57 protein-coding genes, 1 tRNA gene and 1 pseudogene (2 of these 59 only partly in view) are annotated in these 54,223 nt (G+C 55.8%); 25 read left to right on the top strand and 34 right to left on the bottom strand.

What is annotated here, in order from left to right; genetic code table 11:
• The 8 genes from mobA to TIRI35C_RS09855 form a co-directional block, all read right to left on the bottom strand.
• A protein-coding gene (gene mobA, locus TIRI35C_RS09890; protein WP_188202702.1) for a molybdenum cofactor guanylyltransferase MobA crosses the window boundary here: on the bottom strand, window positions 1–558 show its 5' portion. 24 nt of this gene lie to the left of the window's left edge; the window shows 558 of its 582 coding nt (coding positions 1–558); the start codon lies at window positions 556–558; its stop codon lies beyond the left edge, outside the window.
• Window positions 559–669: 111 nt separating this feature from the next.
• Window positions 670–1,665, bottom strand: coding sequence for a pyruvate synthase subunit PorB (gene porB / locus TIRI35C_RS09885; RefSeq protein WP_188203216.1), 996 nt, complete (start codon window positions 1,663–1,665; stop codon window positions 670–672).
• Window positions 1,666–1,675: 10 nt separating this feature from the next.
• Window positions 1,676–2,860, bottom strand: coding sequence for a pyruvate synthase subunit PorA (porA, locus tag TIRI35C_RS09880; RefSeq protein ID WP_188202701.1), 1,185 nt, complete (start codon window positions 2,858–2,860; stop codon window positions 1,676–1,678).
• An 11-nt stretch (window positions 2,861–2,871) separates the two neighbouring features.
• On the bottom strand, window positions 2,872–3,189 hold the full coding sequence (gene porD, locus TIRI35C_RS09875; RefSeq protein ID WP_188203215.1) for a pyruvate synthase subunit PorD: 318 nt from the start codon (window positions 3,187–3,189) through the stop codon (window positions 2,872–2,874).
• Window positions 3,190–3,250: 61 nt separating this feature from the next.
• Window positions 3,251–4,186 (bottom strand): 3-methyl-2-oxobutanoate dehydrogenase subunit beta, encoded by a 936-nt coding sequence (locus TIRI35C_RS09870; protein WP_188202700.1) that lies wholly within the window; start codon window positions 4,184–4,186, stop codon window positions 3,251–3,253.
• Window positions 4,187–4,191: 5 nt separating this feature from the next.
• Window positions 4,192–5,379 carry a pyruvate ferredoxin oxidoreductase gene (porA, locus tag TIRI35C_RS09865; protein WP_188202699.1) on the bottom strand — a complete coding sequence of 396 codons (1,188 nt, stop codon included), beginning with the start codon at window positions 5,377–5,379 and terminating at the stop codon, window positions 4,192–4,194.
• 10 nt (window positions 5,380–5,389) lie between these two features.
• Window positions 5,390–5,707: a 3-methyl-2-oxobutanoate dehydrogenase subunit delta gene (locus TIRI35C_RS09860; RefSeq protein ID WP_058939905.1), complete on the bottom strand. Its 318-nt coding sequence runs from the start codon at window positions 5,705–5,707 to the stop codon at window positions 5,390–5,392.
• Between the two features lie 42 nt (window positions 5,708–5,749).
• Window positions 5,750–6,307 (bottom strand): pyruvate/ketoisovalerate ferredoxin oxidoreductase subunit gamma, encoded by a 558-nt coding sequence (locus tag TIRI35C_RS09855; RefSeq protein WP_188202698.1) that lies wholly within the window; start codon window positions 6,305–6,307, stop codon window positions 5,750–5,752.
• Window positions 6,308–6,530: 223 nt separating this feature from the next.
• On the opposite strand from TIRI35C_RS09855, the gene TIRI35C_RS09850 reads away from it, so the two are divergent.
• Window positions 6,531–7,493, top strand: coding sequence for an inorganic phosphate transporter (locus tag TIRI35C_RS09850; protein ID WP_188202697.1), 963 nt, complete (start codon window positions 6,531–6,533; stop codon window positions 7,491–7,493).
• On the opposite strand, the gene hflX is transcribed toward TIRI35C_RS09850, so the two are convergent.
• Window positions 7,449–8,759, bottom strand: a complete 1,311-nt coding sequence (gene hflX / locus TIRI35C_RS09845) for a GTPase HflX (RefSeq protein WP_188202696.1) — start codon at window positions 8,757–8,759, stop codon at window positions 7,449–7,451. The two genes, TIRI35C_RS09850 and hflX, sit on opposite strands and share 45 nt — an antisense overlap.
• Before the next feature lie 110 nt (window positions 8,760–8,869).
• Between hflX and TIRI35C_RS09840 the strand changes: the two genes are divergently transcribed.
• Window positions 8,870–9,229: a carboxymuconolactone decarboxylase family protein gene (locus TIRI35C_RS09840; protein WP_058939901.1), complete on the top strand. Its 360-nt coding sequence runs from the start codon at window positions 8,870–8,872 to the stop codon at window positions 9,227–9,229.
• Window positions 9,230–9,268: 39 nt separating this feature from the next.
• Here the strand turns inward: TIRI35C_RS09840 and TIRI35C_RS09835 are convergent, their stop codons facing one another.
• Window positions 9,269–9,604 carry a nascent polypeptide-associated complex protein gene (locus tag TIRI35C_RS09835; protein ID WP_188202695.1) on the bottom strand — a complete coding sequence of 112 codons (336 nt, stop codon included), beginning with the start codon at window positions 9,602–9,604 and terminating at the stop codon, window positions 9,269–9,271.
• A 59-nt stretch (window positions 9,605–9,663) separates the two neighbouring features.
• On the opposite strand from TIRI35C_RS09835, the gene TIRI35C_RS09830 reads away from it, so the two are divergent.
• Genes TIRI35C_RS09830 through TIRI35C_RS09820 form a run of 3 tightly spaced genes read left to right on the top strand, consistent with a single transcriptional unit; the run spans window position 9,664 to window position 10,541 of the window.
• A complete protein-coding gene (locus TIRI35C_RS09830) occupies window positions 9,664–9,876 on the top strand; it encodes a hypothetical protein (protein WP_246454762.1) in 213 nt (70 codons plus the stop codon).
• A gap of 51 nt (window positions 9,877–9,927) precedes the next feature.
• On the top strand, window positions 9,928–10,170 hold the full coding sequence (locus TIRI35C_RS09825; RefSeq protein WP_246454760.1) for an AbrB/MazE/SpoVT family DNA-binding domain-containing protein: 243 nt from the start codon (window positions 9,928–9,930) through the stop codon (window positions 10,168–10,170).
• Entirely contained in the window at window positions 10,167–10,541 is a 375-nt protein-coding gene (locus tag TIRI35C_RS09820; RefSeq protein ID WP_188202694.1) for a type II toxin-antitoxin system VapC family toxin, read from the top strand. Before TIRI35C_RS09825 ends, TIRI35C_RS09820 begins: the two co-directional genes overlap by 4 nt.
• On the opposite strand, the gene TIRI35C_RS09815 is transcribed toward TIRI35C_RS09820, so the two are convergent.
• Both TIRI35C_RS09815 and otg read right to left on the bottom strand, forming a co-directional pair.
• Complete coding sequence (locus tag TIRI35C_RS09815; protein ID WP_188202693.1) at window positions 10,538–11,572, bottom strand: tetratricopeptide repeat protein; 1,035 nt, start codon at window positions 11,570–11,572, stop codon at window positions 10,538–10,540. The genes TIRI35C_RS09820 and TIRI35C_RS09815 overlap by 4 nt on opposite strands.
• A complete protein-coding gene (gene otg, locus TIRI35C_RS09810; protein WP_188202692.1) occupies window positions 11,548–12,084 on the bottom strand; it encodes a methylated-DNA--protein-cysteine methyltransferase in 537 nt (178 codons plus the stop codon). The genes TIRI35C_RS09815 and otg overlap by 25 nt, the downstream gene beginning before the upstream one ends.
• A gap of 53 nt (window positions 12,085–12,137) precedes the next feature.
• On the opposite strand from otg, the gene TIRI35C_RS09805 reads away from it, so the two are divergent.
• The 5 genes from TIRI35C_RS09805 (at window position 12,138) to TIRI35C_RS09785 (ending at window position 16,961) form a co-directional block, all read left to right on the top strand.
• Complete coding sequence (locus TIRI35C_RS09805) at window positions 12,138–13,052, top strand: 2-dehydropantoate 2-reductase (protein ID WP_188202691.1); 915 nt, start codon at window positions 12,138–12,140, stop codon at window positions 13,050–13,052.
• A gap of 16 nt (window positions 13,053–13,068) precedes the next feature.
• Complete coding sequence (locus TIRI35C_RS09800; protein WP_188202690.1) at window positions 13,069–13,716, top strand: TIGR00153 family protein; 648 nt, start codon at window positions 13,069–13,071, stop codon at window positions 13,714–13,716.
• Window positions 13,717–13,729: 13 nt separating this feature from the next.
• Window positions 13,730–14,644 (top strand): hydroxyacid dehydrogenase, encoded by a 915-nt coding sequence (locus TIRI35C_RS09795; RefSeq protein ID WP_188203212.1) that lies wholly within the window; start codon window positions 13,730–13,732, stop codon window positions 14,642–14,644.
• A 158-nt stretch (window positions 14,645–14,802) separates the two neighbouring features.
• Window positions 14,803–16,113 (top strand): ATP-binding protein, encoded by a 1,311-nt coding sequence (locus TIRI35C_RS09790; protein WP_188202689.1) that lies wholly within the window; start codon window positions 14,803–14,805, stop codon window positions 16,111–16,113.
• A complete protein-coding gene (locus TIRI35C_RS09785) occupies window positions 16,110–16,961 on the top strand; it encodes a fumarate hydratase (protein WP_188202688.1) in 852 nt (283 codons plus the stop codon). The genes TIRI35C_RS09790 and TIRI35C_RS09785 overlap by 4 nt, the downstream gene beginning before the upstream one ends.
• On the opposite strand, the gene TIRI35C_RS09780 is transcribed toward TIRI35C_RS09785, so the two are convergent.
• The 4 genes from TIRI35C_RS09780 to TIRI35C_RS09765 form a co-directional block, all read right to left on the bottom strand.
• The gene (locus tag TIRI35C_RS09780; RefSeq protein ID WP_188202687.1) at window positions 16,951–19,251 is read right to left on the bottom strand and encodes an ArsR family transcriptional regulator; all 2,301 of its coding nucleotides are present in this window, start codon (window positions 19,249–19,251) and stop codon (window positions 16,951–16,953) included. The two genes, TIRI35C_RS09785 and TIRI35C_RS09780, sit on opposite strands and share 11 nt — an antisense overlap.
• A gap of 91 nt (window positions 19,252–19,342) precedes the next feature.
• Entirely contained in the window at window positions 19,343–19,486 is a 144-nt protein-coding gene (locus TIRI35C_RS09775; RefSeq protein WP_167893281.1) for a hypothetical protein, read from the bottom strand.
• Window positions 19,483–20,112, bottom strand: a complete 630-nt coding sequence (locus tag TIRI35C_RS09770) for a hypothetical protein (protein ID WP_246454758.1) — start codon at window positions 20,110–20,112, stop codon at window positions 19,483–19,485. The genes TIRI35C_RS09775 and TIRI35C_RS09770 overlap by 4 nt, the downstream gene beginning before the upstream one ends.
• Window positions 20,109–21,731, bottom strand: coding sequence for a cysteine protease (locus tag TIRI35C_RS09765; protein WP_188202686.1), 1,623 nt, complete (start codon window positions 21,729–21,731; stop codon window positions 20,109–20,111). Before TIRI35C_RS09765 ends, TIRI35C_RS09770 begins: the two co-directional genes overlap by 4 nt.
• Window positions 21,732–21,834: 103 nt before the next feature.
• Between TIRI35C_RS09765 and TIRI35C_RS09760 the strand changes: the two genes are divergently transcribed.
• Window positions 21,835–22,350: a FumA C-terminus/TtdB family hydratase beta subunit gene (locus TIRI35C_RS09760; protein ID WP_188202685.1), complete on the top strand. Its 516-nt coding sequence runs from the start codon at window positions 21,835–21,837 to the stop codon at window positions 22,348–22,350.
• Here the strand turns inward: TIRI35C_RS09760 and TIRI35C_RS09755 are convergent.
• On the bottom strand, window positions 22,322–23,605 hold the full coding sequence (locus TIRI35C_RS09755; RefSeq protein WP_188202684.1) for an NAD(P)-dependent malic enzyme: 1,284 nt from the start codon (window positions 23,603–23,605) through the stop codon (window positions 22,322–22,324). The genes TIRI35C_RS09760 and TIRI35C_RS09755 overlap by 29 nt on opposite strands.
• 138 nt (window positions 23,606–23,743) lie before the next feature.
• Between TIRI35C_RS09755 and TIRI35C_RS09750 the strand changes: the two genes are divergently transcribed.
• Window positions 23,744–23,821, top strand: a tRNA-Ala gene (locus TIRI35C_RS09750).
• 80 nt (window positions 23,822–23,901) lie between these two features.
• On the opposite strand, the pseudogene TIRI35C_RS09745 reads toward TIRI35C_RS09750, so the two are convergent.
• Window positions 23,902–25,210 (bottom strand): annotated as a pseudogene (locus TIRI35C_RS09745) (RNA-guided endonuclease InsQ/TnpB family protein).
• A gap of 305 nt (window positions 25,211–25,515) precedes the next feature.
• Between TIRI35C_RS09745 and TIRI35C_RS09740 the strand changes: the two are divergent.
• Window positions 25,516–26,622 (top strand): M20 family metallopeptidase, encoded by a 1,107-nt coding sequence (locus TIRI35C_RS09740; protein ID WP_188202683.1) that lies wholly within the window; start codon window positions 25,516–25,518, stop codon window positions 26,620–26,622.
• Window positions 26,623–26,704: 82 nt separating this feature from the next.
• Here the strand turns inward: TIRI35C_RS09740 and TIRI35C_RS09735 are convergent, their stop codons facing one another.
• Entirely contained in the window at window positions 26,705–28,642 is a 1,938-nt protein-coding gene (locus TIRI35C_RS09735; RefSeq protein ID WP_188202682.1) for a S16 family serine protease, read from the bottom strand.
• Window positions 28,643–28,796: 154 nt separating this feature from the next.
• On the opposite strand from TIRI35C_RS09735, the gene TIRI35C_RS09730 reads away from it, so the two are divergent.
• From TIRI35C_RS09730 to TIRI35C_RS09720, 3 genes are read left to right on the top strand one after another with little or no spacing between them, the layout of a single operon-like run.
• Window positions 28,797–29,348, top strand: a complete 552-nt coding sequence (locus TIRI35C_RS09730; RefSeq protein WP_188203210.1) for a universal stress protein — start codon at window positions 28,797–28,799, stop codon at window positions 29,346–29,348.
• 13 nt (window positions 29,349–29,361) lie between these two features.
• Window positions 29,362–30,648, top strand: coding sequence for an ArsB/NhaD family transporter (locus TIRI35C_RS09725; RefSeq protein WP_188203209.1), 1,287 nt, complete (start codon window positions 29,362–29,364; stop codon window positions 30,646–30,648).
• A gap of 4 nt (window positions 30,649–30,652) precedes the next feature.
• A complete protein-coding gene (locus TIRI35C_RS09720; RefSeq protein ID WP_188202681.1) occupies window positions 30,653–31,102 on the top strand; it encodes a universal stress protein in 450 nt (149 codons plus the stop codon).
• Here the strand turns inward: TIRI35C_RS09720 and TIRI35C_RS09715 are convergent.
• A complete protein-coding gene (locus tag TIRI35C_RS09715; protein WP_188202680.1) occupies window positions 31,099–31,353 on the bottom strand; it encodes a hypothetical protein in 255 nt (84 codons plus the stop codon). The genes TIRI35C_RS09720 and TIRI35C_RS09715 overlap by 4 nt on opposite strands.
• Entirely contained in the window at window positions 31,350–31,859 is a 510-nt protein-coding gene (locus TIRI35C_RS09710; RefSeq protein WP_188202679.1) for a winged helix-turn-helix transcriptional regulator, read from the bottom strand. The genes TIRI35C_RS09715 and TIRI35C_RS09710 overlap by 4 nt, the downstream gene beginning before the upstream one ends.
• Window positions 31,860–31,954: 95 nt before the next feature.
• Between TIRI35C_RS09710 and TIRI35C_RS09705 the strand changes: the two genes are divergently transcribed.
• The 5 genes from TIRI35C_RS09705 (at window position 31,955) to TIRI35C_RS09685 (ending at window position 38,163) form a co-directional block, all read left to right on the top strand.
• On the top strand, window positions 31,955–33,316 hold the full coding sequence (locus tag TIRI35C_RS09705; RefSeq protein ID WP_188202678.1) for a TldD/PmbA family protein: 1,362 nt from the start codon (window positions 31,955–31,957) through the stop codon (window positions 33,314–33,316).
• A gap of 72 nt (window positions 33,317–33,388) precedes the next feature.
• Window positions 33,389–33,886: a ferritin-like domain-containing protein gene (locus TIRI35C_RS09700; RefSeq protein ID WP_188202677.1), complete on the top strand. Its 498-nt coding sequence runs from the start codon at window positions 33,389–33,391 to the stop codon at window positions 33,884–33,886.
• Window positions 33,887–33,931: 45 nt separating this feature from the next.
• Window positions 33,932–35,221: a TldD/PmbA family protein gene (locus tag TIRI35C_RS09695; protein ID WP_188202676.1), complete on the top strand. Its 1,290-nt coding sequence runs from the start codon at window positions 33,932–33,934 to the stop codon at window positions 35,219–35,221.
• 64 nt (window positions 35,222–35,285) lie between these two features.
• Entirely contained in the window at window positions 35,286–35,948 is a 663-nt protein-coding gene (locus TIRI35C_RS09690) for a DUF257 family protein (protein ID WP_188202675.1), read from the top strand.
• A 46-nt stretch (window positions 35,949–35,994) separates the two neighbouring features.
• A complete protein-coding gene (locus TIRI35C_RS09685; protein ID WP_188202674.1) occupies window positions 35,995–38,163 on the top strand; it encodes an alpha-amylase family glycosyl hydrolase in 2,169 nt (722 codons plus the stop codon).
• Here the strand turns inward: TIRI35C_RS09685 and TIRI35C_RS09680 are convergent.
• From TIRI35C_RS09680 to TIRI35C_RS09655, 6 genes are read right to left on the bottom strand one after another with little or no spacing between them, the layout of a single operon-like run.
• Window positions 38,160–38,750, bottom strand: coding sequence for a PH domain-containing protein (locus TIRI35C_RS09680; RefSeq protein ID WP_188202673.1), 591 nt, complete (start codon window positions 38,748–38,750; stop codon window positions 38,160–38,162). The two genes, TIRI35C_RS09685 and TIRI35C_RS09680, sit on opposite strands and share 4 nt — an antisense overlap.
• Complete coding sequence (locus tag TIRI35C_RS09675; RefSeq protein ID WP_188202672.1) at window positions 38,741–39,607, bottom strand: hypothetical protein; 867 nt, start codon at window positions 39,605–39,607, stop codon at window positions 38,741–38,743. Before TIRI35C_RS09675 ends, TIRI35C_RS09680 begins: the two co-directional genes overlap by 10 nt.
• Entirely contained in the window at window positions 39,604–40,863 is a 1,260-nt protein-coding gene (locus tag TIRI35C_RS09670; RefSeq protein WP_246454755.1) for a DUF58 domain-containing protein, read from the bottom strand. The genes TIRI35C_RS09675 and TIRI35C_RS09670 overlap by 4 nt, the downstream gene beginning before the upstream one ends.
• Window positions 40,860–41,828, bottom strand: a complete 969-nt coding sequence (locus TIRI35C_RS09665; RefSeq protein WP_188202671.1) for an AAA family ATPase — start codon at window positions 41,826–41,828, stop codon at window positions 40,860–40,862. Before TIRI35C_RS09665 ends, TIRI35C_RS09670 begins: the two co-directional genes overlap by 4 nt.
• The gene (locus TIRI35C_RS09660) at window positions 41,825–42,826 is read right to left on the bottom strand and encodes a hypothetical protein (protein ID WP_246454753.1); all 1,002 of its coding nucleotides are present in this window, start codon (window positions 42,824–42,826) and stop codon (window positions 41,825–41,827) included. The genes TIRI35C_RS09665 and TIRI35C_RS09660 overlap by 4 nt, the downstream gene beginning before the upstream one ends.
• Window positions 42,810–46,028 carry a transglutaminase domain-containing protein gene (locus TIRI35C_RS09655; RefSeq protein ID WP_188202669.1) on the bottom strand — a complete coding sequence of 1,073 codons (3,219 nt, stop codon included), beginning with the start codon at window positions 46,026–46,028 and terminating at the stop codon, window positions 42,810–42,812. The genes TIRI35C_RS09660 and TIRI35C_RS09655 overlap by 17 nt, the downstream gene beginning before the upstream one ends.
• Window positions 46,029–46,142: 114 nt before the next feature.
• Between TIRI35C_RS09655 and TIRI35C_RS09650 the strand changes: the two genes are divergently transcribed.
• The 3 genes from TIRI35C_RS09650 to TIRI35C_RS09640 all read left to right on the top strand — a co-directional run bounded on the left by TIRI35C_RS09650 (window position 46,143) and on the right by TIRI35C_RS09640 (window position 49,847).
• Window positions 46,143–46,928, top strand: coding sequence for a BtpA/SgcQ family protein (locus TIRI35C_RS09650; RefSeq protein ID WP_188202668.1), 786 nt, complete (start codon window positions 46,143–46,145; stop codon window positions 46,926–46,928).
• A 116-nt stretch (window positions 46,929–47,044) separates the two neighbouring features.
• Window positions 47,045–48,394 carry a phosphoglucosamine mutase gene (gene glmM / locus TIRI35C_RS09645; protein WP_188203207.1) on the top strand — a complete coding sequence of 450 codons (1,350 nt, stop codon included), beginning with the start codon at window positions 47,045–47,047 and terminating at the stop codon, window positions 48,392–48,394.
• Between the two features lie 52 nt (window positions 48,395–48,446).
• Window positions 48,447–49,847, top strand: coding sequence for a hypothetical protein (locus tag TIRI35C_RS09640; RefSeq protein ID WP_188202667.1), 1,401 nt, complete (start codon window positions 48,447–48,449; stop codon window positions 49,845–49,847).
• An 80-nt stretch (window positions 49,848–49,927) separates the two neighbouring features.
• On the opposite strand, the gene TIRI35C_RS09635 is transcribed toward TIRI35C_RS09640, so the two are convergent.
• Genes TIRI35C_RS09635 through TIRI35C_RS09610 form a run of 6 tightly spaced genes read right to left on the bottom strand, consistent with a single transcriptional unit; the run spans window position 49,928 to window position 53,248 of the window.
• Window positions 49,928–50,494, bottom strand: coding sequence for a metal-dependent hydrolase (locus TIRI35C_RS09635; RefSeq protein WP_188202666.1), 567 nt, complete (start codon window positions 50,492–50,494; stop codon window positions 49,928–49,930).
• A gap of 36 nt (window positions 50,495–50,530) precedes the next feature.
• Entirely contained in the window at window positions 50,531–51,181 is a 651-nt protein-coding gene (locus tag TIRI35C_RS09630) for a hypothetical protein (protein ID WP_246454751.1), read from the bottom strand.
• A gap of 1 nt (window position 51,182) precedes the next feature.
• The gene (locus TIRI35C_RS09625) at window positions 51,183–51,614 is read right to left on the bottom strand and encodes a PIN domain-containing protein (RefSeq protein WP_188202665.1); all 432 of its coding nucleotides are present in this window, start codon (window positions 51,612–51,614) and stop codon (window positions 51,183–51,185) included.
• Window positions 51,615–51,839, bottom strand: coding sequence for a hypothetical protein (locus TIRI35C_RS09620; protein WP_188202664.1), 225 nt, complete (start codon window positions 51,837–51,839; stop codon window positions 51,615–51,617).
• Window positions 51,840–51,872: 33 nt separating this feature from the next.
• Window positions 51,873–52,451 carry an AAA family ATPase gene (locus TIRI35C_RS09615; protein WP_188203206.1) on the bottom strand — a complete coding sequence of 193 codons (579 nt, stop codon included), beginning with the start codon at window positions 52,449–52,451 and terminating at the stop codon, window positions 51,873–51,875.
• On the bottom strand, window positions 52,448–53,248 hold the full coding sequence (locus TIRI35C_RS09610) for a hypothetical protein (RefSeq protein ID WP_188202663.1): 801 nt from the start codon (window positions 53,246–53,248) through the stop codon (window positions 52,448–52,450). Before TIRI35C_RS09610 ends, TIRI35C_RS09615 begins: the two co-directional genes overlap by 4 nt.
• A gap of 120 nt (window positions 53,249–53,368) precedes the next feature.
• On the opposite strand from TIRI35C_RS09610, the gene TIRI35C_RS09605 reads away from it, so the two are divergent.
• Window positions 53,369–53,953, top strand: coding sequence for an ECF transporter S component (locus TIRI35C_RS09605; protein WP_188203205.1), 585 nt, complete (start codon window positions 53,369–53,371; stop codon window positions 53,951–53,953).
• On the opposite strand, the gene TIRI35C_RS09600 is transcribed toward TIRI35C_RS09605, so the two are convergent.
• A protein-coding gene (locus tag TIRI35C_RS09600) for a D-glucuronyl C5-epimerase family protein (RefSeq protein WP_188202662.1) crosses the window boundary here: on the bottom strand, window positions 53,924–54,223 show its final stretch. It continues 741 nt past the right edge of the window; the window shows 300 of its 1,041 coding nt (coding positions 742–1,041); its start codon lies off the right edge, out of view — the gene reads right to left on this strand; the stop codon is at window positions 53,924–53,926. The two genes, TIRI35C_RS09605 and TIRI35C_RS09600, sit on opposite strands and share 30 nt — an antisense overlap.

The following is a 54,223-nucleotide window of genomic DNA, read 5'->3' as shown; positions in this document are numbered from 1 at the left end:
TCCAACGTCCCCGCGGGTGTTCACGTTGAAGAGGCTCCCCCGCCATTCCTCCGGCAGTTCATCGATGTCCACGTAACAGGAGTCGCTTTCCCGCACGGCCTGGTTTATAGCGTAGTTTCCTCCCTCGATCTTTTCCCCAAGAAGCGGGAGGAAATCCTGAGAATATGCTGCATGGAGCGGTTCGAGGTAACCGTTTGCCCATCTGGGCACACAAGCCGGCTTTTTTGCCCTTTGAAACACATCAATGATGAAATCAATGAAATCGGGGACGATAAGAGGCATGTCCCCTGCCACCACGAAGACATCGCCGAGGCTCAGCGCGGTGTAGATGCCGCCTATCGGGCCGATCATGAGTGTATCGACGAGGATGTCGTAGCCGAGCGCTTGAATCCTGTCGGTGTTCTCCCTGGATGGGATTATCACTACTCTGTCTATTCCCCTCGCCAGCTCAAGCCTCTCAATCGTGTGGAGAATAAGGGGCTTGCCGTCGATTCTGACGAGGAGCTTGTCGCCCCCGAAGCGCCTGCTCCTGCCCCCCGCCAGGACCGCCCCGATCACGCCTCACACCTCAGAACGGGTTGCTTTGAGAATACCTCACTAAAAGAACCGCCGGCTGACGTTGCTTCCCTTTTATCGGGGCATTAAAATGGGAAACAAAAGGGGAGGAACTCACTCCTCCGGCTTCGGAAGGGTGACCTCAACGCCGATGGTCTTCCACATTGCCTTTATCTGCTCGCGCATGACGTCTATTGCTTCCGGCTGCTTGAAGAGGTGCTTGAACCTGCCCTGGAGCTTGAGGTACTCCTCGATGGGCTTCTTGAACTCGATAGCGACGACCCTTCCTCCCTCGCGCTTGACCTTGGCGCCTCCTCCCGGAGCCTGTATCTTGATGTTCCAGATGTCGCCGTTCTCGATCTCGAAGAGCGGCCAGACACCGGTCTCGATGGCGAGGCGAGCTATCTCAACGCCCTTCTCGAGCGGGCTCTTCCAGCCGGTCGGGCAGGTACACTGGACCTGGACGAAAGCCGGGCCGTCCACCTTGGCGGCCTTCTTCATCTTCTTGACGAAGTCGAAGGGGTTGCCTATGCTGGCGGTTGCGACGTAGGGAACCTGGTGGGCGGCAGCTATGAGGGCGACCCACTTCTTGGGCTTGTCCTCACCGATGGAGTACTTGCCCGGCGGGCTGGTGGTGGTCCAGGCACCGTAGGGGGTGGAGCTTGACCTCTGGATTCCTGTGTTCATGTAGGCCTCGTTGTCGTACATCAGGTAAACGACGTTGTGCCAGCGCTCGAGCATACCGCTTAACGCCTGCATACCGATGTCGGCGGTACCGCCGTCACCGCCTATGGCGAGTATCTTGCCTTTCCTTCCGAGCTTCTTCCATGCTGCTTCAACACCGCTGGCAGCTGCAGCCGCGTTCTCGAATGCCACGTGAAGCCATGGGGCCTTCCAGGCGGTGTACGGGAAGACGGCACTAACGACCTCCATACATCCGGTGGCCTGGGCTATGGCGAAGGCGTTTGGATCGCCGTACTTCTCCTCCATGGCCTCGCTGAAGGCCTTGGTGGCGAGCTTGAGAGCGGTGGCACAGCCGCAGCCGGCACAGGCGGCGTGACCGGGTGCCCAGTACTCGCGAGTTGTGATCGGGGGCTTTCTAACTGCCATCTTCATCACCTCACAGAATCTCCTTCCTCAGGCCGATCCAGTTGACCTCATCAAACTCCTCTCCAGCGAGGGCCTTCTGCGCTATGGCCAGGGCCTCGTCGAGGTCCTTGAAGGTGACGTCCCTGCCTCCGAGGCCGAGGATGAAGTCTACTAAGATGGGCTTCTCGCTCTCGTTTATCAAAGCTCTGCTGAAGTCCTGGAAGAGTGCCCCACCGACGCTGAAGGTGATGTTCTTCTCAAGCAGAGCAAGAACCTTGGCCTTCTTCGCCAGCTCCCTGACCTCCTCGATCGGGAACGGTCTGTAAACGGTGAGCTTTGCAGCACCGACCTTGATGCCCTTCTCGCGGAGCATGTCAACGTACTCCTTGACGGTTCCAGCCAAGGAGCCCATGGTGACGAAGATTATCTCAGCGTCGTCCGTCCTGTACTCCTCGATCTTCTGATACTTCCTGCCGAACTTCTTTTCGAACTCCTCAAAGACCTCATCGATGACTTTCTTCGCTGCTTCGTTGGCCTCCCAGACGGTATAGCGGGCCTCCATGTAGTGGGCCGGGAACGCTAAAGTACCCTGGGTTATCGGCCTGGCTGGGTCGAGGTATGCGTACTTAGGCTCGTACTCGCCGAGGAACTCGTCAACGAGCTCCTGGTCCGGTATCTCGACCGGCTCAACGGTGTGGGTCAGGATGAAGGCGTCGAATCCAACCATCGCCGGGAGAAGGACCTTCTCGTTCTCGGCGACCTTGTAGGCGATGAGTATGAGGTCTAAAGCTTCTTGGTTGTTCTCGGCGTAGAACTGGAGCCAGCCGGTGTCGCGCTCGCTGATGGTGTCCTGCCAGTCGTTCCAGATGTTGATCGGGGCTGAGAGGGAGCGGTTTCCAACGGCGATGACTATCGGGAGCCTCATGCCTGCTGCAATGAAAAGTATCTCGTGCATGAGTGCCAGACCCTGGGAAGCGGTCGCGGTGAAGGTTCTAACACCTGCCGCAGAGGCACCGACACAGGCTGAAATCGCCGAGTGCTCGCTCTCGACCTTGATGAACTCGGCGTCGAGTTCCCCATCGGCGACGAACTCACTGATCTTCTCCGGAACGAGAGTTGAAGGTGTAATCGGGAACGCCGCTATGACCTTCGGCTTGGCGAGCTTGGCCGCCCAGGCGGCGGCTTCGTTGGCCTTCATAACCTTTCTCATCGGCATCGTTCACCACCTCACTTGCTCTCCCTAACCATTATTATTGCATCCGTCGGGCACTCGTTCGCGCAGATGCCGCAGCCCTTACAGTAGTCGTAGTCAAAGACGGGGTAGTTCTCCTCGTCGAGGTAGATGGCCGGCTCCGGGCAGTAGACGTAGCAGAGGTAGCAGCGGACGCACTTGTCCCGGTTGAACTCGGGCATGAAAACACGCCAGGAACCGGTCTTGTTTATGACGCTGCTTCCAGGAATCGTTGCTATCGCTCCGGGGGTCATCTTTTCGCTATACTCCTTCCCAACCCTCTCAATGTCGGCCTTAAACGGACTCTCGGCCATGCTTATCACCTCGGGTGACTTATCAGATGGAAACTTAAACCTTGGGGTAAAGATGGAAAGCTCAGCCGAAGACCTCGGCGAGCTTCTTGAGCTTCTCCCACTCGTGGTTGACCCACTGCTGGAGGATCTCTATGTCCTCCTTGGTCATGTACTTAAACCTGCCCTGGTACTTGAGGAACTCCTCTATCGGCTTCGGCTCCTTCTTCGGTGAGGGCATGTTGATCTTGTACTTTCCGTTCTCGTACTCGAAGAGCGGGAAGTAGGCCGTCTGGACGGCTAAGCGGGCAATCTCGATGCTCTTGTCGGTTGGTGAGCGCCAGCCGGTCGGGCACGGGGCGAAGAGCTGGATGAAGCTCGGTCCCGGGGTGTCCCTGGCCTTCTTGAGCTTCCTTATGAAGTCCTCAGGATAGGCGACGCTTGCCGTTGCCGCGTAGGGTATCTCGTGGGCGATGACGATGTCTATGACCTTCTTCTTGTGCCTCTTCTCGAGGAAGTGCTTCTTTCCGCCAGGGGTGTTGGTGGTCCAGGCACCGTACGGGGTCGAACCGGACCTCTGAATTCCTGTGTTCATGTAGGCCTCATTGTCGTACATTATGTAGAGCGCGTCGTGGCCCCTCTCGAGGAATCCGCTCAAAGCTTGCAGACCTATGTCCGCGGTACCACCGTCGCCGGCCCAGCCGACGACCATGACACCGTCCTCGCCCTTGACCTTGTACCCTTTGACCTTGAGGGCCGCCTCGACACCGCTCATAACCGCACCGGTGGTCTCAAAGGCCGTGTGGAAGAGCGGGGCGTCGAGGGTTGAGTACGGCCACGCACCGGCTATAATGGTCGAACAGCACGCGGGGATTGTGAAGATGGTCTTCTTGCCGTAGGTCTTGAGCACGTAGCGAAGACCCAGGGAAGCGCCACATCCCTGGCAGGCGGTGTGGCCCGCGTAAAAGTGCTCATCAGCTGGAATGCTCAACCTCTTCTTAACGTTCTCGGGAATCTCCATCTTTCTCACCTCTTAAGGTGGTACCAGTCCACCTCTACATCAAGCTCTCCCTTATCGATGATTGCCTTCATGTTCTCGGCTATCTTCCTGACGTCGTTCACCGTGAAGTCTCTTCCTCCAAGGCCGACGATGTAGTTCTTCATGAGCGGCTTAGCATCGGTGTTGTAGAGCGCCCCCTTGGACTCGTTGAAGAGTATTCCCTCCTGGCCGAAGGAGAAGTTCCTGTCGAGAACCGCTATGGCCTGGACGTCCTTGGCGAGCTCGTGCAGTTCTTCCTTCGGGAACGGCCTGAACCAGCGCACCTTGGCCGCGCCGACCTTGTAGCCCTCCTCGCGGAGAACGTCAACGGCCTGCTTGACGGTTCCCATGAGCGAGCCCATGCCCATGAAGACGAAGTCGGCATCCTCGGTGCGGTAAAGCTCGATCATCTGGCTGTAGTCCCTTCCAAAGCGCTCGCCGAACTCCTTGCCGACCTCGTGGATGACCTTCTTGGCATCTTCCATGGCCTTGGCGAGCTTGTAGCGGAACTCGTAGTAGTCGTTCGGGGTTCCGAGGGCACCCACTGATATCGGGTTGTCGAAGTCGGTGAGGGTGTAGAGCGGCTTCCTCGGCGGAAGGAACTCATCAACGAGCTCCTGGGGAATCATCTCGACGACGTCGTAGGTGTGGCTCAGTATGAAGGCGCTCTCAATCACCATGGCTGGAAGGTTGACGGTCTCGGCTATCTTGAAGGCCATCAAAACCCCGTCGTAAACCTCCTGGTTGTTCTCGGCGTAGAACTGCATCCAGCCGGTGTCCCTCTGGGAGAGGCTGTCGGTCTGGTCGTCCCAGACGCTCCAGGGAGGAGCCATGGCACGGTTCACATCGACCATGACTATCGGGAGCCTCGCACCGCTGGCCCAGTGGAGCATCTCGTGCATGAGCGCGAGACCCTGGGCGGAGGTTGCAGTAAAGGCTCTGGCGCCGGTTGCTGAGGCGCCTATGCTGGCCGCCATGGCGGAGTGCTCGCTCTCGACGGGGACGTACTGGATGTTCTCGATCTCGCCGTTGGCTATGAACTCGGCTATCTTCTCAATGATGCTGGTCTGAGGGGTGATCGGGTAAGCGGCCACAACCTCAACGCGCGCGTGCTTAACGGCGTAAGCGGCCGCGTAGTTACCGCTCACGACCTTCCTAATGGGTTTGTACTCCATAACCAACACCTCACTTCTCCTCTTTCTCCATGGTTATCGCTTTGGTCGGGCACTCGTTCGCACAGATGCCGCAGCCCTTACAGTAGTCGTAATCAACTCCCACGTAGCCGTCCTCGCGGATGAATATGGCCGGCTCCGGGCAGAACTTCCAGCAGATGTAGCACTTAACGCACTTCTCATCGTCAATGACAGGGATGAAGGTCCTCCAGTCTCCCGTGAAGTTGCTGAGAGTTGTTCCCAGACTCACCGGGGCCTCTGGATACTCGTCCACGCTCTTGAGGACGATTTTGGTGGCCCCTTCTTTCTTTTCACCAAACAGCGTGTTCAACCTTATCACCACCTTGCTTGGGTTAAGGGTAAGGAAAGAAGATCAGAGCTCGTAGATGACGGTCTTGTTAAAGGCTTCCTCTGCGGCCTTGGCGTTCTTCTCTCCGAGGGCGCCGGAGAAGACGTCCTGGATGGCCTTCTGGACATGCTCGAGGGTAACGACGCCGGTGGCCTTGGAGACCGCACCGAGGATTGCGGTGTTGGTGATCGGCAGTCCGAGGACGTCAAGGGCTATGGTGGTAGCATCGACGAGGGCGAGCTTGGCCGGCTTCTTCTTGAGCTTCTCGAGGACCTCCTCCTTGCTCTTCTCGGTGTTGACGATAACTATTCCGCCGTCCTTGAGACCCGCGGTAACGTCGACGGTGTCGAGAAGGCTCGGGTCGAGGACGACCACTATGTCCGGCTCGTAGATTTGGGTCTTTATCCTTATCGGCTTCTCGTCTATCCTGGTGAAAGCCGTAACCGGCGCTCCACGCCTCTCAACACCGAAGAACGGGAACGCCTGGACGTACTTGCCCTCAAGGAAAGCAGCTGAGGCTAGTATGTTGGCAGCGGTAACGGCACCCTGTCCACCTCTACCGTGAAAACGAATCTCGATCATCTTCTCTGCCTCCTTAAATTTGTCAAAGTTTATTCATCCAATGCATTTATTTAAGTTTCGGTATTGGCTTAAGCTTCCTTCGGCAGGTGTCTTTGGGTAGGCGTGAACGTTGTCAGTCGCCAATGGTAAAAAGCGGTCATCATTTCCCGAAAAAAGTTCGCCCGCTAAATTTTTAAATCCGCAAACCCCACGCGGGTATATAGTCTATATAGTGGTGGTTAAAATGGATGGCCTGGCGGTAGCGGCTGTTGCGGTTGCATTCTACATTGCATGGAACATAGGCTCCAACGATTCCGCCAATGCCATGGGCACCGCGGTTGGGGCTGGAATACTGAGTTTCCGCCAGGCCACGCTTACGATAGCGATTTTCGTCCTCATGGGGGTCTACCTCAGGGGATACAAGGTTATGAAGACCGTCGGGAAGGGCATAGTGCCTGAAGGGTACCTCACGATGGAGATGGCGGTCATAGCGCTCCTTGCCGCAGGCGTGTGGGTGACGATAGCCACCGTGAAGGGCCTCCCCGTTTCCACTACCCAGGCGATAGTTGGAGGGGTCATCGGAGTGGGCCTCGCCACCCATGCTCCAGTGAACTGGTACACCCTCATCAAAATCGCCGCCGCGTGGATTGTTTCTCCCGTGCTCTCGGGCCTGCTTGCGATAGTCCTGTACAGGTTCTACTCCTTTGTGGTGTCGAGAATCGGGAGCGTCTCTACCATCGAATCCCTCTACAAGGCCCTGGCGATACTCGGGGGTTCGTACATGGCATTCAACTTTGGAACCAACGAGGTGGCCAACGCCTCAGGACCCCTCGTCGGCGCGGGCTTCATGGAGCCGAAGGTGGCGGGAATCTTCGGGGCGATAGCGCTCTCCCTCGGTGCCCTCACCTTCAGCTACGCGGTGATGCACACCGTTGGGAAGAAGATAACGGCCCTTGGCCCAATATCAGCCTTCGCCGCCCAGTTCGGCTCGGCAATAGCCGTCAGCCTCGCCAACCTCTTCGGCCTCCCGGTAAGCTCAAGCCAGTCCATAGTCGGAGGCGTGGTGGGTGTTGGGTTATTGATGGGTCAGGGTGTTGAGAAATCGGTCATCAGGGATATAGTCTTTGGATGGATAGCAACGCCACTCACGGCCATAGCGATATCACTGGCCATCTTCAAGGCCTTCTCCCTCGTAGGGCTGGTTTAACCTCCTTATCCCCACGCCGAGCCTCGTCAGCTCCTTTATCATCCCCGTCTGTATGTAGGCCTCTATCCTGGTCTCCTCGCCGTATTCCACATTTAAGACCTCACCGATGGCGTTTATCAGAGCGATTGCCTTTGACACCTTCTCCGGCTCATTTACCCTTATCTCAAAGGCCCCGTACTTCGGCAGGGTCAGCACGGCATCCTCGAGCGCACCGTAAAGCTCCCCAAGCTCACCCAGCTTCGCGGAGATCGACACCACGCGGCGGAGGTTGATGCCCTTCTCCTCCGCTATCTCCCTAACCCTCTCGGCCTTGTCGCGGACGTCTTCCCTGCCGGTCAGGTCCATCTTGTTGAGTGCAACCACCATCGGCCTGTCCAGGGTTTTTAATTCTCTCAGGACGCCCAGGGACGCCAGGAATTTTCTTCTTATCTCCCCCCATGGTTCGCTCGCATCCAGGACGAGCAGGATTATGTCCGCCTTCACTATCTCCTCGAGCGTCGAGTGGAATGCCTCGACTATGAACGGCGGCAGACCGTCGATGAAGCCAACTGTATCTGTCACGAGAACCCTCTTCCCGCCGAGCTTGAAGCGCCTCGTCGTCGTGTCCAGGGTGGTGAACATCTGGTTCCTCGCCTCTATATCCTCCCCGGCGAGGGCGTTGAGAAGGGTCGATTTCCCTGCGTTGGTGTAACCGGCGAGGGCGATGAGTATGAAGCCGACCTCCTCGCGGCGCTTCCGTTTCACCTCTCTATCGGCTTTGACCCTCTCCAGCTCCCGCCTTATCCGGCCCATTCGGTAGCGGATGTGCTTGAGGTACTGCTGGGTCTGGTACTCGCCCATTCCCTTGAAACCCGCCCTGTCGCCAAGCTTGATTCTCCTAATCGCTTCCTTCACGAGCGGAACCTCGTACTGAAGTGAAGCGAGCTCCACCTGGAGTTTGGCCTCCTTTGAGTGGGCGCGTTTCTCGAAGATTTCGAGAACGAGCTGCCAGCGGTCGATGACTTCAACGCGGAGCTCCTTCCAGAGGTTGTACGCCTGGCTCGGGCTGAGCTTGTTGGCGAACACAACCTTGTCCGGTTCCAGCTCCCGAACCAGCTCCTTGAGCTCCTCCAGCTTCCCCTTTCCGATGTTGTACTTCGGGTGCTCCTCCCTGTTCTGCTCGAGTATCGCCACTACCTCGTAGCCGGCGCTTCTCAAAAGCTCTTCGAACTCCTCGCGGCTAACCCTGTCCCGCCTGGATTTTCTTATTACGCCTATCGCCCTCATCGGTCATACCTCTCCTCTGGGGTTTATAGTCTTTTGGAACGGCCGGTTTTTAACCTAAAGTTTGAGATACGCCTTTAAACCCAGAACGCGAGTTATTTACGGTGGTTCCCATGGATTACGACGATGTTAACGTCAAACTTGGGGAGATAGAGGAGCTCCTTGACAGGCTGGGTAAGCAGCACCCGAAGGAGATATCGGCCTTCTCCCGCTTCCTGCGTGAAACCCTCGACAACAAGGCCCTGACGACGCGCGAGAAGGAGCTGATCGCTTTGGCCCTCGGCATATCCGCGGGCTGCGAGTGGTGCATCTACCTCCACACCCAGAAGGCCCTCGCCGCCGGTGCAAAGCCGGAAGAGCTTATCGAGGCAGGTCTCGTTGCGGTTCTCATGGCCGGTGGTCCTGCCCTGATGCACCTCATACCCCTCATGAAGGCCATAGAGACCTTCCAGAAGGAGAAGGGGGAGGAGTGAACCTCGACGTTTTCGTTTTGTTCTCTTCTTTGGTCTGGCTCATTCCTCCGTCAGCTTCAGTATCGCCTCCGCAAGGTCGCCGTTTGCCTCTTCGAGGGCCTTTTTTGCTGTCTCGTAGTCAACGCCGGTCTGTTCCATCACGAGTTTTATGTCCTCCTCAGGGATGCTGACTATCGCCCTGACCTCTTCACTTCCGGGGATTATCTGGTAGCTCTTCTCGCCCTGTGCGGTGATTATAGTAATTGCCGGGTCTTTTATGATGATCTCCTTGTTTTCAAGCCTGATTACCACCTCTTTGACGTCATTGAGCTCCTCCATCTTGATGCCCATCTGGCGCATGAGCTTCTTCATCTGCCGCGGGTTCATCCCCATCATCGCCTACCACCTGGGGAGAGTTTCACCCGGATTTTAAAAAGGTTGGCAAAGTTTTTTAGGTGCTCCGCAAAATCCCGTTCGGTGGGAGCATGCCCTACATCCCCCAGACCGTTCCCACGGATTTTCAGATTGTGGTGGGGTTCCTGAGTGTAGCCCTGCTTCTCCTGGCGACCTGGCTCTTCTTCGACTGGATGGAGCGCTATGCCGAGAAAAAGAAGAGGGAAATAGCGAAGGAACTTGAGGAGCTTGAGGAAACGGGAGAAGTGTATTAGGGAATCGTGTTTGCCAAAAACTATTTATTTTCCAAAAATCTAATCTTTACCATGGCAGTGGAAGTTGTGAGGCTCGACGACAACGGGAGGGTTTACCTCCCCGCCAGCATCAGGAAAAATCTCCGTTCCAGGGAGTTCTACGTCGAGGAGAAGGACGGCAGGATAATCCTGATTCCCGTCAGGGAGAAGCTGATGAAATACCGGGGAATTTTCCGGGGGGAAAACCTTACCGGGGAGGATATTGACAAAATCGTGGACGAAGAAACTGAAAAGCTCCTGAGGGGAGAGCTGTGAGGGCCTACGTTGATGTTAACGTGATCTACTACCACCTTATTGATAACCCCGAGTTCTCTGATAGGGCCACCGATTTGCTGGAAGAACATTACGGGTCAATGATAACCTCATCTCTGACCGTTTGGCAGCTCTATATACTCCTCAGAAGGCTGAACAGTAACGGAAGGTTTGACCTTATGGAAATACTTCCGGAACTTGGGATTCGAGTCGTCCCGCTGACGCCTGAAATTCTCGTGGAAGCGGAGGGAGTAGAAAAGCTGGATTTTGATGACGCCATTCACTACACCACAATGAAGAAGTACGGCGTGAAGAGGATACTCTCGAACGACAGGGACTTCGACAAAATTGAGGGAATAGAGAGGGTATTTTAGCTCTGGTTCTCCTTCTCCTCCGGGAACTTCGAGGTCTCCTCGTTGGCCTTCATGATCTTTGCCCTGTATTCCTCGTACTTCTTTCTGGCCTCTTCCGCCTTGTCCTTCTCTCCCAGGTAGTCGTAGGCCTCAGCCACGTGCTTCCACCACATGGGGTCCTGCTCCGCCTCCTTCAGGCAGTATTCAAGGAACTTCTGGTATGCCTCCCTCGCCAGCTCCTCCTTTCCAAGCTTTCTCGCTATGTTGCCGACGTCTTCGTAAAAGACACCCTCCTCCCCGGCTTCCTTCTGGTAGTACTCAAGGGCCCTTTCCCATGCTTCCCTGGCCTTCTCCTCGTTGCCCAACTCTTCGTAGAGCTTTGCCACGTCCTCCCAGAACCACGGCTCCTCCTCGGCGTAGCGCTCAAGGGCTTTAGCTGCCCTCTCCATGTTTCCCGCCTTCTTCCAGTACTCGTGGGCCTCCTTGAGGTAGTAGGTGTCCTTCTCCTTGTCGTAGAGGGCCTCATAAATCTCCGCCGCCTTCTCGTACTTCTCGGCCTTCTCGTAGGCCCAGGCGGCGCTCTCCATCCAGCCGAGCTTCTCGTACATCTCAGCGGCCTTCAGGTAGTTTCCGGCCTTCTCGTACTTCCTTGCCGCGGCCTTGTATTTGCCCATCTTTTCGAGTTTTTCCGCCGAGCGGAAGCGGTCTGTCAGGCTTAAATCCGGCTCGCTGATGTACCAGATGCCGAAGGCAACAATTGCTATGAAGAAGACTATTATTCCGGCGACGACGTTGAGGCTCCGCCAGGTGGCGCTCAGGTAGAGGCCGTAGCCGCTTATCGCGGTGAATATCGCGAGTATCGCCCCGTACTTCCAGCTCTCGGCGTAGAGCGTCAGTCCGGTAAAGAAGAGCAGCATCAGGGTGACGCCGAGGAAGCCGAGGGTGAGTATCACCTGGAGCAGCAGCTTCCAGCCGCCGTACCAGACTATTCCAGCGGCTATTGCTAGGATTGCTATCAGGAAACCGATTAGGTACGCTTTGAGCTTGTCCATCCTTCCACCCCCTCGATTTCGAGCAGGAACATCTTCTCCTCCAGCCTTGGAGTGTAGTAACCGATGTTATCTCTGGCCACAACCCTGTGGCAGGGAACGACTATCGGGTACGGGTTCCTCCTCATCGCCCCGCCTATGGCCCGTGGTGACGTGCCAATAGCCCTGGCAAGGCCACCATACGTTATAACACTCCCTCTTTTAACGTTTTTCGTGAGCCACTCGTAAACCCTCCTTTCAAAGGCCGTTACGCCCTCAAAGGAGAGCTCCGGCAGAATTTCGGCGTTACTCATCCTGCCGATGATGACGTCTCTGACGAGGATGGGGTAGTCCTGCCTTCCGCGTTCGGTACTGACGTCCACGCCCCGTTTCCTCAGAAATCCCGTGAGGCGGTTGAGGTTCCTCTCGAACTGCTCCCAGTCCAGCGCGAAGGTTATTCCCTGAATCCCGTCCTCAAAAAGCACAGCTATCCAGACTTCCCTGTCGGCTATCCGAAACTTCTCAATGCTCAGCATAACCCCATCGGTAACGCTTTAAGGGTAGCGCTTTAAACGGTTGCGGTGGTGGGATGAAGATTTACGTGCTCGGGGCCGGAAGCATAGGCTCGCTTTTTGGCGCGCTCCTCTCGAGGGCGGGGAACGAGGTCACCCTGATAGGACGGGAAAACCAGGTGAGGGCGATAAACGAGAACGGTCTGCACGTTTCGGGGGTTGAGGAGTTCACGGTTCGTCCCCGGGCCAGCCTCACCGCCCCGGATGAGCCTCCTGATCTGCTGATTCTGGCCACGAAGTCGTACTCTACGAAGACTGCCCTGGAATGCGCCAGAGGATGCATAGGGCCGGATACGTGGATACTCAGCGTGCAGAACGGCCTCGGCAACGAGGAGCTTGCGTTGAAGGTTGCGCCCAATGTCATAGGAGGAATAACCACGAACGGTGCCATGCTCGTTGAGTGGGGGCACGTGCGCTGGACCGGGCGCGGACTCACGGTTATCGGGAGGTACCCTACGGGGGCCGATCCCTTCGTGGAAAGGGTGGCCGAAGTTTTCAGAACTGCTGGCCTTGAAACGTCCGTTACGGAGCACGTTATCGGCTGGAAGTGGGCGAAAGCCATAGTGAACTCAGTTATCAACGGGCTCGGAACGGTTCTTGAGGTCAAAAACGGCTTTCTGAAGGACGACCCTTATCTCGAAGCGGTGTCCGTGGACTTGGCGCGCGAGGGCTGCCTCGTGGCCCAGAAGCTGGGTGTGGAGTTCGAAATACACCCCCTGGAGCTCCTCTGGGATACGATAGAGCGGACGCGGGAGAACTACAACTCAACGCTCCAGGATATACGGCGCGGTAAGCGGACCGAGGTGGACTACATCCATGGAAAGATAGTGGAGTACGCCCACTCCGTGGGTCTGGAGGCGCCCAGAAACGAGCTTTTGTGGGCCCTGATCAAAGCCAGGGAAAATCTAAATAAACCGGGCGGTGAAGTATAGACTGGAGGGGTCAAAGATGCCCATATTCGGGGGTAAGGAGAGCAGCGTTTTTGAAGCCATAGACAAGCACCTTGAGGTCGTGGGCGAGTCTCTTGTTGCCTTCAGGGAGCTGGTTGATGCTTACCTCAACGATGACTTGGAGAGGGCCAGGGCCTTTGAGAGGGAAGTTGACCAGCTGGAGAGCAAGGCCGACACCCTCAGGAGAGGCATAGAGACAATGCTCTACGAGGGGGCCTTTCTGCCCGCCAACAGGGGGGACTACGTGAGGCTGAGCGAGCTCATCGACCAGGTGGCTGACGCTGCTGAGAGCGCGGCCCACACCCTCATACTGGCCAAGCCTAAGGTTCCGAAGGAGCTGAGGGCGGAAATCCTAAGGCTTGTGGAGTCCGCCGTTGAGACCTACGGGGTTCTCGTTCAGGCTGTGAACGCTATGAACTCAGATGTTGACAGGGCGATAGAGCTGGCCAAGGCCGTGGAGGATGCCGAGGAGATAGCCGACGAGGTTGAGTACGACGTCAAGGGCAAGGTTTTTGAGAGCGAGACAATCACGACCTACGCCAAGCTTATCTGGAACCAGATACTGACGAAGATAGGTGACATAGCAGACCGCGCCGAGGACGCGTCGGATCAGGTCATGCTCATGGCGATAAAGAGAAGGGGATGAGGTGATGGAAATGGTGAAGGTTTTGGTTGCGGCACCTCTGCACGAGAGGGCGATAGAGGTTTTGAAGAACGCAGGCTTTGAAATCGTTTACGAGGAGTATCCCGATGAGACCCGCCTTCTGGAGCTCGTCGGGGACGTTGAGGCTATAGTCGTCAGGAGCAAGCCGAAGGTGACGAGAAAGGTCATCGAGGCGGCTCCAAAGCTCAAGGTCATCGGAAGGGCCGGCGTCGGTCTGGACAACATAGACCTCGAAGCCGCTAAGGAGAGGGGCATTAAAGTCGTCAACAGCCCCGGCGCCTCGAGCAGAAGCGTCGCCGAGCTTGCCGTTGCGCTCATGTTCAGCGTGGCCAGGAAGATAGCCTTCGCCGACAGGAAGATGAGGGAAGGTATCTGGGCCAAGAAGCAGGCCATGGGAATCGAGCTTGAGGGCAAGACCATAGGCGTAGTCGGCTTCGGAAGGATAGGCTACGAGGTCGCCAGGATAGCCCACGCCCTCGGCATGAAAGTCCTGCTCTACGACCCCTACCCGAACGAGGAGAGGGCCAAAGAAGTCGGTGGAACCTTCGCCTCCCTTGAGGACCTCCTCAGGGAGAGCGACGTTGTAACGCTCCACGTTCCGCTCATTGATGCGACCTACCACCTCATAAACGAGGAGCGCCTTAAGCTCATGAAGCCGACGGCGATACTCATAAACGCGGCTAGAGGGGCTGTGGTTGACACCGGAGCACTCGTTAAGGCCCTCCAGGAGGGTTGGATCGCTGGAGCTGGCCTGGACGTCTTCGAGGAGGAGCCCCTCCCGAAGGATCACCCGCTCACAAAGCTCGACAACGTGGTTCTAACTCCCCACATAGGGGCCTCAACCGTCGAGGCCCAGATGCGCGCTGGAGTCCAGGTCGCGGAGCAGATAGTCGAGGCTCTGAAGGGCTGATGCCCCTCTTCTCTTTAGTTCATCTTCGACTTCTCGCAAACTTGTCAGCATGCTGGTAACGTTCGCTGGAAAAGTTTACCAGTATGGTGGTACGATTTTGATGAAAAGTTTGACAGTATAGTGGTAAACTTTATAGGGAGTTTGAACTAGTTCCTTCCATGAACGTTGAAGAACTCAAGAGAGTATTAGCTGATCAGTGGGATACCCTGAGCAGGAAGCTTGAGCGGGAGAACATCGTCGGGAGAGAACTGAAGGGGAGGATCCTTGCTAGCTTCAGCCCAACGGCTCACATAATAACCGGGCCGAGGCGCTCCGGAAAATCCGTTCTCTCGGCGACCCTTCCCGGCAGACCCCTCTATGTAAACTTTGAGGATCCTGCGATGGCGGGTTTCGCGATTGGGGACTATAGGAGGCTTATGCAGGCAGGTTACGAGCTTTTTGGTCAGTTTGATTACGTGGTTCTTGACGAGGTTCAGGAAGTCGAGGGCTGGGAGAGGATGGTTTCGGTTCTTAGGGACGACTATCCAACAGTCGTTACCGGGAGCAATGCCCGGCTTCTTTCACGGGAGTTCGCAACGTATCTGACTGGAAGATACCTGAGCTATACACTCCTGCCGTTTTCGTTCAGGGAGTTTTTAACGTACCGGAAAATTGAGCCGGATGTTAAGACAACGAGAGACGAGGCTCTGATAAAGAGGGCCCTAACGGAGTACATCGAGCGCGGTGGCTTCCCGGAGGCTCTGCACTTCGGCAGGGAGTACCTCATAAATCTCTACAACGATATCATCACGAGGGATGTCATAGTCCGCTATGGCGTTAGAAACGTCCGTGAGCTGAAGGAGGTTGCCTTCTACCTCTTCTCGAACTTCGCCGGACGGTTTACATACAGCAAGACAAAGAACGCCCTCGGAATCGGCAACATCGAGACGGTGAAGAACTACGTTGAGTACCTTGAATCCGCCTACCTGATTTTTGAGCTTCCCAAGTTCTCCTTCAAGCCCAAAGAGGTCGTGAGGAGCGATAAGAAGGTCTACGCAGTTGACACGGGAATGCTCAATGCGGTCCTTCCAAAGGTTTCGGAAAACATCGGTAGGCTCATGGAGAATGCAGTCTTTCTTGAACTCCTGCGGTTCAAATATTACAGGAGACCCGGCCTTGAACTTTACCATTATCGGGACGCTAAGGGCGAGGTGGACTTTGTTGTTAGGGATAAAGGGGAGACCGAACTCATACAGGTTACGTATGCCTCGGGTGAGGATGAGGTAGCTTCAAGGGAAGTGGAAAACCTTTTCAGGGTTATGAAACTGTTCCGTGTGAAAACTGGAACGCTCGTGACGTGGGATTACTCCGGTGAGATAAGGCGAGACCGCCTAACTGTTAAGGCCGTTCCGCTTTGGAGGTGGCTTTTAAATTTTTGCGTCAAACTTTTTAATCCCAAACGCAACTTTCAACAGGTGAATGCCAATTGATTGATGCCGTCGTCGAGGCGATAAGGCTGGCCGTCACGAGGATTCCCGATGATGTCGTTTTGGCCCTCAGGGAGGCTTACGAGCGAGAGGAGAGCAAAATAGCGCGCTTCAACCTCAGGAACATTCTCAAGGCCATAGAGATTGGTAAAATCGAGTCCATTCCCGTCTGCCAGGACACGGGCACGGTGACCTTCTTCGTCGAGGCCGGCGTTGAGAGTCCCTACCTCGGTGGACTCAGAGACCTGCTCACCGAGGCTACGAGGAGGGCAACTCATGAGATTCCCCTCCGGCCAAACGCCGTCGACGTCCTTACCGGAAGGAACTCCGGCGACAACACGGGCAGGGACGTTCCCCTAATCCACTGGGAGCTTGTTCCGGGGGATGCGATAAGGATAGCGGTTCTTCCCAAGGGAGGGGGAAGCGAGAACTGCTCTGCTCTGGCTATGCTGACTCCCTCCGAGGGCTGGGAGGGACTAAAGCGCTTCGTCGTCGAGCACGTTAAGGCCTGCGGCGGGAAGCCCTGTCCTCCGATTGTCCTGGGGATAGGCGTTGGTGGTAGTGCGGATTATGCGTTGCTCCTGGCCAAAAAGGCCCTGCTGAGAAAAGTGGGGGAAAGGAATCCAGATAGGAGAATAGCGAGGATCGAGGCCGAGCTCCGGGAGGAGGTCAACTCCCTGGGAATAGGTCCGATGAGAATGGGCGGGAAAACAACCGCCCTGGACGTCAAGGTAGAGGTCGCCCACAGGCACCCCGCGAGCTTTCCCCTTGGCTTGGTCGTCCAGTGCTGGGCCAACAGGAGGGCGTTCATCGAGATAGAGCCCGACGGGAGGGCTGTAATCAGGGGTTAGAACCTCTGGAAAGCCAGGAATTGACGTCTTTCTCGTCGAAGAGCACTGTGAGCTCTTCAAAGAACCCTCTGCAGAGGTAGTCGTTTTCCCGGAGCTTTTCCAGGCCCGTTTCCAGATATTGCTCCCCATCTTCCCCCCTGAGCTCTCTCAGGATTCCGATGAGTAAGTATGCCGTCCATCCCAGGGGGTAGTTCGTGCTCTGTGTTATCTCCGCCATTTTCTTAGCCTGGTTCTCGGCTTTTCCATACTCCCCCAGCCCCATGAGGGACACCGTCAGCCTGAAGAGCGCGTCCAGAGCTCTGCGATAGTTTCTAACCCCCAGGAAGTACTCAGCCGCCTTCCCTGCGTTGCCAGTGGCCTCGTTGAAGTTCCGGAGGTAATACTGGACTATACCCATCTGAAGGTATCCGAGGTTCATCATGAATGGGAGGCTGTAGGCCTTAGCCGTCTCAAGACCCTCCCTGTAGTATGTCAGCGCCCGCTGAAGCTCGCCAAGCTCGACGTAGAGGTAGCCTATGTGGTAGAGGATCAGCGCCTCGAGTTCGGGATACGGCTCCGGGTAGCTCCTCACTGCCTCAAGCTCTTTGAAGGCGCCTTCTAGGGCCTTCTCGCGCTCCCTCTTGAACGTCCGCACCTTCGTGAGCTCGATGTAGTACCCCAGCTTGATGTACGGGTCGTCTTTGTGGCTTCTGAAAATTCCCTCGAGCTCGCTGAGAGTCCCTTCCGCCAGTTCGATGTTTCCCATCTCGCAGTGGACGTCGACGAGCATCATTAGGACGTCAAATCTGTGAAAGTCCCCTTCGATGTCCTCCAGGGCTTTATGCCAGAGACCCAGCGCCCTCTCGAAGAATCCTCTGTTGAAGTAGAGCCTTGCCATCTCCTTCTTTGCGTAGGGACTATCCTCCACCTTTCTGAGGAGCCTCATGTATGCCGTCGGAAAGTCCAGTGCAACCCTCCAGAGCCTTCTTATCCTCAGTTCGGTGATATCAGCTATCATCTCCTCGTCTCCTAGCCTGATGGCATACTTAAAGGCCGTTAAGAAATCCCTGGCGGTGTTTTTCTCCAGGAGATACGAGATGTACTCCCTGTAATGGCTCTTCTCATCAACCTCACTGATTTCCCTTATGAACGCCCTGAGGAGGTCATGGAGGTAATAGCTCTCGCCCTTTCTCTCCACGAGTCCCTTGTTCAGGAGGGAGTACAGGACCAGGAATGCGCTTCCGTACGTCATTCTCTTGAGGGCCGATAACTCCACGGGCTCATCGAACAGTGCCAGAACCTGGAGCACAAGCCTCTCCCTCTCGTCCAGCTTCTCGTATATCTCCCCCAGCAGGTATTCGAAGAGGGAAGTCCTGTCCCCAGCTACTCCCCGGGCCTCCGCGGCGAGAGCTAGAAGCAGGGGATGACCCAGGGTTAAGTGGTGTAACCTTACCGCCTCCTCTGGTGTTATGCCCGGTATCCTGAGACTCAAAAGCCTGTGAGACTCCTCGACTTTCAACCCCCTGAGGTGTATGAAAAGAACCCTCTCGTAATCCACCCGTGGTTTTTCCCTTGATATGAGAACGAGCTTTCCCCTCTCGACTCTGGAGGATAGGAACCGCAGGAACGACTCGATTTCACCATCGGTGCACTTGTGGACGTCCTCGAAGACTATGACTGAGCGTGTTTCCTCGATCCCCTCGAGAATCAGCCCCTTTATGGATTTGGTATCCCGCCCTCCGGCGCGCAGGTATTCGATCAGTTCCGGGAATCCCTTCATGTTCAGGTGGAGTGCCATCCGCCAGGCGATGTACTCAAGGCTCTCGCTCCCATCCATTGAATACCAGAAGGCGTCATCGAAGGCCCTTGCCACGAGGCTGGATTTCCCTATCCCGGCTATCCCGAACACGGCTACGACAGGGGAGCTTCCTTTGAGGAGTTTCAGTTCCTCATCCCTCCCGACGAAGTTCTCCACCTCCGGAGCGCTGGATGCCGGGAGCGGCTGGGGGCGGTGGTAAACGGTCTCCCCCATAACCACCTCGACTCCCCCCGCTGTGAAACGGACGCTGAACTCATCGCACTTGAGGGAGTATAACTTGACGTTTCTGCCCCTCAGCCGAACCCACCTTCCCTCAACGATGCCCATCCTCTCAAGGCCCCTTAATCCCCTGGAGATCTGCGTTTCGTCCTTCTGGAGAAGCCGGGCTATTTCTCTTGTGTTCAGGGAGTCTGTCCTGAGGAGTGAGATTATCTGGAGGTTCGTCTCGCTGAGAATCGATTTCAGCACGGACACGTCGTTCGAAAAGTTCACTCAACCCTCTCCAGAACCGGTGGTTAACCCGCGGCCGGTTTTTAGTTTATTACGCTTTCAAAGTTTTTATAGTTGCCGGAAAATGGGAGGGTCATCCGACCCGCCCCAGGGCATCCTGAATCTCGGTCAGGAGGTACTTCTCCTCCGCCCGGAGAACCTTGACAACTGTTTCCCTGTTCACCCCCGTTTCCCTCGTTATGTAGTCCACCATCTCCCTCTTTATCTCCCTTATCATTCTCCTCCCCTCTTTAGGGGCACGTTGAGGAGAATCAGGCCGACGAGCGAGATGAGCGCCAGGCCCAGGAAGGCGGGGTTTCTTCCGTTCTCTTTATTGGGAAGCTCATATCTGAGCATTCCCCCGTCAATCCCCACGTTCTTTGCCCCATCCGGAAGGACTATCGTTGCGGTTTCGATGAGCCTCCCATCACCCCCTGAAATCGGCTGGACCAGGGTTAGGACCACCGTGTTCCCGTTCTGACTTGAGAGGGTCATGTCGCCGTCTCCGAGGTCAAGCTCCCAGTGGTCACCCCTGTTGATAGCCGCTCCGAGCATGGTGTACGTTGCTTTGACGCCGTTGTTGGAGTCGTCCCATTCGATTTTCATGTCCCTGTACTCGGTGTCGCTTCTCCTGTTCTCGAACTCCCTCCTCAGCATGTATGTGGTCGGGTACGTCTCCTTCATCTGGAGGTAGAGGTTGGGGGTGAGGTGCCATGCCTCCTCCACATGGGCGTTCCCCACGTTGTCCAGCGTAACTTTCATCGTTCCGTCTATCTTATACTCCACTATCTTGACCTCCCCCGCGACGAGGGGCGCCGCCAGGAGGAGCAGTATAACAAGGGTCACAATCGTTTTCATCTTCATCCCCCCATGTTGAACGTTTCTACGATGTGTTCGCCCATCTGGTTGTACTCGCTGTTTCCGGCAGGGAAATCGTAGATAACAGCGAAGCCAACCCCGTTTGCCGTGAAATACCTCGCAGCGGCGGAGTATTTCCCGTAGTCCGTTCTAAGGCTATACGCTACCGCGTACACACTCTGGCCCATCAAGCTCGCCTCGCCATCCTGGCGGTCTGTTATCTCGACCCCTGCATCTACCAGACTTTCCTCGAAGGCCTGGGCCATGTCTTCAACGCTCGCCCCCCGGGAGTAGAGAACGATAAACTCGAATTCCCCGTCGGGGCTCAGGAGATAGACGTAGCCGCCGTAGTCTTCCGGCGTGTCCCAGTTGGCCGGATAGTTGAATGAGAAATAGGCGCCGTGGTAGGAGTCCCATCCACCGTTTCCGACATCATCTCCGCCGTTTCCACCTCCGGGGTTCCCTCCGTTTCCACCGGCGCCCCCGTTGTTTGCCCCGTTTTCACCCGCGTTGCCCGCTCCAGCGTACAGGCCTATTCCCCACTTTGAGAGGATATCCGCCTCGAGGGATGGAAGCTCCGGCGGGACTATTCCGTTGGAGTGTTCCTCCGCGACGTCTATGATGTCGTGCGGGCCGTTCATTGCCATCTTCCAGCTCTTCTCCATGCCGATCTGGACGGCTTCCTGGAATGAAACCCCTTGGTTTATGGCGGTTGCCTCAACGGGTATTATGGCGCCGCTGGGCAGTTCTATCAGCGGGAAGGCGTGCCCTGGTATGAGGACTATGTACGCCTTGAGTCCTTGGGACATCGCCAGGGAGGCGAACCAGAGGGCCAGGTCAACGCAGGTTCCGCTCTTGTCCCGAATCACGTCCCTCGGAAACATTATGTGCTCTGCAAACTTGCCCGTCCAGTAGCCTTCCCCCTCGGTCTTGTAGGAGAAACCGTTTCTCACGGCGAGCTCCCACATGCCGCTGAGGCTTTTTATCGCCTCATCGTCGCTCAAGCTTGCCCCCGCACCTCCGGCCAGCTTGTTGCCGAGGTCAGCGAATTCTCTGACAACGGGGTCACTTGGCGTTACCCACGCAGCAAGAAGCGGGGCGTTGCTGAAGGTGTCGTAGAAGCTCCCCGTGCTCTCTTCGGGGTTGAGCGAGGAAAAGACGAAGTCATTGGCTCCAAGTATTGAAAGGGGCTTTGTAACGCTCTCCTCTCTTGTTTCACCGTTCACCTCGTAGGTCACGGTTATACGTACGTTTGATGGGGTTGAGGCCGATAAACGGGTGACGTCACTCGAAAGGATGGGGTAGTAGAGGTCGACTATGGTTTCACCCGGCAGGAGGAGGGGGTATCTCCTCTCGGTCTCTGGAGCATAGTTGTCGATCGAATACTTTATCCGGATGTTCTTTATGGTTCCCTTCCCATCGTTCGTCAGAACCGTCTTCGTCGCCCAGAAGTCGAGCTTCGGGTTGCCGTAAACCTTGTAGGCCCCGGACATTACCTGGTCCTTTGAGTATACCTTGTACTCAAGCTTTCCCATGCCGCCCTTCTCGAAGGCCCCGGCGTAGCCGGCTATCGAGACCACGAGAAGAAGGGCCAGCATCGCGGAAGTAACAACTTTGGCTTTCATGGAATCACCTAATTAAAAATCCGCGGGCTCGTACTTATGGGGTCGGTTTGACTCCACCTGCCAAACCCGAAACTGCTTTAAGGACTCCATATCAGGGCCTATTATGAGACTGAGAACTCCCCTGCGCGAGAGGGACGTCCTGAATCTCAGGGCCGGCGAGGTCGTTTACCTCTCCGGGACAGTTTACACCGCCAGGGATTCGGCACACAGAAAAATCCTTGAGCTGGCCGGGAAAGAGCTTCCCCTCAACCTTGAGGGCGCGGTAATCTACCACTGCGGGCCAGTCGTGAGGAAAGGCGGTGGGGGCTATGAGGTAGTCTCTGCAGGCCCGACTACGAGTTCAAGAATGAACCGCTACCTGGAGGGGATTCTCTCCCTCGGCGTCCGCGGGATAATAGGAAAGGGAGGCATGAACCCGGAGCCCTTTAAAGGCCGCGCCGTTTACTTCGCCTTCACCGGTGGAGCCGGCTCCCTCGCGGCGAAGAGCGTAAAGCACGTCGTTGACGTTCTCTGGCTGGAGGAGCTCGGTATTCCTGAGGCGGTGTGGGTTCTTGAAGTCGAGGACTTCCCGCTGATTGTGGCGATAGACGCTAACGGTAGCTCCCTCTACGGTCGTTGAGGAGTGCTATTTCCCGCTCGTAGAACTCCCTCCAGCGCCTCAGCCTCTCCTCCACCTCTTCCCCGCGCACGCGTATTCTTGCAACGTTTTCACGCATCGCTTCCTCTGCGACCGCTCTAGCAACTTTCGGGTGGACCTCCGGGTGGAAGGGGGACGGGATTATCTCCTCCTCGCTCGGCTCTATTACCGACGCCATCGCCTTTGAAGCCGCTATTATCATGCCGTCGGTTATGGTTCTGGCCCTGACGTCAAGTGCTCCCCTAAAAATCGCAGGAAAGCCGAGGAGGTTGTTCACCTGGTTTGGGTAGTCGCTCCTTCCCGTCGCTATTATCCTCGCCCCGGCTTTCTTCGCCTCCTCCGGAAGTATCTCGGGGGTTGGATTTGCCAGCGGAAAGACTATCGCGTCGTCGGCCATGAGCTCTATCCACTCCGGCTTTATAACGCCGGGCCCGGGCCTCGTGAAGGATATGAGCACGTCGGCGCCGTTTAGGGCTTCCACTGGGCCGCCCTCGATTCCCTCACCGTTCGTTTTGGAGAGCAGTTCTCCCCTGTGGGGAAAGAGTTCCTCAATCGGCAGGTCAGGGGTCAGAACCCTCGGCTTCCCATCGACCAGCTCCACAACCCTGATGTTCTCCGGCCTTACCCCTGCCCTGGTTATTATCTTCAGCGTCGCGAAGCCGGCCGCCCCGGCACCGAAGAGGGCGACGGTTATCCCGTCCAGCCTCTTGCCAACGACCTTGAGGGCGTTTATCAGCCCTGCCAGAACAACCGAAGCCGTCCCCTGCTGGTCGTCGTGGAAGATTGGGATGTCCAGCTCGCTGCGGAGCCTTTCGAGGATGTAGAAGCACTTTGGCGATGCTATGTCCTCAAGGTTTATCCCCCCGAAGGAGGGCGAAATGGCTTTTACGACCTCTATGAACTTGTCAGGGTCCTTCTCGGCCAGAACGAGCGGGAAAGCATCCACCCCACCGAAGGCCTTGAAGAGCAGAGCTTTTCCCTCCATGACGGGGAGTGCCGGCGAAGCTCCGACATCGCCGAGGCCCAGCACCCTCGTGCCATCGCTTACAACAGCGACCGTGTTGCACCTGTTGGTGTACTCGCAGGGGTCTTCTCCGTTTGCTATCGCCATCGATACCTCCGCCACACCGGGGGTGTAGGCGAGGCTGAGGGTTTCCTTCGTGAGGGGAACCTTGGGGATAACTTCAATCTTCCCGTTTCCAGGGAAGTTGTCTCTGTGGAAGTCCCTCGCGTCCATTCAACCACCGCGGTTATTTGTCACTTGTACGTTAAAAATCCTTCTTCTCCACTGGAAATTTAACTCAAATCTGTCCACCACTGCCGCCTTTCAGACCAAAAGCTTTTAAACCCCAGGTCAGTTCCTAATACCGGGTGTGGGCCGGTAGCTCAGCCTGGTATGAGCGCCGCCCTCGCAAGGCGGAGGCCGCGGGTTCAAATCCCGCCCGGTCCACCAGAAAACAAACCTTCCCTTCTTGTACCCTGGCGCTGACCTCCTTCCCGTCCTGAAGGGCGGGGGTTCCACCGGAGAACCCCTTACCCTAAAGGCAGGGAGGTTTGAGGGGTCTCATTTAGACCCAAAACAAATTGGGTCTTCGACCCCTCTGGCCCGGTCTTAGGCCAGTTACCCCTCACCTTGAAGGCTTTCAAACCCTCAAGGCTTGGGGTTATAGCTTTAACCTTCCTCAAAATGTTAAAAGCTCCCACAAGGTCAGCATTCATAACAACGCCCTCTCTACGGCACTTAAACAAACCCCTAACAAAGCGAGCATCAGAATGGCGTTGGCCGCAGAGAGGGCACGTTTGAGAAGTAAAAGCCTCACCAACAACCACAACAGAGATACCATACTCTTCAGCAACTTCAGTTAAGCGTTTGATGACAGTATTAAACCGCCAGACGTGGGAGAGAAGGAAATTCCGCCTCTTACCCTTCCCAGAGTTTCTGGCGATACCCTTGGGATAACCGACGACAATCCTTGAAACACCGAGTTCATAAAGCCTTTTAACAGTTTGTCTAACTGCCGTGTTAATGTAATGCTTTGCCTGAAGTTTAGCCTTCTCGTGCATTCTCTTGAGCTTTCTGCTCGTCTTGGCTCCCGACTTGTTGAGTTTGGACTGGTAATCGGCAATCTTCCCCCTCCAGTAAAAATCAATGCTTTTGAGTGATCTCCCGTTCACGAGGAAGCTTTCGCCGTTCTCAACGTAAACGGCCATTAAGTTGTTCACTCCAAGGTCAATTCCAGCTGAAAGGTTGCCCAACGGTTCTTTTGGAACTTTAACCCATTCTTCACCTTCAAGTTTTTCATCAACGGTAAGGCTAATGTGGGCGTACCACTTGCGTTTGACATCATCATAGATTATTTCCAACCTCCCCTGCTTGCCCTTCAAGTGTATTCTGCCCTTGAACTGGATTTTGAGTTTTCCAAACTTGCCGAGTCTCCTCAATTCGAGGACGTTTCCATTAATCCTGTACTGGTCGTTTCTCAGGGGAATTACAAAGAGTTTTCTGCCGTCCTCTTCCCTAACGAATTTGGGCGGTCTTGGCTTGAACCATTCGGGGAGCTCGCCATTCTTTTTTCCTCCTGTTGAGTGAGAAGAACGAACGCCAGCTTTCGGCGTTCTTTCGGGCTAACTGTTGAACTGTTGAGCCACCAATCCAGTTCTTGAACTCGTGGTAAGCTTCTTTTTCTGTCGTTGAGAAGTCGGTTTTGCCGAATTCTTTGAACTGTTTCAAGCGTTGGTAATTGAGTTTGTTCCAGATTATGGCTGTGGCTTGAGCTAATTCAAAAAGGGCTTTCTCTTGTTTCTTTGAGGGTTGGAGTTTTACCGTTACTGCCCGCCTCATTTCAAAGTATGGTATGCGTTTTAGGCTTTAAAAGAGTGTTGCTTTCCTCGTTGAGGCCAATTTATCAAACACCGTACCCCGCCCTAAAGGGCGAGGCTTGTGAAAAGAAAAAAGTCAGGGGCTCCCCTTTGTGGGTGTGGTGGGCTTAGTACTCGCCTTGATAGATGTATAATCCTTTCCCGTGAAATTCAGGGATTCCTTTGGCATTTATTGAAAAAAACTGGGGCTTTGGTCAAGCTTTGTTCAATGTGATTAGGGAAAATTACTTAAGCACTTTGTCGTTTTTATCATCCGGTGATGGTTATATGGAATTTGACCTCCTGAAGGAGCTGGTGTCCATCAGCTCCCCGTTTGGAAAAGAGGAGGAAATCTCCAGATTCATCGCCTCGTTTCTCGAGGAGCACGGCTTTGACGTGGAGCTCCTTCCGGTTGAGGGCTTTGGGAGCGACGTGGTAGCCTATCTTCCTGGAAGGAGCTACACCGTCGTTTTGAACGGCCACATGGATACCGTCAACCTATCCCCCGGCTGGACGAAGAACCCCAAGGGCGAGCTGGAAGGCGACCGCTTTTACGGCCTGGGAAGTGCGGATATGAAGGCGGGCCTTGCGGCGCTCCTGGCTGCGTTCGTTGAGATGGCGGAGCTTCCCCGGAAGGAGCGGCCCACCGTGATCTTCACCGCAGTCGTCGATGAGGAGGGCTACTCCAGGGGTGCCTGGGAACTGATACGAAGCGGGAGACTGGATAAGGCTGACGTTGTTCTTGTCGCCGAGCCGACGAACGAGAGGCTCATGCTCGGTGCGAGGGGGCGCTTCGTTGTTCAGGTGGAGGTCTTCGGGAAGAAGGCTCACGCGGCGAGGCCACACGAGGGGCTCAACGCCATAGAGGAGCTGGGGAGGTTCGTCGGCTCACTCTGGAAGATACGCTTCAGGAACCACAGAAAGCTTGGGGTTGGCTCTTACTGCACCCTCCGTATTGAGGGCTCCGCCGACGGCCTGAGCGTCCCGGACTACGCCAGGGCAATAATAGACAGGCACATAGTCATCGGCGAGGACTGGGAGAGGGTTAGCTCAGAGCTTCTCAACCTCGCGGAGAGGGTAAAGCTGAAGGGGGACATCAGGATCTCGAAGTTTGAGAGGCCGACGCCCGATATGCTTCCATACGTCGTCAGGGAGAACGACCGCTTTGTGAACATCTTCAAGTCCGCCCACAGGACCGTCCTTGGCGGGGAGCCCGAGATAATCTACGGCCGGAGCGTGGGGGACTTCAACTACTTTGGAACTTACCTCAACAAGCCGACCCTGGTTTATGGACCTGTCGGGGGCAACTGGCACGGGAGCGACGAGTGGGTGAGCGTTGAATCCCTGGAGAGGGTAAAGCGCGTCTACGTTGAATTCCTGAAGGCGCTTGTTTAAAGACAAAAAGAATAGATGAAGGCGTCTGGATGAACTGACCTCCTCCCCGCCGTGAAGGGCGAGGCTTGTGAAAAGAAAAATGTCAGAGCTTTCTTCCAATCAGCGCACCGACTAGGAACGCCCCCACCGCCGCTGCCGCCAGAACCGCGGCGGGGAATCCCTCAGACGTACCTTCCGACCGGGCACTGGGGGAGCCATCGGTCGGAGTGGACGCGCCGGTTGGTATGATTATCTGGGGTACGTCGGTTGAGTTGTCCTGGGGCAGTGGGGTCTGCTGGGACGGAGCGCTGAGGAAGAGGCCGGCGGTTTCCCTGGCATACTGGTAGAATATCATCGCAGTCTGCATGTCTTCGATACTTCCGTTACCCTCGGCGCTCTTCTCGTAGCTCTCGGCGAACTCGTAGTAGGCCATTGCGAGGACTGGCGTGACACCCTGGCTTTGGGCCACTCCTATGGCCGTCTTAGCGTCGTCCTTCATGGCCTTCATTTTGTCCATCAGCACGCTCCTGTTTTCTATACCCAGCGTGTCGAGGAAGACCTGCGCCCTCACGCGTGCCTCCATTGCCGTGAACAGTGCCGCCGAGTACTTGCCGTCCTCATAGTACTGTTCCGCCTGCTGGATGCTCTGACTCAGGTCGCCCCCAACGGTGCCGTACATCGACTCGATGTAGGTGACGATGAGGCTGGACTCATCTATGTAGTCCCTCGCTGTGGCCTTGACGACCTCCCTGCTTATCTCGTCGTTTCCGGCGAACCTCTCCCCGAGGTGCGCCCAGAACTCTGCAGTTTTGGCCCTCTCGTAGGCGTATGCCGCATCGCCCACGGCGTCCCAGTAGTCGCCGCTGTAGTAGTACTTCCACGCTTCCTCAAGCAGCCCCTTGGCCTGCTCCACCCTCTCCTCCGCGGCAGCTATTGCCTGGAGCATCGTGACGCCCTTTATGGTTATCCCGGAGACGGTGCTTTCCGACGCGTTTATCCGGTTCCCGGCTGTCTTGAGGAGCCTCTGAACATCGTCCTGGGACTTCACGTCCAGGTACCAGTCAACGTGCCGTATCATTATCCTTGCCTGGAAGTCCTTGCTTAGTGCGGTGTAGTACATGCCATCATCGATCGCTTCCCTGGACTGGTTGAGAACTGCACTGGCCTGGTTCAGGGCCTCCATCAGAGTGGTGTACGTCGCGTAGCCCACGTCGCTGTCCTTGAGCTTCCCGAGGGTCTCCCTGTAGTATGCGGTGGTGTTGTCGTAGTCGCTCAGAGCGTCGTCTCTGAGGAATGACGTATCAACGCTGACGTAGGAGGGGGTCTCGGGCCTCGGTATCCTGTGCCCTGTGAAGTAGTAAACGGCGTCATATATGTCCTTTATCTCAATAACCGTCAGACCCCAGCGCTCTTTTGCGTAATCTACCACATCCACCTTCTTCGTCTGGGTGTTTATCTCAACTATGCCCCCTATCTCCTTCTTCTGGGTTTCCTGAACGTACTGAACCCGCTGTCCCTCGGGGATGAGGAACACGTTGGCCCCGACGTCGTGGGCGGCGGATGCCTTCTCCAGTATTCCACCAACCGGGCCGATGGTGCCGTCGGGGTTTATCATTCCCGTCATCATGACCTTTGGATTGACCTTCCATCCCTCGAGGGCCGCGATTATTCCGACGGTCATGGTTCCTCCCGCGGAGGGCCCGCCGATGATTGGAGAATCGGCTTTTATCTGAATGAAGACGTCGTACTTGTCCATGTCCACGCCGAGAACCTTGCCAGCTATCTGAGCGGCAAGTCTCGCGCTGGCCTGCATATCGACCTCCGCCAGGGGCCAGGTCTCCACGTAGACGTGTCCGGTCCCGGGTGCAACTGTTATCACGAAGTCGGTGGCCACTCCGACGAGCTCCCCGCTGGAAGTCTTTGAGACTGCCGGTGCCTTCAGAACAACCGTGTGTCCCTCTTCTGGGCACTGGGCCGCTGCAAATCCTGCGAACGGAAGAACCAGCAGGACTATGAGAAGCACGGCTGCTGTTCGTTTCATACTCTCACCCCGCACCTATCTCTGCGGCTTTTAATAAAGGGTTTGTGGTTCATCCGTTTAATGAAATCTCGTCTGGATGACCGTTTTCTTTTCGAAGTCGGCACCGGAAAAAGCTTATATATTCCTCGTCTCCCTTCGGAAGGTGGGGATGGGAATGGACATATTCAGCAGGCTCATCCAGAGGAAGTTTCAGAACATCGCCGCGGACAGGTACGAGGAAATAACCCGGCGGTACAGGGAGTTTCTGCTCCTCCCCGAGGAGTTCGTGCTTCCGGAGGTTCGTTCGATTCTGATCCCCATTGACAGGTTCTCAGGTGAGATACCCGATGAGCTCTACGAGACGCTGAGCGCCTACAGTGGTGCCTCGGTGACGCTCGTTTACATCTCTGAGAAAAGAACTCTGGAGCTCATCGAGCAGACCCTTGGGAAAGAGGAGGCTGAAAGGCTCAGGAATGCCAAAATGGAATTTGCCCGGAACCTCGTTCTCAAGATGGCCCCCAGGCTGGAGGCCCTGGGCCTTAAAACAGAGCGGAGGCACTTCATCGGGAGCAAGAGTGACGACGTCATAAGGCTTATGAGGGATGAGAACTTCGACCTCCTGGTTGTGTCCCGGAGCTATGGCTCGGAGGTCACCAGGACGTCCCCGGTGAGTCCCGTCGTTCTGAGGATAGTCCAGCATCTTGAAAGCCCGGTTATAATCTACTAGTTGGGTGATGACCATGGAGCAGACCATCGCAGCAGGAATAGCCGTAGCAGTGTTCCTGATAACATACGCCATGATAATCAGCGAGAGGGTTCACAGAACGGTTGCGGCCCTCTTTGGTGCGGCCGTTGTGTTATTCCTCGGCATAGTGCCGTGGGAAGCGCTTCCCGAACACCTCGACCTCGACACGCTCTTCCTCCTCATCGGTATGATGATAATCGTCAACACCGCCAAGGAGAGCGGTCTCTTCGAGTTCATAGCCATAAAGACCGCCAAGTTTGCCAGGGGGAGTCCTATGAAGGTTCTCCTGCTGTTCTCCGTCGTCACCGCCGTCATAAGCTCGGTTCTTGACAACGTTACGACCGTCCTGCTGTTGACCCCGATGCTCCTCTACATAACGCGCCTGATGGACATCAATCCCGTCCCGTTTCTCCTGGCAGAGGTTTTCGCCTCCAACATCGGCGGAACCGCCACCCTCATTGGGGATCCCCCTAACATAATGATAGGCTCCGCGGCCGGGCTGAGCTTCAACGAGTTCCTCCTCAACATGGGGCCGATAGCGCTCGTTGACCTATTCACCTCCCTCGGGATAATATACCTGGTCTACCGGAACGCCATGAGGATCAGCGACGCCAAGAGGGACAGGATACTCTCAACCATTGGTGAGCTCGATGAGAGAGATGCCATAAGGGACTACTCACTTTTTAAGAAGTCCGTGGCGGTTATACTCGGCGTGGTCATGCTCTTTTTCATCCACGATCGGCTGGGGATTGAGCCCGCAGTGGTTGCCCTCACCGGCGCCTCCGTTCTCCTCCTGTGGAGCGGGATGGATCCTGAGGAGATCCTCGAAAAGGTCGAGTGGACGGCGATATTCTTCTTCATGGGCCTCTTCATACTCGTTGGTGCCCTCGTGGAGACCGGCATCATCGACGGGGTTGCCCGCTGGATACTGGGGTATATCGGGAACACCGGCGAGGCGCTGATTATAATAACCTGGTTTTCCGCGGTTTCCTCCGCCGTAGTGGACAATATCCCTCTCACAGCGGCGATGATACCCCTCATAAAGGCAATGGGGAGTTCGATGAACGTTTACCCGCTCTGGTGGGCCCTCTCCCTCGGAGCCTGCCTCGGCGGCAACGGAACCGCAATAGGTGCGAGCGCCAACGTGGTCGTCATCGGTATCGCGGGCAGAGAGGGAGTTCGGATAACGTTTATGGACTTCCTCAAGGTTGGGCTCGTTATAATGTTCGTTACCGTTGCCATTGGAATGGGGTTGCTCTGGATAAGATACATAGGGGTGTGATGTCATGCGGATACTCGTCCTCGTTGATGGTTCGAAGTGGAGCCAGAAGGCTGCTCTCCACGCCATCGCCATAGCCAAGAAGAAGAGGGGAAAGGTCATACTCTTCTCGGTCCTGGACAGGAGGGAAGCCAGGGCCATGGCCTTCAACCTGGGAATGTTCAGCGAGAACCTCTCGGAGGTCGAGAGGTTTGAGGAGGAGATATGGAACGACATGAAGAGGAGCATCAAGCACCTGATGACGAACCTTCTGGAGCTCTGTCAGGAGGAGGGCGTGAACTGCTCCTTCAGGATAGTCGAGGGTTCCGCCAAGGAAAAGATCCTCGAAGAGGCCAACTCCGGTCGCTACAGTCTGGTCGTCATGGGCGCCTACGGCAGGAGCGGAAAAACGAGGATAGGGAGCCTCCTTGAGGAGGTAGTGGGTCTCATAGGCCCTCCTGCCATGGTGGTTCGTTAGCGCCTCCAGAGCGAGAGCACCAGCAGGGCCAGAACGACCACCTCCAGAGAACTCACCACCAGCCCCACGTCCCGCTCTATCCACGCCGCCAGTTTGGCGGTCTCTATCGTCTTTTTGATCGCCAGCAGGAGGAAGGCTATCATCAGGTACATTGCAGGGCGCAGATGGCTCTTCCTGTACGCGATGAACGAGATCCCCGCCAGTGTCAGCGCAAGGATCAGTGCCGTAATAGCGAGTAGGGTTTCCATCATTCTCCATCACCCACGCTCGTCAGCAGGTCTATCAGGTTGTCTGCCAGCTTATCCCACAGGCTCGGCCGGTACTCCTTTATCAGCCTTGCTATCAGCTCGGGGTCGTAAGAGAGGGTGTATATGACGCTCCTGCTTTCCTTCTCCGCGGTCACGACGCCGAGCTTTATCAGTTCGTTCATGTGATAGCTCACCGTCGGCTGGCTGAGTCCAAGGCTCCCCGCCATCTCCTTCTGGTTCTTCGGCCCCTCCATGAGGAGCAGGAGAATCTTCCTCCGTGTCTCCGTTGATATTGCTATGAGCAGCCTCTGCGCCTTCTCCTCGAATCCCCTTGGGAACAGGTAGCGCCTCTTGCCGGTTTTCTTTGAGAATACCCTGCCCTCTTTCTCGAGTTTCCGGAGATGATACTGCAGGTCGCCTATGCCTATTCCGAGCTCCCTTGCCAGCTCCCGGAAGGTTATCCCCGGCTTGTCCGTGATAGTTTCGAGTATCTCTTTACGCCTCTCCATAAACCAACCCTTAAACCATATGGTTCATCCATCTATACCGGATCTCTATAACAACCCATATAAAGGAACTCCCTTTTATGTCCATCGGTGTGCGTATGGAGGAACTGGTGAGAAAGGCCGAGGAACTTGCGGGACGTTACGGCATACCATATTATGAGATCAGGATAACCCGTGTCACGGCCGCCCATCTCGGCATGCAGAACGGCCAGCTGGAGGAGCTTTCCCTCAACACCGAGATGGGAATAGGTGTCAGGGCGTTCAACGGCGCCTGGGGTTTCTCCAGTGCGAACGACATGGGGCGGGCGGAGGACGCTATAAAAACCGCGATGAAAATTGCGAGGCTCTCAAGAGGGAAATCGGAGATTTATCTGGGCGACCCCGTGAAGGACAGGGCGGTGATCGGTGTTAAAAAGCCCTTCACGGAGGTCGACATCGAGGATAAGCTCGCCCTGGTGAAGGAGATCGATTCCCTTCTGAGAGGGGATGCCATCTCAAGCAGGCGCGTCCACTACGGGGACGGTCTCAAGGAGACCTTCTACTTCAACTCCCTGGGAAGCGAGATAGAGACGGTGACCCCTCGCCTTCGCATCGCCCTCTCGGTCACCGCCAGGGAGAACGGCGAGATGCAGGGCTACTGGAAGAGCTTTGGCGGAACAGCTGGCTGGGAGCTGGTGGAGGGGATAGACTTCCCCCGATGGGCGGACATAATTAAGGAAAAAGCCGTCTCCCTCCTCCACGCCCGCTCGCCACCCTCGGGCGAGTTCGATGTGGTAATGGACCCGGAACTTACCGGAGTCTTCATCCACGAGGCACTCGGTCACGCCGCTGAGGCGGACGCCGTCAAGAACGGCGACAGCATACTCGCGGGCAGACTGGGGGAGAGAATAGCCGTTGAGGGGCTTACGGTCGTTGACGACCCGACACTGCCAGGCAGGTTTGGCTCCTACGTGTACGACGATGAGGGCATCAAGGCGAGGCGCGTCGAGATAATCCGGGACGGCATTCTCGTGAACTACCTCAACGACCGCGAGACGAGCGCTTTGCTTGACCTCGAGCCGAACGGCCACGGGAGGGCGCAGGGCTACAACTATCAGCCCCTCGTGAGGATGAGCAACACCTACGTTGAGCCCGGCGACTGGAGCTTTGAGGAGATGGTTGAGGAGGTTAAGAACGGCCTCTACATGATCGGGGACAAGGGCGGCGAGGTTGATACGGCAGGAGGTACCTTCACCTTCGGCGCGAGGGAGGGCTACCTAATTAAAAACGGCGAGGTAAAGGAGATGGTTCGCGACGTGGCCCTGTCCGGGAGCATACTGGACGTCCTGAAAAACATCCGCGCCATCGGGAACGACCTGAAGGTCGATTTTCCGGGCTACTGCGGTAAGGGGCAGTGGGTTCCGGTTGACGACGGCGGCCCGCACGTCCTCACGAGGGCTCTGGTGGGTGGGCTTCGCTGAAGGATGGGTTTCTGTTTTGGATCCGCGAGACCCGAAAGCAAAGCGTATATACATCAACCTTCAATTTTATGTATGGTGACGAAAATGGCGATAGACGTTGATATTATACAGGATGTGGAGATCCTGCTGAAGAACCTGAACGGGTACGAGCTCCTCAGCTACGCCATATGCAACGAGAGGTGTGGGGCCGAGACCTACGAGTGGCTGGCCAAGCGCGTTGAAGGAATGCTTGCCGACGAGTTCCTGCAGCTGGCGGGGGAGAAGAGGAAGCACGCGGTCCAGATGTCTGAGCTGTTCGAGAGGCTCTATCCCGGTATGAAGCCCCTCGAGTTCAATGCCCCTCCGCTGGACACCCTGCCGGTGTGTGATGAGATGATGAGGGTGGAGGACGTCGAAAACGCCCTGGCGCTGGCCCTGATTTCCGAGGCAATAGGCAGGGACATCTACAGAAAGCTCCAGAGGATGGCGGGGGATGAGGGGGTTGCGACGCTCTTTGGGGAGCTGGCTGCAATAAAGGAAAACGCCTACGAGCGGCTCCTCCGGCTGTACAATGAGGTCATTGGAGAGTAGCAGAATACCTTTTAAATTCCCCTTCGAACTCTCCCCGGTGAACCGATGATAGATGAACTTATTGGAATCCTCGAGCGCGAGAACGTGGAGTGGGAGCTTTACTGGGAGAGGGGCAGGGGAGGCTCCTTCAGGATAGAGCGCGAGAGACTTGAGCGCTCCCAGAGAAAGTTCCATTCGGGGATAGGCCTCCGCATCGGCTACAGGGGCAAACTCGGCTTCTCCTACATAACCGGCCTGAACCACGACCGCAAAACGCTTGAAAACTTTGTGAAAAGAACGATAAAGCTTGCGAGGATAAGTGAGGTGCCCTTCGCGGGATTTCCCTCCGGGGAAAAGCCGCGCCCCGTCGGTGGACTCTACGACAGGCTCATCGACGAGATTCCCTTTGAAGACGCCTACGCCCTCGCGGGCGACTTTGCGTCCAGGATGGTCGAGCTTAAGGGCGAGGGAATTACCCTCTCCGGCTCGCTGGCTTTCGGCGTCAACACCTACGGCGTTGCGAACTCGAACGGTGTTTTCCTCGAGGAGCGCTCCACTGGGATGAGTGTTTCCGCCTACGCGGTCAAGGAGGGCGGGAGAGCGGGAACCGGCTCATACTATCAGTCGTACCGCTCTCTTCAGCCCTTTGAGGAGCTCGAGTGGGCTGTAACTCTTGCCATTGAGGAGGCGGAGCTGAGCGGCGCCGCCGGAAAGCTCGACGGATATTCCGGCGAACTGGTTCTTGAGCCCGAGGCATTTGGGGCGATCCTGGGGATCCTGCTCGAGAACCTCTACGGCGACAGCGTTTACTTTGGCAGGAGCAGGTTCTCCAGGCCCGGTGAGCCCGCGGCCGCCGAGGGGCTTACCCTCATCGATGACCCATCGATCGAGGGTCTCCCTGGGAGCTACTCCTTCGACGGTGAGGGGACCCCCTCCAGGAGGACTGTTCTCGTTGAGGAGGGTGTGCTGAAATCCTTCCTTCTTGACCACACGTACGCCTCTTTCCTTGGTATGGAGAGCACTGGAAACGCGGTTCGGGACTTCAGAACAATGCCCCACATAGGGACGAGCAACCTGCTGGTCGAACCTGGGAGGGAGAGCCTCCGCGACTTCGAGGGGGTTGTGGTTAAGAAGGTCTTCGGCGAGCACACCGCCAACCCCGTCAGCGGTGACTTCTCACTGACGGTTGAGCTGGGATACGTCGTGAGGAACGGGGAGCTTCAGCCCTTCAGGGACAACATGCTTGTGGGAAACGCCTTCGAGGTTCTGAGGTCAATCCTCGCCGTTGGACATGAAACGGTTCGCAGGGGTTCCTTTGTCTCCCCGAGAGTCCTGACGGTGGCTAGAATAGTGTAAAACAGTGGCCGCCGCGGTAACCTTTTATACTTTGCCATTGTAAAATGTATCCGGTGATATAACAATGGGCGCTCATGCCGTGGATCAGGTTCTCTTCGGGCTCAGACCCGGTGAGACAGTCCTCATTGAGTACAGTGCGGTTTCTTCCCCCGAGCTTCTCCTCTACCTGATCTGCCGCAGGGGCAGGGGCAGGAGAACACCTCTCATAATCGACGACATCTCGGATGCCTTCGCGGAGAGCATCATCCGCCTGGATTTAATGGGACTGGAGCTTGAGGGCCTCAGGAACGCTCCGGTCATAAAGATTGGGGGGAGCAGAGACATCGGAAACATCTTTGGAAGGGTGGAGGTGGACAAATACTCCCTGGACTTCAGGTACTACGATGAGATCTACGAGAAGATAGTCCCGGAGGAGGTTGTTTTTAACCCCGTCCTCGGGATCCACAAGCTCTTTATCGCCCTTGAGCGGCACGAGGTTATACGGCTGATCCGCAACATCTCGACCTTCGTCGGGAAGAAGAGCCGCGTGGCGCTGTACTTCCTTAACCGGGACATTATGGAGAGGTACTCCCCGGAGCTGCTCCCTCTCTTCGAGGAAACTGCCAGTACCGTTCTTCACTGGAATTTTGGGGGTGGCAAGTACCGGCTTGAGGTTATCAAGGCCGCCAACAGCTCTCTTGTTGGTTCCCGCATTTCCCTGGGCTTCAAGGACATCTCGCGGGCTTGATGTGAAAATTTTTAAGCCCCCATTTCTTATCACTTCTGGTGATACTGTGAGGAGAGCACTGGCTGCGGCTGTCATTCTGCTGCTCCTGATACCGCTGGTGGGTGCCTACCAGGTCCCTGAAAGGGGCGTCGTCTATCAAATCATGGTTGACCGCTTCTACGATGGGAACCAGAGCAACAACGAGCCCTTTTATGACCCGACCCACACCAACTACCGCCTCTACTGGGGCGGGGACATAGAGGGACTAACGGAAAAGCTCGACTACATAGCGAGCCTCGGCGTCTCCATGATATGGGTCTCCCCGCTCAACGACAACATAAACAGGATGGCACACGGCTCCGCCCCCTACCACGGCTACTGGACGAGGGACTACAAACGCATAGAGGAGCACTTCGGAACCTGGAAGGACTTCCTTAAGCTGGTAGAGGAGGCCAGAAAGAGGGGAATATGCATCGTGGTTGATTACGTCCCCAACCACTCAAACCCATCAACCGACGGTGAGTTTGGAGCGCTCTACGACAACGGGACCAAAATCACTGACTACTTTGAGGACACCAAGAACGCCACGGTGAACCCGATAACGGGCATAAGAGAGGACATCTACCACCACAACGGCAACATTTTCACCTGGTCTGGAATCCCCCTCAAGTACGCCAACCTCTACGGTTTAGCAGACTTCAACCAGCTCAACCCCTGGGTCGATTCCTATCTCACCGAGGGGGCGATGCTCTTTGCCAATTCGGGCGCCTGCGGCTTCAGGATCGACGCCGTCAAGCACATGGAGCTCGGCTGGCTTGAGACCTTTTACCTCCGCCTCTACTCTGAGAGACCCCTCTTAATCTACGGGGAGTACTACTCGCTCTCGCCGGAAAGGAGCGACGATTTATACGAGCTCTACCGCTACTCCAATGTCTCGCCGGTTCTGAACATACCGATAAGGGCCGATATAGTGAAAACCTTTGGCTTCGTGGGAAGCCTTGAGACGCTCTCCAGAACGCTTGAGGACTATTACTCCCGTTTCCTCTATCCAAACAAGCAACTGAACTTCCTCGACAGCCACGACCTAATCCGCTTCCTCAACGGGGCGAGGAGGGAAGACACCGTAGAGCGCTTCCACATGGCACTGGCACTGACGATGACCCTGCCAGGGATCCCGGTGATATACTACGGCGACGAGAGCTATCTGGTGAGCAAAGACGGAAAGGGCGACCCCTACAACAGGCCTATGATGGCCTTCAACAACACCACGGAAGCGGCAAGGATAATCAGAACTTTAGCTGAGCTGAGAAAGACCAACGATGCCCTGGCTTTCGGAGACTTTAAAACGCTTTACGCAAACTACTCGGTCTGGGCCTTCGAGAGAACCTTTGGAGCGCACAGACTTCTGGTTGTGATGAACAAGGGCTCGCCGGCGGAGCTCAGCATCAACATCGACTGGCCCGACGGAACTTATGTAGATGTCCTCTACGGAGCAGAGATGGTGGTTGAGAAAGGCAAAGCGACGGTAGAACTGCCGAGAAACAGCTTCTACGTCTTCCACATTGAGCGCGAGCAGGGGGAGCCTTTAATAGGTTCCTTAACCCCCTACACCGCAAGACCCGGCCAGGAAATCCTCATAGCCGGGGCCGGCTTTGGAAGCGGTGGAAGGGTTACCATCGGCGGCGTTGAAGCGAGGGTTCTCTCCTGGAACTCAACAGAGATACTGGTTGAGGTTCCAGCAATAAATACCGGAAAGGCTTGGCTTGACGTGGTGGTGGAGACGGGTGGAAAGGCCAGCAACGTTGCTAAGCTCCGCTACTATTCGGGAAATGACGTTCCTGCATTAATATCACTCAACGCCAGTTCCGTGAACCTCTCCAGGGCGAACCTCTGGATTAAAGGCAACCTATCAGAGCTTGCCGAGCCAAGACCCCTGCTCAGGTCCTCAACGGGCTACTACTTCACCGTCGCCCCGCTCCCCAAAGGGGCTGCTTTCTCCGTGGAGCTCTACGAGGGCCCCTACTGGGGTGAGCTCAGGCCCCTTGGGGTGAAGCTCTACGGCTTCGTGAACTCCACGGTGGTGGTTCTGCGGGAGGAACCCCATGCCACCGAAACAGCCCCGACGATGCCAACAACGACAATAATCCACAGACCAGTTGGAAAGAACCCTCTTCCCTACCTCCTCGCGGCTCTCCTGCTCGGGGCGGCTCTGATAATCTGGAAGAAAAGGGGCTAAATCTGTTCCAAAAGTTTCTTTCTCTTTTCCTCGTACTCCTCCTGGCTTATCACACCCATGTCGTAGAGTTCCTTCAGCTTCTTGAGCTTTTCGAGCGGGTCTTCCTCCTTCTCCACAGGGGGCGCGTGCTGGACAGTCGATCCCGGGACGACCCTGCTCACAAGTTCCTTTGGCTTCTTCAGAACCCATGTCTCGTGGGTCAGGCCTTTCTTGACCTCTATCGTGACCGGCTCGATGGCTATAGCGTTTAGGGCGTCCTTTATGGCGTTTATCGTCTTTCTCGCCTGCTCCTTGTTCATCCAGCCGAGCTTGAGCCTTATGTCCTCCTCGCCCTTTATTATGAACTCCGAGGAGATGATGCCCAGCTCTATCGTTACCTCCTCGAGCTTCTGGTATGGCAGGGCCTTTATGTCGTACCTGCCCAGAATTTTTTCGTCGAGGTAGATTATCCTCCTGTTAGTTACTATGAGCCACTTTGGCTTCTCCACGCTTATCTTCTTGCGGACGGTGAACAGAACATCCTCATTCGGCTCCAGGTGTCTCAGAACGGACTTTGGAAGGTCGTTGCCCACTACTCTCACCCCCATATTCTTCGGCGCCAGCCTATATTAACCTTCTCTTTTTCCACCCGGTAGAGCAGGAAGAGGGTCTCCTGATCGACGCTTTCAATCAGGGGGCTCAGGGCTTCTTCCTTTTCTCCAGTTCTGAGAATGACCCTCCTCGGTCTCTCCCCCGTTTCGGCCTCCAGTCTCACGGTCTCCCACTCGAAGCCCATAGAGCGGCTCACCGGCAGGGTCAGCGTCCTTTTTGGGGTCTGGATAACCACGCTCCCGTTGAATGGGGGGGTTTCCACTGCAACGACCACCCTCCTGTAGCTCCCGCTCTCGATGGAGGAGTATGCGACGACCAGCCCCACCGTGAGGAGAATCAGCGGCAGCAGGGAGCCGGCCGCCGGGATTCCCAGATGGTTGCCCGCCCAGAAGACCGCCAGGGAGAGAACGAATGCAGCCAGCAGAAAGAGAAGGCCGTAGAGCAGCGTTCTCTTTCCTACTTCCTGCCCTCCCAGTACCTTCAGAACGCCCTCCCACTCCTCTGCGGTCTCCACGTAGTCCGCGGTGATTCCCAGGGCAACGAGGGCGAATATCGGGATCGCCGATGAGAAGTACGGGCTGGCCAGTATCGCCTCCCCCAGGTTCCTGTAGGCTTCGGGAAATGCCACGGGCAGGAACTGCGACGCCCCGATCGTGTACGGGACTGCGTAGAGGGTCATCGAGAGGGAGACGGCCCTGCTGGCGGAGCCGCTGGATAGAAAGACTCCCAGCAGGATCGCCGCGAGCGCGGTGGGAAGTACGTAGCCGCTCATCCCAGCGACGCTGGAATACGCCAGCGCGGTCAGAGCCGCCGCGGGAAGAACAACAGTGAATTTTGCGGGGGTGAGGCTCATCTTATCTCCCCCAGAAGCCTGGTTACTATCCTGCCCGTTTCCTCCTCGCCGGGCAGCCAGCGGACGACGTAAGCTCCGGTTTTCTCCAGGTCTTCCATTATCGCCCTCTTCTCCATCTCCATCAGCGTCCCGGTCCCCGGGTCGAGGGTTGGATAGACCGAGATGTCCACCACCATCGGCCTCGTCCTGCCCCGCCCCATGGCCCTCACGGCGAGCATTCCCCTCCTCGTCTCGGCCCACGTTCCCTCCAGGATGTTGGAGACGTAGACCACCAGGGGGGTGTACTGGATGAGTATCCTCCTCAGCCTCTCCACCGCGTCGTCAAGCCTTTCCTCCCCGGTTTGGACCCTCTCAAAGCTCATCATGGTTCTAACGATTTCGTGGAGCTGTCTGGGCCCCGTGGCAGGTGGGATGAACTTTCCCGCTCCCAGCAGATAGAGCCCCACGTGGTAATCCTTTCTCAGGAAGCGGTGGGCCATCGACGCGACGAGGTTCATCGCTTTCTCGTAGGGGCTCTCGCTCTCCTTTCCTATCTTCATCGCCTCCCGGGCGTCCACAATGAAGAGCACGGTCTTCTTTCCTTCCCTCTCGAACTCGTTGACGAGCACCTCCCCCATCCTCGCGGTCGCCTTCCAGTTTATGAGCTTCATCGGATCCCCCGTCTGGTAGTTCCTTATCTCCTTGAAGTCCGTTGAGATGGGCCCCCTTATGGAGTAGCTCGTCTCCGGAACGCTTATCCTCGCCTTTCTCCGGGTTTCAATCACCGATACCTCTCTCAGCACCCTGGGAACGGCCCTTATCTTCAGCTCCTCCCCGTAGAGTCCCCACAGATAGCGGGTTCCGAGGGGACTCCTTGTGGTCACCTCGCTCCTGGGCAGGGTGTAAACGCCCCTGAGGACGGGCTTTATCCTGTATGTGTATTCAACCCGCAGTGACTTGGGGCCCTTGAAGAACACCCCGACGCTGCTGCCCCCGGTCAGCGCCACGCTCCCTGGCAGGGGATCCCTGACGACCACTATACCCATACCGCGTTCGACTGTGACGCGCACCCTGACCTCGACCTCCTCGCCGAGCCGCACCTCCCTCCGGGATATCCTCCTCACCACGGTTATGCCCTTCGGTGGTTCGATCAGCGTTCCCAGGGCCAGGATGGATAGGGGCACCGTGGCCAGGCCTATCATCCCCGGGGAGAGAAAAAGCGTCCCCAGGAGGAGTGCCCACAGGAGGTAGCCCGTCAGGTTCTTCCTCATCTTCATTCCGCCCCTTTGGGAACTGGGGTCTTTTCCAGGGCTTCCATTATAACGTCCTCGCCTCTGATGCCCTCGAAGGAGTACTCCGCCCTGATGACGACCCTGTGGGCCAGGGCATCGATGGCGAAGGCCTTGACGTCGTCCGGAAGAACGTAGTCCCTGCCCTCAAGGAGGGCGTTTGCCTTTGCCGCCTTCATCAATGCGATTCCGCCCCTGGGGCTCGGGCCGGCCTCCACCCTGGAATCCGCTCGGGCGTTCCTCACGAGCTCCGAGATGTACCTCACGATGTCCCTGCTGGTGAAAATTCTCTCCTCCACGAGGTCCTGGATTCTTACGAACGTCTCCCTGTCGATCATCGGTTCCATGTCAGCGGTTGGGTCGTCCTTTCTCCAGCTCAAACGCGCTTCAAGGATTGCCATCTCATCCTCCAGGCTCTTTGGATAGCCCACGCGCAACCTGAGGAGGAACCTGTCGAGCTGGGCTTCGGGGAGAGGATAGGTCCCCTCGAACTCTATCGGGTTCTGTGTTGCGATGACGAAGAACGGCCGCTCCAGGGGGAAGGTCTCACCCTCTATGGTCACCTGCCGTTCCTCCATTGCCTCGAGCAGAGCTGATTGAGTCTTTGGTGGAGCGCGGTTTATCTCGTCCGCCAGAAGGACGTGGGTGAAGATCGGGCCTTTAATGAGCTCGAACGTTCCAAGGTTCTGGCGCCACACCTTCGTTCCCAGTATGTCCGCAGGGAGCAGGTCCGGGGTGAACTGAACGCGGGTGTATTTCAGGCCCAGAACCCTCCCAAAGGCTTTGGCCAGGAGTGTCTTTCCCAGGCCGGGGTAGTCCTCGAAGAGGACGTTCCCGTTGACGAGAGCCGCCGCCAGGGTCTTCCTTATGACTTCCTCGTTGCCGATGTAGACGGTTGAAATTCTCTCCACAATCTCTTCAAGCTTCTTGGAGGCTTCCTCAATCTCGGTCATGGCTTCCACCCCATCAGGTCCCTCAATCCTTCAAAAACTTCCTTCACAATCCTCTCCCTCCTCTCGAGCTCGGCCCTCTCATAGCGCCGCCTTATCCATAGCGGCATGAGGGGGGAGACCGTTTTTCCCTCGTAGTCCGCCACCTTCGAGATGAGCGCTCCGAACTCCTCCCTGTCCCCGAAGAGCCTCGCACCGTAATAGGTTACGAATGCCACCAGCGGTCCCCTCCTGCCGCGCACGACGAAATCCTCAACGGCCCTTCTGGCTTCCATCATCTCGGGGCCCAGCCTCTCCAGCGTTTTTGCCTCGTGCCTCCGCCACTGCTCGAGGAGGTAGCGCTCCGGGTCATGTTCAGCCACGTGGGAGTACACCATCGATCCGGCCAGAACGACGCCCAGGACGAGCACCAGCCACTCCCCGTAGAAGACCAGCTCTGGGTGGCTCTCGCTGAGTTCACCTCTGACGGAAACGTAAAGGCCCAAAACACCGCCGAGGGCACCTATTCCAAGAAGGTTCCTCTCGATGACCTCCACCCAGGGGTACCTTTCGACGAGTTCTGAGGTGGCGTAGCCGAGCAGGAACGCGGCCCCGGTGTAGCTGAAGACGCTTCCGTAGGTCATCAGCGGGGGCGTTCTGGACAGACCATAGAGGGCCAGGAAGACCCCAACTCCCCTAACGACCCTGGCCCGCTCCTCCAGATTCGGCGCGGTGAGTGCAACCCCCGTGCCGAATGAAATCAGGGCCAGCGGGATGCGCCACTCCGGGATCGGGATGAGAAGGGCCGCGGTCGAGAGGCCGAGCGGCACGAGAAACCCAGCGAGGAGCTCCCTCCCCACTCCCTTCGCCACCTCACGCGCGGTCATAAACAGCGCTAAAATTACCGATGGCTCCCTGATGGTACTGAGGGGCTCCGCCCGGGATGAAAGGGCGTAGACGAGGGCAACCACTCCAAAGTAAATGCCTATCCGCCCCCAGTTGAGCTTAAACAACGCAACCACCTCCAACCAGCTCGAGGAGCGAGCGGTAAAATCTGATGAACTCCCCCCGCGACACCTCAACCGTGCTGTACTTGGCCCTCTCGAAGACCTCCGTTAGGGTATCCAGGGGCTCCCAGGGGTACATCATGTCCGTCAGCGCCGCGGCTATCTCCCGAGGGGTCATTCCCTCGACGTCCAGGCCGGCCCCTCTGGCCCACGGCAGGAAGCACCTCTCGTAGTAATCGACCACTGCGTCGTCGTAGCGGGGCACTATCCTCACGGTCGCACGTTCGATGAGCTCCCCACAGCGTGCCTCTATGGTGTGTTCCCCAACTTTCGGGGCCAGGGTAAAGTCCCGCCCCCTCCCTACAAGTTTTCCATCAACGTAAAGCTCTGCCTCCCCCTCGCATTCGATGCTCAGCTCCACCGTTTCCCCCTCCCTGAATACGGGAATGCCGTTGTTGAAGATAATTTTCAGAACATTCTCCGCCCTCCTTCTCTCAGGTCTTCTTCTCGTGAGACGGTATCTAACTATCAATGCGCCGATGACCAGAGCTATGGCGATGTAGGCCCAGGGGATTCCCCGTCTTCTGGCTATCACGACATGGAACCTCCCGCTCGCGGGCAGGTAGTAGGATGAGCCGTCGAAGACAACAACCACAGTTGTGTTGGTTTCCTCCTCTGGCACAGGAACTTCGAGGGTGGCTACTCCGGAGCCGTTGGTCATTACCCGCATCGCGAAGCCGTCCACGCTGACGTTGAGGTAAACCCCGCTCACCGGATTGTTGACGGGATCAACGACCCTGAACCTCAGCGCCGCGGTTTTTTCGCCCTCCGCCCTCGGCGTCAGGAGCTCTATTTCCACCGGTGAAAGAACCACCACCGTCGTTCTCCCAAGGGTTCTGGTACCGTGGCGGAATTCCACGGGCCTTTCCCCGACCGTCTGGAATGGTTCGATCGTCAGCTCAAAGCTTCCGTTGGTCACGTCTACTGGATACGTCTTCCCCGGAAACACGTAGGCCTGCAGGGCCACGTCCTCGATTCCAGCGACCTTTCCACCGATTCTGATGGGCTCCCCGATTTCTCCGGTTATCCTCTCCGGAACATCCAGCTCAACGGTCGCCACCGTGACGTTCATGGCGGATGGAGAGTACTCCGGACTTCCTGGATACCTCACTGTCAGCACGTGCCTCTCAATCGTGGGGAGCCGGAGAACCAGGGAGAACCTGCCGTCCGTGAGGGTGGAGGTCTCCCCGAGGGGCCTTCCATCGAGGTAGTATTCGATGCTGGCATTGGCTATCGGTTTCCCAGCCCCGCTTAGGAGGCTGCCGATGACCGTGACGTTGCCTGGTCTGGCCAGTATCAGCCCAGGCATCGAGAATCTGGCCAGCCCCCTGACTTCGACCGTGAATGTAGCCCCGGATGGGAGGTAAGGATATCCGGGGGGAGTGAGGTAGTATATGAAGACCTGCTTAGTCCCGGGGGAGAGGTACACCGGGATGTTAACGGGGAGCGTGAAGGTCCCGTTGGATACGTTTGCGTAGCCTATCAGGACGTCCCTTTCCCCGTCGTTTATGAACGCCGCCACGCTTCCCCGGCGCGGTCGTTCGCCCCTGGCGCTACCTTCCACGGTCCCGTTTATAACGAACGAGTCCCCCGCGGTCACCGCTCCAGGTGCCTCCGCTTTGATTTCGGTTCGCTCCACCACGAAAATCGGGAGGTGGATTTTGTATTCGTCCGCTTCTCTCGTGACGGTGAGGTTCTCGATGTGCCAGCCGTTCGGGTAGTCGTCGGGTGGAATTAGCCTGACGTACATCCTGGTCTCGTTTCGCAGGGTTTCGATGGAGAACCAGGAATCCACCAGGGGGGATCCCGTTTTGAGGCCCACCCCTCCGGTGCCGGGCACGGTGAGTTCCACGGTAAGTGCATCGTTCTTGCGCAGGTACGCCGTAACTGGGTCTGGCAGGGCACTCACGTTTCCCGGGACAGTAACCGGAACGATCAGGGTCTGCGAGTTTCCTTCCCCGTCCGTTGCCCTGACCATGACGGGATAGTAGCCTGGCTCCCCGAAGGGCCCCACCGTCAGGTTGTATATCCCCGACTCGTTGATGACCGCTATCCTCCCGAGGGTTGGAACGTCCACGGTAACGCTCGCGTTTGCCCCTCTCGCGACCCGCTCGAACTTTATCGTGACCGTTCCAGATGAACCCCGCTCCAGGGGCATCAGAACTCCAGGTGCCTCCAGTTCGAAAGGCATGTACACGTTCTGATCCGTGGGGTGCAGGGGGTCAAAGACGAGCCAGCCGGCGTTCTCGAAGTAAACCTCCGCCCAGAAGTGCCTGTTCTTTTCGGTCACGACCTGGGTCTGGGGGATTGCATCGATGTAAACCCCCTCGACGAGTCTCGCGGGAAGGCCGTTCAGCCGGGCCAGGACCACGAAGGCCGAGGCGAAGTCGTAGGAACTCCCTGCCTTGGACTCGAACAGGAACCACTTCAGCCTGTCAGCCTCCTCGTGTGGAGTTGCGTTCTCCACGTTCCTGTAGTTGCTGGCCAGGTATCTAACTATACTGAGCGCTTTCCAGTAGTCCGAGCGTGCCCCCGTTGTTATGCTCCTCGCCAGGGTCACCAGCCGGGTGTCGTTGGGGGCTGAGAGATACTCAGTCTGGTTTCCTGCCGTGAGGTTCATCAGATACGGCCACTCAAAGGTGTAGCTCACCGTCGAGAGGGAGTACGCGGTCACGTTCAGGGGGGTTCTGAAGAGGTTGTACTCGGGAATAGCCTCTGCCCCGGCACCGTCAACGTGGGTCGTGTAGAGGGGGGTGAAGAGGTTCCCGCTGAGGGGAAGAAACGAGATGACGGTTATTCTGTCCCCTCCGGCGTGATGGGGGACTTTTATTTCCGGGGGCGCGATGACGTTGCTCGGAACCCTCGTGGCGTTTCTCGTCAGCCACCTTCCGTTCACGTAGTCCGTGTAAACGTTGAGCCTGAGGTAGTGGGTGTGGGCCGCTCCCGTTACGAGGAGAACGAAGTGGGGCGAAGCCGGAACCTCGACCTTAGCAGTTTCGCTGGTCTCGTTCCCGGGCGGAAGCTTTGGGGAGAATATCTCCTCGATGCTCTTGGTTCCTGGGGGAGCCTCGATGAGGGCTGGTCCAAGCACGACGGAGACAAGGAGGAGGGAGAGCAGTGTTAGCGTGAGAAAGGCGATGTATTTCCGCCTCACCATGATGTTCCTTACTTCAACCGCGGGTTATATAAGGCTTTGCATCAATGTATTATGTTGAACATTCCTGCCCAAAACCCTTAACTACGGGCGGGTCGTCTTTGAGTTGGTGGTGGTATGGAATTCGAAAGGAAACCCCTCATAGGCATGGTTCACCTGAAACCCCTTCCAGGATCGTACCTCTACGGCGGGAACTTTGATGACGTGATAGAGTCTGCCCTAAAGGACGCGAAGACCCTCGAAGAGGCCGGATTCGACGCGATTATGGTGGAGAACTTCGGCGACGTCCCGTTCCCGAAGTACGTGGACAAAACCACAGTTGCGGCATTCACCGCCGTCGCCAAGGCAATCCGCGACGGGGTTGACCTTCCCCTCGGTATAAACGTCCTGAGGAACGATGGCCTTGCCGCCTATTCCATAGCCTATGCCGTGAAGGCGGATTTCATAAGGGTGAACGTGCTGAGCGGTGTAGCTTACACCGACCAGGGGGTTATAGAGGGCATCGCCTATGAGCTTGCCAAGCTGAGGAAGCTCCTGCAGAGCAAAATAAAGGTCTTCGCAGATGTTCACGTCAAGCACGCGGTACACTTCGGGGACTTTGAGGACTCACTGAGGGACACCGTTGAGCGAGGCCTTGCCGATGCAATCGTCGTCAGCGGCAGGGCGACGGGAAAACCCGTCGATGTGGAAAAGCTCGCTCTCGCGAAGAAAATCTCGCCGGTGCCAGTTGTAGTGGGTTCGGGCACTTCCTACGACAATCTCCAGGAGCTCTGGAAATACGCCGACGGCTTCATAGTTGGCACGTGGATAAAGCACGACGGTAAGGTCGAGAACGAGGTCTCGCTCGAGAGGGCGAGAAAACTGGTCGAGCTGGCCAAAGAACTGCGGGAGAAAAATCCCTAGTTTCAGTAATGATAATGAAGTAGTGCTATCTCCCATGGTGTCGGGTACTCCCTAATGGCGAAAGGGTTATATCTCTGCTTTTTGATTTCATCGCATCACTCTCACGGGTGGTGCTCATGGGAAAGTACTTCGGGACGAGTGGAATTCGTGAGGTCGTCAACGAGAAACTCACTCCAGAGCTTGCCCTCAACGTTGGAAAAGCGTTAGGAACATACCTCGGAGGGGGCACCGTTGTCGTTGGTAGGGATACCAGAACGAGCGGGGAGATGCTGAAAAAAGCATTGGTAAGTGGTCTCCTATCGACCGGGGTTGACGTAGTAGACATCGGCCTCGCCCCAACTCCGCTGACGGGCTTCGCCATAAAGCTCTATGGGGCAGATGCCGGCGTTACAATAACGGCCAGCCACAATCCCCCCCAATACAACGGCATAAAGGTCTGGCAGGCCAACGGGATGGCCTATACTCCAGAAATGGAGAACGAGCTTGAAAAAATTCTCGAATCAGGGAACTTCAGGAAAGTTGCGTGGAACGAGATTGGAAGCATCAGAAAGGCTGACCCGAGGGAGGAGTACATAAGAAAAGCCCTTGAGATGATTGAGCTGAAAAGCTCCTACACGGTTGTCCTCGACACGGGCAACGGTGCTGGAAGCATTATTTCCCCATACCTCCAGAGAGAGCTTGGCAACCGCGTGATAAGCCTCAACTCTCACCCGAGCGGGTTTTTCGTCAGGGAGCTTGAGCCGAACGCTAAGAGCCTTTCAATGCTGGCAAAAACAGTGAGGGTAATGAATGCCGACGTTGGAATAGCCCACGACGGCGACGCCGACAGGATTGGCGTCGTCGATGATGAGGGGAACTTCGTGGAATACGAGGTCATGCTCTCGCTTATAGCCGGCTACATGATCAGAAAGTTCGGGAAGGGTAAAATAGTTACCACCGTTGATGCCGGCTTTGCCTTAGATGACTACGTTAAACCCCTCGGCGGTGAGGTTATAAGGACCCGCGTTGGCGACGTTGCCGTTGCCGAGGAGCTGGCAAAGCACGGTGGCGTCTTTGGCGGTGAGCCTTCTGGAACTTGGATAATGCCCCAGTGGAACCTGACGCCCGATGGCATCTTCGCCGGTGCTTTAGTTCTTGAGATGATTGACAGGCTCGGCCCGCTTAGCGAACTCGCTAAAGAAGTCCCGCGCTACGTGACTTTGCGCAAAAAGATACCCTGCCCCAACGAGAAGAAAGCGAGGGCAATGGAGATTATAGCCCAGGAAGTCCTCAATGCCTTCGATTACAAGGGGCTCATAGACATAGACGGCGTCAGGATTGAAAACGACGACTGGTGGATTCTCTTTAGACCGAGCGGAACCGAGCCGATAATGCGCATAACTCTGGAGGCACATACGGAGGAGAAAGCTAGAGAGCTGATGGAGAAGGCAGAGAGGCTGGTGAAGGAGGCGATTGAAAGGGCTTGAAGGATAACTTTTTTAAGTTGAATTTATTCCTATTATTCTGTGGTGATGTAATTTGGGAATGAATCCGGAGTTTGGATTACTAGTAGATGGTCTTGAGGCGTTATCTTCAATCCTTCCGGGAATATTTGTGCTATTGAGAGAGCGTATTCATAGACGTGAAAAATCCTTACGTTCGACATTGATGTTTCATGGTACTGCTTTTGAGCAATATGCAAATGTTAATATGAAAATTGAGAGAGAATTTGAAGGGGATGTATTTAAAATTCTCTTAGTGATATTGCTTATTATTACTTCTCTTGTGGCATGGAGGTTAGGATTCAAATTAAGGGATGCTGTTATTTTTGGTATTTTAGTGTCCCCGATAATTGCCCCTATAATTGCTTCAGTTGAGTCTTTTCTCGTTCATAGGAGAATACTAGGAGATAGACAGAGAAAAACAGAGAAAGATGCAAAAACTATAATTGGAAGGGCTTTTCTTAATGTTTCACTTCCTGTACTGGTGCTAGCATTCTTTCTTTTCATACCTCTTCTTTACTCTTCAGCTTCTTTCCACTGTGGGGATTATACTAGTTTTCTGTATAATGCTTCTAGGTTATATTCAAATAACTCTACTGAACCTTTTTTAGCATTTAAAGACATCACAACTAAAGGAAACTCATGGATTCTTGTTCAGCCCGTTGAAGAATCCTCTGTGGATAATTGTACTACAAATCTCTTCATAACATTGCGCTCTTCTTGCAAATTCAAGGTTTGTAATTCAAGTTCTCGTTTTAGCAATAATCCTGGACAAAACTCTACCGCCGTAGCTATTGGTTCTATAGTTGCGTATTTATTAGAAGTGCTGACGTTGATCGGAATTTCGAGAATATCGCTGATTTCTGAGGGACAGTGGATTTCAACGTTGAATGAGGATAAGATAAAACGTTCTGTATTTGGCCTACTCTTGACGTTTGCCCTTTCTGGAGTATTAACTATTCTTTGGGTTTGGTCTTTGCCATCTTCTATGAACCATCTCATCTTGATTGGAGCCATTGGAATGGTCATTTTAGCTTATATTGTTAGTGATGTTAAGAGTGTTGCAGTACGTCTTTTATGGAAGGTTAAACTTCCAGAGTTTTCGGATAAATTGCCCCATCTACTTGTGAAAACCAAAACAGGCAACATATTCTTCGGTCAACTATATGACCCTCTTGATGACAAGCTCCTCATCATTCGGAATGCGAAGCTTGTTATTCATGGTGGGCAAGATGTAACAAACACACTTGGAAAGATCGTTTCCCATGAAGTTCCGCCCAATAAGCAAGAAAACTCTCTATCCGTTCCATGGGACGAAATAGAGGTTCTTCAGATTGTTGAGGAAGGATTATATATGACTTCCGAAAATAATTCTAAAAATAAAAACAATTCCGATCAGAAAGAGGTCTCGGAGAAGTCTGGAAAGAAACCCAAGTGATGAAACGGACAAGAAGCAGAAGAACAAGCAGGAGAGCAGGGAAAGATAGTCGAAAGGAATTTTGCTTCTGGCTTGGTTTCTCACTTCAACCTCTTCAGCTTCTTTCCTATTATCGCAAAGGTTGCTATGAACGCCACAAGCACGACCCAGCCGAGGTTCTTGCTCGTTTCCTCTGGAATGACGATATAGGCGAAGAGCATAACCGTGAGGAACGTCACTCCGATGAGGACGACCCCTTCTCCCCTCGTTCCAGTCCTTATCTTCCCCCTTGGGTGAAAGCTTGAGAAGCGGCTCCACTTGATGCCCGAAACCGTCAGCGTATCCGCGAAGAGGTGCGAGACATAGCCGATGAGGAACGCCACCGCCGGCCAGTAGCTGTTGGTTATCCAGTATGCTAAACCGCCAACGAGGGCCGTCATTAAAAGGGCCGCCTCCACCGTGTGTGTAACACCCCTGTGCTCCACGAACCGGGGCATGACGTTCCCGCCGGGCAGCTTTGTCGATATGTACGACTTGGGGTGGTCTATGTCCGGCATCAGGGCCCCGAAGGCGGCTATACCGATGTCCAGAGGGTTCATGGGGGCTCCAAGGAGAATCGCCGTCAGGTAGAACAGAACCCCAAAAACCACGTGCGTGTACCACATCATGCTGCATCATCCAACGGCTCTTTAGCTTAGGAGGATTTAACGCTTTTGACCGCTTAGGCTCTCTTCTGAGCCTTCTACCCTTGCTCCGTTTCCCTCGTTCCTGTGGCGTGCCGAACCCCATAGGACATTCCTCAGCCTCTCGATGCTCCCCTCGATGTCGTCCTTGTCGAACTCGATGTAGGTTCCCTCCGGAAACCTGGCCATGAGTATCTCAAAGAGTATCCCCGGCAGTTTCACCAGCCGGAAGTTTTGTCCCTCGACTATCTCCTTCGAACGCTTCAGCCTCTCCTCCTTGCTCAGGTAGAAGAACTCCCCCATGGCCCTGTAGGGATAGCCTTCCGGGTCGCTTGAGCTCGTGTGGAAGACGCCGCAGGTCGGGGAGCCTTTAACACCGAGGAAGACGACCTTTTCCGGCCTTTCCTCAGTTATAACTCTCCCTATGAAGTCCGCTATTATCTTTGCCCTCTCGCGCATGCCGAGCCTCTCGTAGACTTCTCTGCTTGCCGGTGCCCTTGGCCAGCCAATCAGCTCGTATTCGGGGCACGGGTAGGCCAACACCTGCCAGTCCTCGCCGAGCTCTCCAATCAGCTCCCTCAAAAGTTTCGCCGTCTCGTACTCCTTCTCCTTCGGCCCGCGGTAGACATAGAAGGGGCTTAAAAGGCAGGGTGCGATGATGAGGAGCTTCATCTTACTCACCCATCACTATTTTTGCGAGGTCGTGGGGTGTGAGTATTTGAACTTCACTCCCTTTTAACCCGTCTATCAGGCCTTTGTCTCCCGTTGCAAGGGGAACGTTGAAAGCTAAAGCCAGCGCCACGTATGGGGCGTCTTTTGGGTCGGGCGTTATTTCCATGGCCCTATCGAGATATGGGTTTACCTCTTCCTTGGGGACCGTTACAGTTTGGATTTTGATAATCTCAAGCATCTCAAAGAGCTCATCTTCGGTGAGTTTTGTGAGGCGGAGAATCTTCTTCCAATTTTCCTCAATCTCCTCCCAGAAGAACTCTGGAACGAGAAAATCAACCTTCCTAACAACGTAGTTCCAGGCGAAAATCAGATGAACTTTGCCCCTGCTGTGCAGGGCTGAGAAGACGAGGTTGAAATCTAGAACAACCTCCATCTAATCTACCCCGTACCTCTTTGCGAGATCCTGTTTGAGTTCCTCGGCGAGCTTTTCCGCTTCTTCCTGGCTGAGTTCGCTTTTCTCCGCCAGCTTGATGAACCTGCTGGCTTTCCTGAGCCTCTTTTCGATTTCCCTGATGGCCTCCAGCTCTATTCTTCTTCTGAGCGCGGGCGTGAGGTACTTTTCAATCTCGTCCGGTACCTTCACAACTATCTCACCCATCCTCCCACCGTGCATGAATTATTCCAACTCCCTTTAAACCTTCCCTGTGATTTCCTCAATTATCCTCTCGGCCTTCTCCCTCAGCTCATCTAAGGTCCCCTCGTTGACCATCACGTAGTCAGCTAAACCCTTCAGCTCGCTCGTTTTATATAAGCGCTCCTCGGCGTCGTCCATTGCCTTGAAGTCGGCGAAGCTCTTGATTGTCTTGTCCTTCCTGGCCTTCCTCCTCATCAGGCGCTCGAACCTTATTTCTGGCCTCGCCTCGACGTAGATGACCTTTCCCCCGAGCCGTTTGATGGCCTCTATCTCCTCCCGCGAGCGGACGCCGTCTATGACTACCTTTTCGCAGTGCCTCATCTTGTCCACGGCGAGCCTTATGAGTATGTCCTCGCCGTGTCTCTCCTTGAGGTGCTTCCCGAACTCTATGAGCCTCTCGCGGGTTGGCTCGGCCTTCTCCGGCAGCTCCGGAATCCAGGAATACTCGGAAACGTTGTGGGTGAGTAAATCAATCAGCGGGTCACTGCAGGAAACCCTGCAGAATCCCCTCTCCCCGAAGAACTTGGCAACGGTGGTCTTTCCGGCGGCAATCTTTCCAACGACACCGACTATCATCTTCTCCACATCCTCCAGATCAGATTGGCTCCATCGGTCGATTCCATAAGCCCCTCGTAGGTAAGGGAAGTTACGAACCTGATCAACGCCGTTTTGTCGTAAACTGCCGGCATATCGAAGCCGAGGAGGTACTTCAGCTCGAAGAAGCCTATGTGAAGTAACCTGAAGGGGTTGAGGAGATAAACCCTCCCTTCGGACTTAAGGCCGAAGGAAAAATCCGCCAGAACCAGCTTTGCTCCCCTTTCCTCCGCGAGGGAGACCAGTTTCCTCTCGTCCGGGAAGAAAATCTCCTCCGGTCTGGCATCTATCGGCTCGTACTTCAGCCTTGGAAAGGCGTACCTGATTCCAACGGCCTCGTGGGGAAGCTTCAGCCTCTCGGCAAAGCCGAGCAGGGCTTTCGCGTTGAAGCTCAGGAAGACGAGCGTTTTGATGTCTCCTCTAACTTCCGGCCACTTCCTCGGTGGAAACCTCTTCTCCGCCTCGATTATCGGGAGGAGGAACTCAAGCTCCGTCCCCCTAACCAGTCTCTCGGCTTCCTCAAGCTTCCTCCGCTTTATCTCGAGGTCGAGGTTAGAATAAACCGTAACCTGTCTGACTCCAAGCCTCTCGCGGAGCTTCCCGATGACGAAGCTGTTGCCTATGACGACGCTCTTGTCCGTCCTGTCGTGGGCGATTATGAAGAGCTTGTCGCCTTCTGGGTCGTAGCGAACTTCGTCTATCCTGAACGGGCTCTCAGGAAAGCCGTTCCCGCGCCTTATTTCCCTGACAAGCTCCGATATCTCTCCGACCGTGAACATGGTTCTTCCCTTCTACCTCAAGGAGCGGACTTTTAAGGTTCTCGGCTGGGAATTTGTTCCAAAATACGAACAAAAATTTATAAAATATGGAACAAACTCCCTCCGGTGATGTAGGTGAGGATGAGTTCGAGGGAGATAGCTCTAATCGGTATGATGCTCGGCCTTTCACTGCTCTTTGATGTCATGCCTATTGAGATGCCCACCGTTTGGGGTATGAAGATAGACCTTGTTGCGGTTCCGATTGTAATGGTCTACCTGCTCACCGGATTCACCGGGGGATTAACCGCGGTTATACTCCTGTTCGCCGGTCTCAGCGTAGTATCATCGGCAAGCTGGCTCGGGGCCATGATGAAGTCCCTCGCCACCCTCTCGGTCATCGTGGGCTTTGAAGCGGCCCGGAAACTCACGCGCTTTGACCTTGGCAATGGGGCGAGGCAGAGGTTCCTCCTGTTTGCGGTAGTTGCTTACCTCGCCGGAATAGCGATAAGGATACCCCTCATGCTGGCCCTAAACTACTACGTTGCCCTTGAGATATGGCTCGGCCTTCCAAGGGAGCAGGTGATTCAGGCCGTCGAGAGCTGGACTGGTGTTCCTTTCTGGGTTGCAATAGGCCTTCCGAACGCCATTCAGAGCGCCATCGACGTCTTTGTTGGACTGGCGGCCACAATACCAGTGTTAAGGCGCGTTCCGCACCTGCTGGAGTAGTGCTTCCAGGTTTTCTTTTTTGAGACCTCTTTCTTCTAGGTAGTCGTTCCACTTCTCCGCGTATTCCAAGAAGGTTTCGTCGCCGGTTTTGACGTAGAGCCAGACGAGGAGCTTGATGTGGAGCCGGTGGTAGTCTTCCCTGGCCTCTGGTCCTTTAACCGAGTAGAGGCTCCACTCACCACTATCGCAGTCTGGAAGGGTCTGTTTAACGCTTTCCACGCCCGCGTTGAAGAGCTCCAGTGCCCGTTCATCGCCCGTGAATCTATGGTA

This window comes from Thermococcus camini, from assembly GCF_904067545.1.
Taxonomy (GTDB): Archaea; Methanobacteriota_B; Thermococci; order Thermococcales; family Thermococcaceae; genus Thermococcus; species Thermococcus camini.
The sequence above is the reverse complement of the archived record's forward strand: the minus strand, read 5'-3'. Positions and strand labels throughout refer to the sequence as shown.

Coding starts and splice junctions, on each gene's coding strand:
- TIRI35C_RS09770 (WP_246454758.1), bottom strand. CDS start 20,112: ATGAAGATGAAAACGATTGTGACCCTTGTTATACTGCTCCTCCTGGCG.
- otg (WP_188202692.1), bottom strand. CDS start 12,084: ATGCTGAGCATTGAGAAGTTTCGGATAGCCGACAGGGAAGTCTGGATA.
- TIRI35C_RS09740 (WP_188202683.1), top strand. CDS start 25,516: ATGGAATTTGACCTCCTGAAGGAGCTGGTGTCCATCAGCTCCCCGTTT.
- TIRI35C_RS09755 (WP_188202684.1), bottom strand. CDS start 23,605: ATGGACGCGAGGGACTTCCACAGAGACAACTTCCCTGGAAACGGGAAG.
- TIRI35C_RS09725 (WP_188203209.1), top strand. CDS start 29,362: ATGGAGCAGACCATCGCAGCAGGAATAGCCGTAGCAGTGTTCCTGATA.
- TIRI35C_RS09690 (WP_188202675.1), top strand. CDS start 35,286: ATGGGCGCTCATGCCGTGGATCAGGTTCTCTTCGGGCTCAGACCCGGT.
- porA (WP_188202701.1), bottom strand. CDS start 2,860: ATGCCGATGAGAAAGGTTATGAAGGCCAACGAAGCCGCCGCCTGGGCG.
- TIRI35C_RS09635 (WP_188202666.1), bottom strand. CDS start 50,494: ATGATGTGGTACACGCACGTGGTTTTTGGGGTTCTGTTCTACCTGACG.
- porB (WP_188203216.1), bottom strand. CDS start 1,665: ATGGCAGTTAGAAAGCCCCCGATCACAACTCGCGAGTACTGGGCACCC.
- glmM (WP_188203207.1), top strand. CDS start 47,045: ATGGGAAAGTACTTCGGGACGAGTGGAATTCGTGAGGTCGTCAACGAG.
- TIRI35C_RS09850 (WP_188202697.1), top strand. CDS start 6,531: ATGGATGGCCTGGCGGTAGCGGCTGTTGCGGTTGCATTCTACATTGCA.
- TIRI35C_RS09765 (WP_188202686.1), bottom strand. CDS start 21,731: ATGAAAGCCAAAGTTGTTACTTCCGCGATGCTGGCCCTTCTTCTCGTG.
- TIRI35C_RS09695 (WP_188202676.1), top strand. CDS start 33,932: ATGATAGATGAACTTATTGGAATCCTCGAGCGCGAGAACGTGGAGTGG.
- TIRI35C_RS09650 (WP_188202668.1), top strand. CDS start 46,143: ATGGAATTCGAAAGGAAACCCCTCATAGGCATGGTTCACCTGAAACCC.
- porA (WP_188202699.1), bottom strand. CDS start 5,379: ATGGAGTACAAACCCATTAGGAAGGTCGTGAGCGGTAACTACGCGGCC.
- TIRI35C_RS09630 (WP_246454751.1), bottom strand. CDS start 51,181: ATGAAGCTCCTCATCATCGCACCCTGCCTTTTAAGCCCCTTCTATGTC.
- TIRI35C_RS09815 (WP_188202693.1), bottom strand. CDS start 11,572: ATGGACAAGCTCAAAGCGTACCTAATCGGTTTCCTGATAGCAATCCTA.
- TIRI35C_RS09735 (WP_188202682.1), bottom strand. CDS start 28,642: ATGAAACGAACAGCAGCCGTGCTTCTCATAGTCCTGCTGGTTCTTCCG.
- TIRI35C_RS09620 (WP_188202664.1), bottom strand. CDS start 51,839: ATGGGTGAGATAGTTGTGAAGGTACCGGACGAGATTGAAAAGTACCTC.
- TIRI35C_RS09760 (WP_188202685.1), top strand. CDS start 21,835: ATGAGACTGAGAACTCCCCTGCGCGAGAGGGACGTCCTGAATCTCAGG.
- TIRI35C_RS09720 (WP_188202681.1), top strand. CDS start 30,653: ATGCGGATACTCGTCCTCGTTGATGGTTCGAAGTGGAGCCAGAAGGCT.
- TIRI35C_RS09775 (WP_167893281.1), bottom strand. CDS start 19,486: ATGATAAGGGAGATAAAGAGGGAGATGGTGGACTACATAACGAGGGAA.
- TIRI35C_RS09855 (WP_188202698.1), bottom strand. CDS start 6,307: ATGATCGAGATTCGTTTTCACGGTAGAGGTGGACAGGGTGCCGTTACC.
- porD (WP_188203215.1), bottom strand. CDS start 3,189: ATGGCCGAGAGTCCGTTTAAGGCCGACATTGAGAGGGTTGGGAAGGAG.
- hflX (WP_188202696.1), bottom strand. CDS start 8,759: ATGAGGGCGATAGGCGTAATAAGAAAATCCAGGCGGGACAGGGTTAGC.
- TIRI35C_RS09710 (WP_188202679.1), bottom strand. CDS start 31,859: ATGGAGAGGCGTAAAGAGATACTCGAAACTATCACGGACAAGCCGGGG.
- TIRI35C_RS09715 (WP_188202680.1), bottom strand. CDS start 31,353: ATGATGGAAACCCTACTCGCTATTACGGCACTGATCCTTGCGCTGACA.
- TIRI35C_RS09790 (WP_188202689.1), top strand. CDS start 14,803: ATGAACGTTGAAGAACTCAAGAGAGTATTAGCTGATCAGTGGGATACC.
- TIRI35C_RS09610 (WP_188202663.1), bottom strand. CDS start 53,248: ATGTTCACGGTCGGAGAGATATCGGAGCTTGTCAGGGAAATAAGGCGC.
- TIRI35C_RS09730 (WP_188203210.1), top strand. CDS start 28,797: ATGGACATATTCAGCAGGCTCATCCAGAGGAAGTTTCAGAACATCGCC.
- TIRI35C_RS09605 (WP_188203205.1), top strand. CDS start 53,369: ATGAGTTCGAGGGAGATAGCTCTAATCGGTATGATGCTCGGCCTTTCA.
- TIRI35C_RS09665 (WP_188202671.1), bottom strand. CDS start 41,828: ATGACCGAGATTGAGGAAGCCTCCAAGAAGCTTGAAGAGATTGTGGAG.
- TIRI35C_RS09825 (WP_246454760.1), top strand. CDS start 9,928: ATGGCAGTGGAAGTTGTGAGGCTCGACGACAACGGGAGGGTTTACCTC.
- TIRI35C_RS09655 (WP_188202669.1), bottom strand. CDS start 46,028: ATGGTGAGGCGGAAATACATCGCCTTTCTCACGCTAACACTGCTCTCC.
- TIRI35C_RS09840 (WP_058939901.1), top strand. CDS start 8,870: ATGGATTACGACGATGTTAACGTCAAACTTGGGGAGATAGAGGAGCTC.
- TIRI35C_RS09700 (WP_188202677.1), top strand. CDS start 33,389: ATGGTGACGAAAATGGCGATAGACGTTGATATTATACAGGATGTGGAG.
- TIRI35C_RS09705 (WP_188202678.1), top strand. CDS start 31,955: ATGGAGGAACTGGTGAGAAAGGCCGAGGAACTTGCGGGACGTTACGGC.
- TIRI35C_RS09805 (WP_188202691.1), top strand. CDS start 12,138: ATGAAGATTTACGTGCTCGGGGCCGGAAGCATAGGCTCGCTTTTTGGC.
- TIRI35C_RS09800 (WP_188202690.1), top strand. CDS start 13,069: ATGCCCATATTCGGGGGTAAGGAGAGCAGCGTTTTTGAAGCCATAGAC.
- TIRI35C_RS09615 (WP_188203206.1), bottom strand. CDS start 52,451: ATGATAGTCGGTGTCGTTGGAAAGATTGCCGCCGGAAAGACCACCGTT.
- TIRI35C_RS09835 (WP_188202695.1), bottom strand. CDS start 9,604: ATGATGGGGATGAACCCGCGGCAGATGAAGAAGCTCATGCGCCAGATG.
- TIRI35C_RS09870 (WP_188202700.1), bottom strand. CDS start 4,186: ATGGAGATTCCCGAGAACGTTAAGAAGAGGTTGAGCATTCCAGCTGAT.
- TIRI35C_RS09680 (WP_188202673.1), bottom strand. CDS start 38,750: ATGGGGGTGAGAGTAGTGGGCAACGACCTTCCAAAGTCCGTTCTGAGA.
- TIRI35C_RS09675 (WP_188202672.1), bottom strand. CDS start 39,607: ATGAGCCTCACCCCCGCAAAATTCACTGTTGTTCTTCCCGCGGCGGCT.
- TIRI35C_RS09670 (WP_246454755.1), bottom strand. CDS start 40,863: ATGAAGATGAGGAAGAACCTGACGGGCTACCTCCTGTGGGCACTCCTC.
- TIRI35C_RS09625 (WP_188202665.1), bottom strand. CDS start 51,614: ATGGAGGTTGTTCTAGATTTCAACCTCGTCTTCTCAGCCCTGCACAGC.